A 57,671-nucleotide genomic window follows, 5' to 3' on the forward strand; every position below is an offset into this window, starting at 1 on the left:
ACCGCTCGGTCCCGGCGGCCAGCCCGGGCCTTGTATCGAACTCGCATGCATGGAGGACCAGTTGACCGCGATCGTTCCGACTGTGCTGCTCGCGCCGCCGCCGTCAGTGGAGCACCGGGACTACCAGCACCACTGGTCCCACAGCCGGCGGGCGTTGCCGGTCAGCGCGACGGTGCCGGACTTACGGGTCGTCATCTTCCGCATGTCTGTCTCCTTCGGTGTGGGGGTACGGTCGGCCGGGGCTGCGGCGACCACCGCCATGGTGATGATAATTCGTGTGAACTGTCAAGGAATTGGGGACTCCGCTAACGGCGGGGAGGGTCGCTTTCCGGCCGCCGGTAAGCGATTCCGCCACCGCCACCCGCCGCCACCGCCCGCGGCCGGCGGTCCGACCCGCTACAACGAGCGCAGCACGGCGAGCAGCCGGTCGATCTCGGCGGGGGAGTTGTAGGCGTGCAGGCTGACCCGGACCGAGGATTCGCTCTCCCCCGCGCGGCCCTGGCAGTGGCCGTCCGCGCGGACCATCAGGCCGTGGCTGGCGAGGACGAAGCCCAGGTCGTTGGAGGGGATCGCCCGGTGCCGGAAGGTGACGATGCCCTCGCGCCGTTGGACGGTGGAGTCGGCGGCCAGGCTCTGCTGGCAGCCGAGGATCCGGTAGGCCGCGCAGCCGCGCAGCCCGTCGGTGAGGCGCCCGGCCAGGGCGGTGGTCCAGCGCCGGATGCGGTCCGTCCCGGCGGCGTCGAGCCAGTCCAGGGCGGCCTCCAGGCTGGCGATGCCGCAGGTGTTCGGGGTGCCGCTCCAACCGCCGGGGCGGAAGGCGGCGCCCCGGGTGTTGCGGGCCCAGACGGCGCCGGTGCCGGGCAGGGCCATGGCCTTGTGGCCGGAGAAGACCACGAAGTCGACGTCGAGGCCGCCGACGTCCACCGGCAGGTGGCCGACGCTCTGGGCGGCGTCCAGGCAGATCGGGACGTCCGGGCCGACGGCGGCCCGGATCCGGTGGACGTTCATGTCCCCGCCGTACACGTGGTGGACGTGGGTGGCGGCGACGAACGCCGTGCGCCCGGTGACGAGCGCGGGCAGGGCCCGGTGGTCGTAGTCGTGCGAGGCCGGGTCGTAGGGGAGTTCGCGGACCCGGATCCGCACGCCCTGCCCGGCCAGCTGCTGCTGCGCCTCCAGCCAGGGCAGGAGGTTCGCCTGGTGGTCGGCGAACGGCACGATGATCTCGTCGCCGTCCCGCAGGTGTCCGGGCAGCCAGTCCCGGGCGATGGTGCGCAGGCCCTCGGTGGTGCCGCTGGTGAAGTGGACGCCGGAGGGCCGCCCGGGCGCCGGGTCGCCCAGGAACGCGGCGACCCGGGTGCGGGTGCGTTCGACCAGCGCGGTGGTGGCGTTGGCCCAGGTGTAGGTGCCGCGGCCGGCGTTGGCGTTGGCGGTGGTCAGGTAGTGCTGGACGGTGTCCAGGACGGCGCGCGGCTTCTGCGCGGTGGCCGCGCTGTCCAGGTAGGCCTGGTCCGGGCCGTCCGTGAGGATCGGGAAGTGGGAGCGCAACTCCCGGTGCCAGTCGTCGAGTTCCTCGAAGGTTTCCACGGCCGCCCCCGCTCAGTCCCGGACCAGCGGCGCGCCCGCGTCGCGCCAGCCGATGATGCCGCCCGCCAGGCTGCGGACGTCCTGGTGGCCCATCCGGGTGAGCAGGGCCGCGTAGCGGACCGACTTCTCGCCGATCGGGCAGGCCAGCAGGACGGGCTGCCGGCGGCCGAACGGCAGGCCGCCGTGCAGGAGTTCGTCGAACAGCTCGTCCACGATGTTGATCGAGCCCTCGATGTGCAGCGCCGCGTAGGCGAACGGGCCGCGCAGGTCGACCACCAGCGGGTGGTCCTCGGCGATCCACTTGCGGGCGGCGTCCACGTCGACGACCCGGGCGGCCTCGAGTTCGGCCGGGGTCAGGCTGGCCACCGAGTGGGGGCGCGGGGGCTGGTTGAACAGCTCGGGCCGTCGGTCGCGGAGGTAGCCGAGGTAGCTCTCGACCCGGTCGCAGACGATGAAGACGGCGGTCCGGCGCTCCCCGGAACCCGTCGGCCCGGCGTCCGTCGACCCGGAACCCGCCGGCCCGTCGCCCGTCGCCTCGGCCTCCAGGGCGCGCAGGTGGCGCAGCGCGCCGTAGTAGGCGCCGCCGCCGGTGGGCCCGGCCAGCACGCCGCAGCGGCGGACCAGGGTGAGCATGCCGTCGATGGCCTGGTCGGCGGTGACGGAGGCGATGCCGTCGTAGGTGCCGGGGTCGAAGAGCCCGACCTCGTGCACCTCGTCGATGGTGCGGATGCCCGGGATGAAGTCGGACTTGTGGGCGACCAGCCCGAGCACCTGGACGGCCGGGTTGTGGGCGCGCAGCACGGCGGCCACGCCGGTGGACGAACCGGCGGTGCCCACGCAGGCGATGAAGTGGTCCGGGGCACGGCCGTCGAGGTCGCGGACGATCTCCGGCCCGGTGCCGGTGAGGTGCGCCTCCACGTTCAGCGGGTTGTAGTACTGGTCGGTGTGGAGATAGCCGGATTCGGCCTCGGAGAGCATCCGGTGGATCCGGGTGAGCGGGTCGTCGGTGTCGGTCGGGTCGAGGCACTCGGCGCGGCCGGGGAGCTCCTCGATCTCGGCGCCGAGCAGCAGCAGGAGGTCCTTGACCTCGGGGACCTTCATCCGGTTGGTGACGCTCCGGAACGGCAGTCCGTGCATGCCCGCGATCAGGGCGAGCGCCTTGGCGGTGTTGCCGCTGGACAGTTCCACGAGGGTGTCGCCCCGCCGCACGGCCTCCGGGAGCGCCGCACGGGTCATGTTCCAGGCGGCGCGGTCCTTGACCGAGCCGAAGGGGTTGAGCAGTTCCAGCTTGGCGTACAGGTCGATGGTGCGCAGACCGGTCACCGCCGGGTCGATCCGCAGCAGCGGGGTCCCGCCGATGGCGTCGGTGATGCTGTCGTACCTCATCCGCGGCTCTCCCCCTGGTGCGTCGCGGCCCCGGCGGTCTCCAGGGGCCAGTACTGCTCGTCCAGGCGCCAGTGCCAGGCGCCGTCCTGCCGGTACGCGGCGACCTTGCGCGCGACGGGCTGCTGGAGCGCCCCGCCGGCGTTGAAGTCCATCAGGTAGCCCGCCGTGTTGGCGAAGGCGAGCAGGTCGCCGGGGGCGGGCAGGCGGGGCAGGAAGACCAGCCGGCGGGTGATCAGGTCGGCCTCCAGGCAGAGGTTGCCGAGCAGGTGGACGCCGACCGGCCCGGTGTCGGCCGCCGGGGCGCCGGGGCGGGGCACCAGCACCGGGTCCATCAGCACCCCGTGGTCCTCCAGGGCGGCGTCCCGGGCGTTCATCTCCAGCCGGACCAGCCAGGTGTCGTCCGGGGTGCGCCGGACCTCCAGGACGCGGCCGAGGGTGGCCCCGCACTGGTCGACCAGGGCCCGGCCGGGTTCGACGGCGAGGTCGTAGAGGTTCTCCAGCAGCAGGGTGGCGAGCGGCCGTCCGAGGGTGGGCGCGGGCCCGGAGAGCAGCTCGTCCAGGTACGCCTCGGCGGCGACCCGGCGGTGGGCCGGGTAGAGGCCGAGCGTGCCGCGCAGGGTGCCGGACTCGTTGCGCAGTCCGTAGCCGTGGTCCTGCCAGGTGAGGGAGGGGCGGCGGCCCAGGACGGCGTCGGTGAGCTCGCTGGTGTACCGCTCCCACTGGTCCGCGTGGGCGAGGTAGTCGACCCCGAAGCCGCCGCCGATGTCGATGGTGCGCGGGCGCAGGCCCCGCCGGTGGCAGTCGTCCATCACCCGCAGGCAGGTGTCCAGGGCGACGGCCTTCTCGGCGATCCCGGTGGTGTCCAGGTGGTAGGCGACGCCGGTGGTGTCGACGGCGTCCCGGTGGCGCTCCAACGCGTCCAGCAGGGCGTCGAGTTCGCCGACCGGGGTGCCGAACCGGCTCGGCCGGGTGAGCACGGTGGCGCCGGGCGCGCGGAAGGCGGACAGCCGCGGCATGACGGGCACGCGGGGGAGGGCGTGCTTGCGCACCAGATCGGCCAGGTCGTCGAGTTCGGCCCGGGAGTCCAGGTGGACGGTGGCGCCGGTGCGGGCGGCCAGCCAGAGGAACTCGCGGTTCTTGGGGCCGGTGGCGATGATCCGGTCGGGCGTGCAGCCGGCCCCGAGGGCGTGCTGGAGTTCGCCGAGCGAGGCGACGTCGAGGCCGGCGTCCAGCCCGGTGTCGGCGGCGGCGAGGCGGCGGACCAGCGCGCTGGAGCGGTTCGCCTTGTGGGCGAAGTAGATCCGCCCGGCGAGGTGGTGCTTGCGGAAGACGGCCCGGAAGCGGGCCAGGTTGTCGGCGAGCTGTTCGGGCAGCAGCAGGTTCAGCGGTGACCCGAGCGCGTCGACCAGGGTGTGCAGGAAGTCGGGTGTCTCCAGGAGGGATCGGAGCCGGGGTTCCAGCCGTGGTTCCAGATAGAGCGGTGAGGGCCGCATCGGCGATCTGCTTCCCGTCGGAGGTCGGCATGTGGCCGGGCGGCGCGCCGATCTCACGTCGGTGGGCGTCGCCGACCGAGGGAAACGGTAACTGTTTTCACATTGAATCAACAGGATTTTCTGTCACACCATCGCAAAGACTGTGCCAATCCGAAAGGAACCAATCCATTTGTGACACAAGCGAGTTGACGCCTCGTCGGAGACGCGGTCAGCGCAGCGCCACCAGCACGGAACTGGCGCCGTACTGCCACACCGATCCGGCCTGCCGGAAGCCCGCCATCCGCAGCAGGTCGGCGTGCTGGGCGGCGGACAGCCCGTTGTCGCCGCCCTCGCTCGGCGGCAGCTGCCGCTCCCGGGCCGCCAGCAGTTCGGCGAACTCGGGGATCCGCCCGGCCGCCGCCCACCACTGCGACCAGTCCTCCTCCTCGCCGACGCCCCGGCGCTGGGAGCGGCGCCGGCCGATGGCGAGGGCGAGTTCGGCGAGGGTCGGCTCCTCGGGCACCAGGTGGTCGCCGTTGACCAGCACGGCCCCGGGGCTCAGCGCGCCCGCGAGGTCGCGGTAGATCCGCAGCAGCGCCTCCGGCGGCGGGTAGTGCAGGGCGGTGGAGGAGAGCACGGCGTCCAGCGGGCGGTCGAGCCCGAGGTCCTGGATCCAGCCCGGGCGGCCGATCAGCGTCTCCACCCAGCGGGTGACCCGGGGGTGTCCGGCCCGGCCGAGGGCGAGCAGCAGCGGGTCGATGTCGACAGCGATGACCTCGGCGTGCGGCAGGCGGTCGGCGACCCGGGCGGAGAGCGAACCGGGGCCGCAGCCGAGGTCCGCGATCAGCGGGCGGTCGCGGTGGCCGACCACCTGCTCCACCACGTCGACGATCACGGTGAACCGTTCCTCGCGCTCGACCGCGTAGCGCTCCTGCTGGCGTTCCCAGCGCTCCACCCAGGCCCCGGCCAGGGTCGCGTCCACCGGCATTCCGACTCCCGCTGTGTCCGTGCGCATGCGCAGTCCCCGTTCGATTGCCAATGTCTGTCATGTCCATATGAATTGGCAACGAACCGGCGCGATCCACTGCCCGCGCCGTAATGATATCCGTTTTCATCTATCGGGGTGGAACGCAGACGACCGGGGCGGGGCGACGTGCGCCCCGCCCCGGTCGGTCGGGCGGTGTTCCGGTCTTCCGGTGGTCGGTGGCGGCCGGCTACCGGCCGGCGGACTGCTCGGAGACCGCCCGGACCGCCGCGCCCGCCCAGGCGCGGTTGCCGAGCAGGGTCTTGACGTCCGAGGCGAGCCCGTTGTCGGGGTTCACCCGGAAGCCCAGCTCGTACAGGGTGTTCTTGTCCCAGTTGGTGGTGAGCAGCCGGATCGGCACGTCGCCGGGGTGGGCCTCCAGGGCGAGCTTGAGCTCGGCGACCAGCTGGGGGGTGATCCGGTGCACCGGGACGGTGATCTGGACCGGCGGCTTGGTGCCGAGCTCGGCGGAGGAGACGTCCAGGGTGGTGATCTCCTGGCCGAAGATGCTCAGCGAGCCGTCGCGCTCGTTGAGCCGGCCGCGGACCGAGATCACGTTGTCCTCGATCATCTGGTCGGCCATCAGGTTGTAGGTGGCCGGGAAGAACAGCACCTCGACCGAACCGTCCCGGTCGGACAGGGTGATGATCGCCCAGGCGTTGCCCGCCTTGTTGATCCGCCGGTCCACGCCGGTGATCAGGCCGGAGAGCCGGACCTCGCCCTCGGAGCGGCCGGAGCCGAGGAGTTCGGCGATCGAGGTGTCGCGGTTCTGGGAGAGGATGTGCTCGGCGCCGTCCAGCGGGTGGCTGGAGACGTACAGGCCGAGCATCTCGCGTTCCAGGGCGAGGAGTTGGCGCCGGGGCCACTCGTTCTCGGTGAGCTGGAAGTCCAGCCCGATGGTCGGCGAGCCGTCGCCGTCGTCGAGCGCGCCGAACAGGTCGTCCTGGCCGATGGCCTGCTGCTTCTTGACCCCGGTGACGGCGTCGATGGCGCTCTCGTGGACGCTGCTGAGTGACAGCCGGGTGTGGCCGAGCGAGTCGAAGGCGCCCGCCTTGACCAGCGAGTCGACGGTGCGCTTGTTGCAGACCACCAGCTCGACCTTGTCCAGGAAGTCGGCGAAGGAGGTGTACTTGCCGTTCTCCTTGCGGGTGGCGACCAGCGACTCGATCACCGGGACGCCGACGTTGCGCACCGCCTTGAGGCCGAAGCGGACGTCGCTGCCGACGGCGGTGAAGTCGACCACCGACTCGTTGACGTCGGGGGAGAGGATCTTGATGCCCATCTGCCGGCACTCGGCCAGGTAGACCGCCATCTTGTCCTTGTCGTCGGCGACGGAGGTGAGCAGCGCCGCCATGTACTCGGCCGGGTAGTTGGCCTTCAGGTAGGCGGTCTGGTACGAGACCAGGCCGTACGCGGCGGAGTGCGACTTGTTGAAGGCGTAGCCGGCGAACGGGACCAGCACGTCCCAGACCGCCTGGATCGCCTCGTCGGAGTAGCCGCGCTCCTTGCAGCCCGCGTGGAAGGGCACGAACTCCTTCTCCAGCACCTCCTTCTTCTTCTTGCCCATCGCGCGGCGGAGCAGGTCTGCCTGTCCGAGCGAGTAGCCGGCCAGCACCTGGGCGGCTCGCTGGACCTGCTCCTGGTAGACGATCAGGCCGTAGGTGGGGCCGAGAACGTCCTTGAGCGGCTCCTCCAGCTCGGGGTGGATCGGGACGATCTCCTGCTGGGCGTTCTTGCGCAGGGCGTAGTTGGTGTGCGAGTTCATGCCCATCGGACCGGGCCGGTACAGCGCGGACACGGCGGAGATGTCGGCGAACTCGGTGGGCTTCATCAGCTTGAGCAGGGCGCGCATGGGGCCGCCGTCGAGCTGGAACACGCCCAGGGTGTCGCCGCGGGCGAGCAGCTGGTACGTGGTGGGGTCGTCGATCGGGATCTTCTCGATGTCGACGTCGATGCCCCGGTTGGCCTTCACGATCTTGATGCAGTGGTCGATGATGCCCAGGTTCCGCAGACCCAGGAAGTCCATCTTGATCAGGCCCATGGCTTCGCACGACGGGTAGTCGAAGCCGGTGATGATCACGCCGTCCTTGTCCCGCATGTGCAGCGGGATGAGGTCGAGCAGCGGGGTGGAGGAGAGGATCACCGCGGCCGCGTGCACGCCGGTGCCGCGGATCAGGCCCTCGATGCCCCGCCCGGTGTCGATGATCTTCTTGACGTCCGGCTCGTTCTGGTAGAGCGAGCGGATCTCGGTGCCCTCGTTGTACCGGGAGTGCTTCTCGTCGAACAGGTCGGCCAGCGGCACGCCCTTGCCCATGACGTCCGGCGGCATCGCCTTGGTGATCCGGTCGCCCATCGAGAACGGGTAGCCGAGGATGCGGTTGGCGTCCTTCACGGCCGCCTTGGCCTTGATGGTGCCGAAGGTGTTCACCTGGGCCGTGTACGCGGCGCCGTACTTCTCGGTGACGTAGCGGACCATCTGGTCGCGCTGGCGGTCGTCGAAGTCGATGTCGACGTCCGGGGGGTTGATGCGCTCGGGGTTGAGGAAGCGCTCGAACAGCAGGTCGTGCTCCAGCGGGTCCAGCTGGGTGATCCCGGTGAGGTAGGCGACCATCGAGCCCGCCGCCGAACCACGGCCCGGGCCGACCGGGATGCCGTTGTCCCGGCCGTACTGGCAGATGTCGGCGACCACGAGGAAGTAGGCGTCGAACCCCATCGGGGTGATCACGCCCATCTCCAGCTCGATCCGGTCGAGCACCTCCTGGCTCGGGGCGTCGCCGTAGCGGTGCTTCAGCCCGATCTCGATCTTCTTGCGGAGGAAGGAGGCCTGGGTCTCGCCCTCGGGCACGTCGAACTGGGGCATCCGGTCGACGTAGGTGAAGACCTCCTCGTACGACTCGACCCGCTCGGCGATCGCCAGGGTGTTGTCGCAGGCCTCCGGGAGCTCGCGGAAGAGCTCGCGCATCTCCTCGGCGGTCTTCACGTAGTAGCCGGTGCCCTGGAACTTGAACCGGTTCGGGTCGTCCTTGTTCTTGCCCACGCCGACGCAGAGCAGGCTGTCGTGGGCGTCCGCCTGGTCGGCGGTCACGTAGTGCGAGTCGTTGGTCGCCAGCAGCGGGATGTTGAGGTCCTTGGCCAGGCGCAGCAGGTCCTCGCGGACGTCCTTCTCGATGGAGAGGCCGTGGTCCATCAGCTCCAGGAAGTAGTTCTCCTTGCCGAAGATGTCCTGGTAGGCGCCGGCCGCCTTGAGCGCCTCGTCGTACTGGCCCAGCCGCAGCCGGGTCTGCACCTCGCCGGACGGGCAGCCGGTGGTGGCGATGATGCCGCCGGCGTTCGCGGCGATCAGCTCGCGGTCCATCCGGGGCTTCATGTAGTAGCCCTCCATCGACGCGAGCGAGGAGAGCTTGAAGAGGTTGCGCAGGCCGGTGGCGTTCTGCGCCCACATCGTCATGTGGGTGTAGCGGCCGCCACCGGAGACGTCCTTGCCGCCCTCGCCGTCGGCGCCGGTCGGGCGCTGGCCGCCGGGCGACCAGAACACCTGCTTCTTCAGGAAGCGCGAGGCGGGGGCGACGTACGCCTCGATGCCGATGATCGGCTTCACCCCGGTCTTCGCGGCCGCGTGGAAGAACTCGTACGCGCCGAACATGTTGCCGTGGTCGCTCATCGCGATGGCGGGCATGCCCTGTCTCTCCGCCTCGGCGAACAGCTTGCCGTTCTTCGCCGCCCCGTCGAGCATCGAGTACTCGGTGTGGACGTGCAGGTGCGCAAAGCTGTCGGACACGGCGCTGTGCTCCTCGGTGGACCTCGGTAGGGGAGCGGTCCAGGCTAGCGGGTCGACCCGGGCGACGCGCCGGGCGGGGTGCCCGCCGGGGAGACCTTGACGTGTTCCTTCCGTCTCCTGAGGGGACTCGTGCTACGGCTCCGGGGCGCCGGCCCCGGAGCCGTAGCACGAGTCGTCCCGGGAGACGGGTCAGGACACCGGGCCGGGGTCGGTGATGCTCTCGGCGCCGGTCTCCAGGTGGCCGGCCAGGCGGCGCAGGAAGCCGTCGGAGGTGTCGGCGGTGACGGTCAGGTCGTACCAGCCGCTCGTCGTCGCGAAGGTCGCGCGCACCGGGGCGGCGGCGGTGGTCCCGGCCGGGACGGTGTACGTCCAGGGGCCGCCGGTGCCGTAGGTGGTGTCGGTGACGGTCACGGTGGCCGCGGTGCCGCCGGTGTTGGTGAACGCCAGGGTGAGCGCGGCGTTGCGGGTGTCGTAGCCGGAGACCACCTCGACCAGGGCCGCGCCGCTCCCGCACGCGGTGGCGCGGTTGCCGGCGAAGCGGCGGTGGAAGCCGTTGGGACCGTAGAGCGACAGGTCGTAGGCGCCGGTCGGGGTGCCGGCCACCCAGTAGTCGGAGACGGTGGCGCCCGCGCCGACGGTGTACAGCCAGGGCCCGTCGGTCCGGTAGGCGTTCGGGTAGACGTAGTAGCTGACGCCCGCCGTCCCGGTGTTGGTCATGTCGATCCAGAACTGCCCGCCGGCGCAGTCGGTGCGGCCGTGGGCGTCGGGCTGCCAGGGCAGGGCGCGGGCCGGGCGGGTGCCGGCCTCCTGGGCGGGCATCGACTGGACGGCCGGGACGCGCGGTGCGGGGAGGGAGCCGCACTGGTCGTTCGCGCCGGAGACGTAGCCGCTGGTGTCCGGGAGCGCGGGCCAGCCGGTGTCCCGGCCGGAGAAGCCGAAGGCGGAGGTGAGGTCGCCGCTCACGGTGCGGCGCCAGGCGCTGATGTTGGGCTCCTTGACGCCGAACCGCTGCTCCAGGAAGCGGATCACCGACGTGTGGTCGAACACCTGGGAGTTGACGTAGCCGCCGCGGGTCCAGGGCGAGACCACGATGAGCGGCACCCGCGGGCCCAGGCCGATCGCCTTGCCGCCGGAGATCTCCCCGGCGGTGGACACCGAGCTCTTGCCCTGGGTCGAGGTGGCCGGCGGGACCGGCGGCGGCACGTGGTCGAAGAAGCCGCCGTTCTCGTCGTAGTTGAGCAGGAAGGCGGTCTGCGACCAGACCGACCGGTTGGCCGCCAGCACCGAGAGCAGCCGGGCGGTGAGGTCCTCGCCGTAGGCGGGCCGGTAGTTGGCGTGCTCGGAGAGCGAGGCGGGGGCGACGATCCAGGAGACCTGCGGCAGGGTGCCCGCCTCGACGTCCTTCCGGAAGGCGGCGACCAGGTCGGGGACGGTGGCCATGCCCTTGTCGTGCAGCGCCGAACCCGGCTTGGCCTTCTTGAAGTTGGTGAACCAGGCGAGCGCGTTGTCGTCGAAGTTGTCGCTCTGCTGGTAGACCTTCCAGCTGATCCCGGCGGCCTCCAGCCGCTCCGCGTAGGTGGTCCAGCCGAAGCCGGCCGCGGGCTCGGTGTTGTCGAGGACGGCGGACTTCCCCACCGAGAGGCCGTTGGAGCCGGTGAACAGGTGCAGCCGGTTGGGGTTGGTCTGGGTCAGGGTGGAGCAGAAGTAGTGGTCGCAGATGGTGAAGGCGTCCGCGAGCGCGTAGTAGAAGGGCAGGTCGTCGCGGGCGAAGTAGCCCATGCCGAGGCCGGGGGTGCGGGCGGTGTTCCAGGCGTCGTACTTGCCGCCGTGCCAGATCGCGGTGTCGACGGGGTAGCTCATCGCCGGGGCGTCGGCGCAGGTGGCGCTGGTGGTGCCGGTGTCCATCCGGAACGGCAGGATGTAGCCGTCCGCGTTCGAGTACGGCTGGTGGAAGGCGTCCTCGCCGTTGGGCAGGGTGATCGCGTTCCGGTCGCCGAAGCCCCGGACGCCGTTCATCGTGCCGTAGTAGTGGTCGAAGGCGCGGTTCTCCTGCATGAAGATCACGACGTGCTGGACGTCGTTGATGGTGCCGCTCGCGGCGGGGGCGGCGATCGCCTGCTGGAGGGCTTCGGGGAGGGCGGAGAGGGCGGTCGACGCTCCGGCGGCGGCCGCGGCGAATCCCATGAACGTTCGGCGGGAGACGGGGGTCACGAGGGGCTCCTCTTGTCTGGACAAGTGCTTCCCGACTTGGCTGGACAAGTCTGGGGAGCGCGAGCCACCCGGAGCCACTCCCGCGCAGTGAACGGCTCCGGTCCGGGCGGTGGCGCGGACATGGCCGCCCGGAGGGGTGGCCGGAGGGCGGCCCGGGGCGCGGAAACGCCGACGCCATCGCCGTGGGGGCGGCGATGGCGTCGGCGGGCCCCCGCGGCCGGGGAAGGGCCGCGGGAGGGCGGGTCAGGCGGTCTGCCGGGCCTCCGGGAGGCCGGGGATCTCGGTGACGCCGGACAGCACGTGGGTCTGCGGGTGCCCGTCGAAGTCGGCCCGGCCGAGCTCGCCGGTCAGCACCCCGACCACCACGCCGGCTCCGGCGTTGCGGCCGGCCAGCACGTCGACCACGGTGTCGCCGGCGGTCAGCACCCGGCGGGTGTCGATCACGCCGGTCTTCTCCATCGCCCGGTGGATCATGTACGGGGCCGGGCGGCCGCGCGGCACCTCGTCCGAGGTGACCACCGCGTCCAGGTTGCCGCCCTCGCCGGTGGACCAGCCGAGCGACTCCAGCAGCGGGTACGCGACGTCGTCGCTGAACCCGGTGGTGAGCGCCACCTTGATGCCGCGCCGGCGCAGCTCGGCCAGCGCCTCCTCGACGCCGGTGATGGCCTGCGGGGGCGTGGCGAGGTAGGCCTCGCGGAGGAACGCGGCGAAGGCCGCGTAGCTCTCCTCGACCAGCTCCGGGGTCGGGGTGCCGCCCCCGATCCGGACCAGCGCGGCGATGGCCTCGCGCTTGTCGGTGCCCATCCAGGTCTGCAGGTCGGCCTCGGCGACGGTCACCCCGTTCCGCTCGACGGCGGTGCGCAGCGCACGGTAGACGGCGCCGGACTCGTTGATGGTGGTCCCGGCCATGTCCAGGACGGCGAGCTCGATCACGGTGGTCAGTCCTCTTCGGTGCGGTAGCGGCCGATCACGGTACGGCCTTCGACGGTGTTCTCGATGGTGAAGGTGGCCATGGCCGGCAGGTAGCGGTCGTCGGCGTCCTCCAGCGGCACGCCCTGGCGGGACGTGGTGAGCCGGCGCACCCGCAGCAGCGGGTCCCCGGCGGCGACCCGGAGCAGTTCGGCGTCCCGCGGCCCGGCGGCGACGGCGTCGATGGTGTGCCGGGCGTGGTGGAGGTCGACCTCGCGGCGCAGCAGCTCCTGGTAGACCGAGCCGCTGTCCGGGTCGAAGTCGAACAGGATCCGGCCGACCTCGTGGACGAAGGTGGAGCGCTCCAGCATGGCCGGGACGCCGTCCAGCAGCCGCAGCCGGACGAGCTCGACCACCGGTTCGCCCTCGGCCAGGCCGAGCCGGACGGCCGTCTCCGCGGACGCCCGTCGCCGGGCCACCTCGACGGTGCTCTGCCCGGGCTCCCGGCCGATGGTGCGGGCCCACTGGGTGAAGGACAGGAACGTGCCGAAGGGCTGGGAGGGCGTGGTGCGGCGGGCGACGGGCGGCTTCCCGCGGCCGCCGACCAGGCTGCCCGCGCTGCGCAGCATGGCCAGGGCCTGGCGGACCGGCCCGCGGGAGGTGCCGAACTCGGCGCAGAGCTGCGACTCGCTGGGCACCGGCTTGCCCTCGGGCCACTCGCCGGACTCGATGCGGCGCAGGAACTCGGCGCCGAGCCGTTGGTGGAGAGGGAGGTCCTCACTTGTCTTCACAAGTTGACTATGACATCCCGGGGCGGAACTTCTCAAGGCTGCACGACCTGCGGTTTCACTTGTTCATCTGTTCGTCCCCGAAGGTCGTCGCGAGGATGAACAGCCGGTAACTTGTACATACATCTCTTGACTTCGGAGCCGGAAAGCCCCTTAGCTGGCCCCATGAGCAGCAGCACCGCATCCGCAAACACCCCCGCCGCGTCCTCCGTCCGGAGCGACGTGGTGATCGTCGGCGCCGGCATCGTCGGCCTGGCGCACGCCTTCGAGGCCCTCGGCCACGGGTTGTCCGTCACCGTCGTCGAGCGCGACCGGGAGCCGGTCGGCGCCTCGATCCGCAACTTCGGCCACTGCTGCATCACCGCCCAGGACGGCGACCTGCTCGCCCTCGCCCGGCGGTCCCGGGCCGGCTGGCTGCGCGCCGCCGGGGCGGCCGGCTTCTGGGCCGAGCAGGCCGGCGCCCTGGTGGTGGCCCGGTCCGCGACCGAGGCGGCCGTGCTCGAGGAGCTGAGCGCCGAACGCGGCGCCGACGCCGTGCAGTTGCGCACCGCCGCGCAGACGGCCGAGGCGCTCGGCCGCCCCGCCGGCCGGGCCGACGACCTGGTGGGCGGCGCGCTGCTGCCCGCCGACCTGCGGGTCAACCCGCGCGAGGCCGCGCCCGCCCTGGCCCGCTGGGTCGCCGAGCAGCCGCAGGGCCGGGTCCTGTGGGGCACCGCCGTCACCGGCGTCGAGTCCGGCACCGTGCACACCACCCGCGGCCCGGTCCACGGGGACCGGATCCTGGTCTGCGTCGGCCACGACGTGGACTACCTGTTCCCGGACATCGCCGAGGACCACGGCATCGAGCGTTGCCGGCTGAGCATGGCGCGGGTCCAGGCCCCGGCCGGCTTCCGCACCGACGCGGCGGTGCTGACCGCCACGTCGATGCTCCGCTACGACGCCTTCACCGCCCAGCCGTCGGCCGCCGCGCTGCGCACCGAGGTGCTCGGCCACAGCGCGGACCTGCTGGGGATCGGCGCCAACGTGATGTTCACCCGGCTGCCGGACGGCACCGTCCTGGTCGGCGACTCGCACCACTACGACGCCACCACCCCGCCGTTCGTCGACGAGCGCACCTGGGAACTGCTCATCGACGCCGTCGCCGGCGTGCTGGGCGTGCCGGCCCTGAAGGTGCTGGAGCGCTGGCAGGGCGTCTACGCCAGCAGCCCGCGCGGCCCGCTGCTGGTCCGGGACCTGGCCCCGGGCGTGCGGGCGGTCTCGGTCACCTCGGGGGTCGGGATGACCCTCTCCTTCGGCCTCGCGGCCGCCACCTTCGACGGGACCCTGGCCGCCACCGCCTGAGCCCACTTGTCAGGACCGGTCGAGACGCCTCCGACCGGGGATGACGGCAGGAACCGGCCGGACCTTCGGAGGTCCGGCCGGTCGCTTGTCCGGACAAGTGCCCGGAACGGGGCTCAGAACGCCGAGTGGGCGAACCAGTGGGCGAGCAGCTCCTGGTCCCCGGCGAGCTCGACGCCGGCCGCCGTGCGGTCGAGGCGTCCGTACAGGAGCAGCAGCAGCTCGGCGGCGCCGGCCCGGACGGTGGCGTCGGCGGCCGCGTCGCCGGTGTCGAGGCCGAAGCCGTCGGGGCGCAGCCGGACCAGCCAGTCGCCCTCGCCGTCGGTGCGGGCGAAGCGGACGGTCCGGTCCTCGGCGCGCAGCTCGGCCGTCCCGGGGGCGAAGGGGGCGGCGAACGGCAGGTTGGTCAGGAACTCGTCCACGCCGTCGGCGGCGAGCTCCGGGTCGATCTCCGGGGTCAGGCCGAGCGCCCGCTCGGCGTCGACGCGGTGGACGAGGGTCTCGAACAGCATCCGGCGGATCCAGAACCGGACGTGCTGGTCGGCGCCCCAGGCCCACATCGGCGCGTCGAGGTCCCCCTCGGCGAAGGCGGCGGCGGCCTGCTCGGCGGCCTCGGCCAGCCAGTCCGGGAGCTGCTCGGGCCGCTCGGGCAGCCGGAGGTCCACGTCCCGGCCGAGCGGGCGCTCCTGGATCCGCTGCCGGATCAGGACGGTGAACCAGCGCTGCACGCTGCCGGCGTGCCGGACGAGGTCGGCCAGCGTCCAGTCCGGGCAGTCGGGCACCGGGAGGGCGGGGTCGGCGTCCCGTACGGCGGCGACGAAGCGGGCGGTCTCGGCGGCGACGGCGGCGCCGTGGTCCTGCGGGGTCATCAGGGTGTTCTCCAGTGCTCCGGGTGGCGCGGCGCCCGGGACGGGCCCGCAGCCGATGGCTTGCGCGCTCAACGTTTCATCAGCTGAAGCAATCGTGACGACGCTAGGCCTGAAAGGTTGAGCTTGTCAAGTAACTCTCCGGGTGCGTACCGCCCCCGAGCGGCGCTCGTTGACCAACGCGTCGAACGGTCCCGAGAGAGAGCGTGCCTCCCCGTGCCCCAGCCCTTCGCCCTCCCCGCCTTCTACCTGCCGTACCCCGCCCGCCTCAATCCCCACCTGGAGCAGGCCCGCGAGCACTCCCGCCGCTGGGCCCGCGGGATGGGCATGCTGGAGGGCTCGGGCATCTGGGAGCAGCAGGACCTCGACGCCCACGACTACCCCCTGCTGTGCGCCTACACCCACCCGGACTGCGACGCCTCCGAGCTCTCCCTGGTCACCGACTGGCACGTCTGGGTGTTCTTCTTCGACGACCACTTCCTGGAGACCTTCAAGCGCACCCGGGACCGGGCCGGTGCCCAGGCCCACCTCGACCGGCTGCCCGCCTTCATGCCGCTCAACCTCCCGTTCCCGATGCCCGAGCCGCGGAACCCGGTGGAGGCGGGCCTCGCCGACCTCTGGCTGCGCACCGTCCCCGGCTCCTCCCGCGACTGGCGGGAGCGCTTCGCACTGAGCACCGCGCACCTGCTCGACGAGTCGATCTGGGAGCTCGCCAACATCGGCCTCGGCCGGATCCCCAACCCGGTCGAGTACCTGGAGATGCGCCGCAAGGTGGGCGGCGCGCCCTGGTCGGCCGGGCTGGTGGAGCACGCGGCGGGGGCGGAGGTCCCGGCCGCGGTCGCGCACTCCCGGCCGCTGCGGGTGCTCCGGGACACCTTCTCGGACGCGGTGCACCTGCGCAACGACCTGTTCTCCTACCAGCGCGAGATCGAGGAGGAGGGCGAACTCAGCAACGGCGTCCTGGTGCTGGAGACCTTCCTGGAGCTCCCCACCCAGCAGGCGGCGGACCGGGTCAACGACCTGGTGACCTCCCGGATGCAGCAGTTCGAGGACACCGCGCTCACCGAACTGGGGCCGCTGTTCGCCGACCACGGCCTCGACGCCGGGGAGGCCGCCCGGGTGCTGGCGTACGTCAAGGGGTTGCAGGACTGGCAGGCGGGCGGCCACGAGTGGCACCTGCGGTCCAGCCGCTACATGAACGGAGGGGGCGTCAACGGCCCGATCCCCGGCGGCAGTTCGGGGCTCCCGCTCGGCACCCTCGGCACCTCGGCGCTGGACGTCGGGCGGCTCGCCGCGGCGACCGGCGCACAGCGGGTGGGGAACTTCACGTTCGTCCCGCACCACCGGACCGGGCCCTCCCTGGTGCCCGAACTGCGGCTCCCGGCCGCGCCGCGGCTCAACCCGCACGTGGGTGCGGCACGGCGGAACGCGGTGGACTGGGCCCGCCGGAACGGGATGTTCGACCCGGACCCGCTGCTCCGGGGCCGCCCGCTGTGGACCGCCGACCTGCTCGACGACTTCGACTTCGCCGGGTTCACGGCGTACACCCTCCCGGACGCCTCCGCCGGACGGCTCGACCTGGTCACCACCTTCGTCACCTGGGGCAGCTACGGCGACGACCACTTCTCCGCCGTCCACGGGCGCGATCCGGTCGGCGCCAAGGCGGCCGCCGCCCGGCTGCTCGCCCTCACCGCGCCGGACCGGGCCGAGCCGGTGGTGCCCGCGAACGCGTTGGAGCGCGGGCTGGCCGACCTCTGGGCGCGGGCCGCCGAGAAGCTGTCCCCGGAGGGCAGGGACACCGTCCGGACCCTGCTCGCCGACCTGCTGGACGGCTGGCTCACGGAGATCGCCAACCGCGCCCACCACCGCATCCCCGACCCCGTGGACTACCTCGAGACCCGCCGTTCGACCATCGGCAGCGGCTTCTTCCTCGGCCTCCCCGGCCTGCTCGGCCCCGCACTCCCGGCCGGGGTCGGGGGCAGCGGCACGATGCGCGCCCTGGAGGCCGCGACGGCCGACCACGTCGGGCTGGTCAACGACCTGTTCTCGTACCAGCGGGAGGTCGAGTTCGAGGGCGACTTCCACAACGCGGCCCTCGTCGTGCGGCACTTCCTCGACTGCGGGTACCCGGAGGCGGCCCGGATCGTCGGGGACCTCGCCGCCGCCCGGCTCGACCAGTTCGAGCACCTGGCGGCCCGGGAACTCCCGGTGCTGTGCGACGGCCTCCGGCTCGCCCCGGAGGCCCGCCGGGCGGTCGACGACCGTGTCCGCTACCTGCGGACCGTGATGACCGCGAACCTGCACTGGCACGGCGTCACCCGCCGCTACCGGGAGGCCGACCTGCGCCGCCACCACGGCCGCGGCCTCCCGGGCCCGACCGGCCCGGGCACCTCGGCCCTGCGGCTCCCGCTGCCCACGGCCTAGCCGGGCGGCGCGGGCCGGACGGCCAGGCCGGGCCGGCGGCGGTGGACGGTCAGGTAGACCAGGCCGTCCCCGCCCGCGGCCAGGGCCCGGCGGGCGCCGTGCGGCAGCCAGGCGGTGCAGCCGGCGGAGAGCTCCTGCCGGCCGCCGTCGGTGTCCAGCCGTCCGCTGCCGCCGAGCACCTGCAGCAGCACGTCGAGGTCCGGCTCCACGTGCGCGGGCACCTCGGCGCCGGCCGGCAGCCGGACGACGTTGGCGTCGAGCTGGCGCCCCTCCTCCTGGAGCCGCCACAGCGCCCCGCCCCGGTCGTCGGGGGTCTGCCGGAGCAGGTCGTCCAGGCGGCTGAGCACACCTGGTGCGGGGTCGGGCGTCAACGGGGCCTCCTGGGGGCGGGCGGGACCGGCCCGTGGATCCTACGGCCGGGGCGGGCCCTGGCCGGCGTCGAGCAGCCGGGCGAGCGCGGCGTCGACGTTCAGGTGGTCGGACTCCGACCCGGAGGGCACCAGCGCGAAGGAGTCCGACAGGAAGGCGGTGACCAGCTCCTCCGGGGCGCTGACCACCGCCCGGCCGACCGGCCCCCGCAGGGTGATCAGCACCTCGCCGGCCGACCCCGGCCGGACCTGCACGTCGCCGTCGCCGACCGGGCCGAGCCTCCCCTCGTTCAGCAGTTCGCGGCTGAAGTACCAGCACACCCGGGCGCCGTCGCCGGTGCACCGGCAGGGAGTGAGGGGGAAGGCCAGGCAGGCGGCGTACGGGAGGCTCGCGTCGAAGCGCAGCTGCGCCTCGACCGGGACGTCGGGCTCCGCGCTGTCGGGGAAGGTCACGGGCACCGGGCGGACGGTGGACAACTGCATCGATTCGGCCTCCTGCGCTCACGACGAGCCGGACCGGGGCGGTCCGGCCTGCCCGGGGGCGCCTACCCGGTGCGCCGAGGGGCAGCAGGCGGGGGAGGAATCTCCACCATTCCCACGCATCCCCCGTCCACACGGCACACCATCGTCAACTCCGCATCGGCGCCTTCACTCGCCGGGAGGAAACGGCGGGCGGTCCGGGGCCCCCGGCCCGCTCCGGCGCGGCGCTCCGCGGAGCGGCCCGCCGCCCGAGTGAACGGGCGGCGCGGCGGGCCGGACGGGCCGGGGGCCGGGCGGGCCGGAGGCGATGATCGCCGGAATCCCGGAGGCCCTCACCGTCGGAGGCGGACATGCGGATCCTGCTCCTCGCCAGCGCGTTCAACAGCCTCAGCCAGCGCCTGTACGCCGAACTGCGCGACCGGCGCCATCGAGTGGACGTCCAACTAGCCGATGATGGCGAGGAGTTGACGGAAGTGGTGGCCCGGCTGCGGCCGGACCTGCTGCTCGCGCCGATGCTGCGCACCGCGATCCCGGAGGAGGTCTGGTCGCGGCTCACCTGTCTCGTCGTCCACCCCGGCCCGCCCGGCGACCGCGGCCCCTCCTCCCTGGACCGGGCGATCCAGGAGGGCCGCACCGACTGGGGCGTCACCGTGCTCCAGGCCGAGCGCGAGATGGACGCCGGACCGGTCTGGGCCTGGGCGCCCTGCCGACTGCCCGAACGCGGCAAGAGCGACGTCTACCGCAACGAGGTCTCCGACGCGGCGGTGACCGCCGTCCTGCTCGCCGTCGAGCGGGTCGCCTCCGGCAGCCACGCCCCGCAGCCCCAGCACGGCCCCGGCTGGCGGGGCACCGTCCGCACCCGGCCCGCGCTGCGCCAGCCGGAGCGCCGGATCGACTGGGCCGCCGACCCCACCGCGACGGTGCTGCGCCGGCTGCGCGCCGCGGACTCCCGGCCCGGGGTGCTGGACGAGCTCGGCGGCGCGGAGTGGTACCTGCACGGCGGCCACCGCGAGCGGCTGCTGCGCGGCCGCCCGGGCGAGCTGCTCGCCACCCGGGCCGGCGCCGTCTGCCGGGCCACCGCGGACGGGGCGGTGTGGATCCCCGAACTGCGCCGCCGCCGGACCCCGGGCGGGCCCGCGACCGTCAAGCTCCCGGCCGTGACGGCACTCGGCGCCCTGCTGCCGGCCGTCCCGGAGCGGCCGGCGCCGCTGATGCCGGAGCCGGGCGAGCACCCCGGCTGGTCGGACCTGCGCTACCGCGAGGAGGGCCCGGTCGGCTTCCTGCACTTCTCCTTCCCGGGCGGCGCGATGTCCGCCGAGCACTGCCGCCGGCTGCTGGCGGCCTACCGCTTCGCGCTCGGCCGCCCGACCACGGTGCTGGTGCTGGGCGGCGGCCGGGACTTCTTCTCCAACGGCATCCACCTCAACGTCATCGAGGCCGCCGCGGACCCGGCCGCCGAGTCCTGGGCGAACATCACCGCGATGGACGACCTGGTCGCCGAGGTGCTCACCACCACCGACCGGCTGGTGGTCGCCGCCCTCGGCGGCAACGCCGCGGCCGGCGGGGTGATGCTGGCCCTGGCCGCGGACGAGGTGTGGTGCCGCCGCGGCGTCGTGCTCAACCCGCACTACCGGCTGATGGGGCTGTACGGCTCGGAGTACTGGACGTACACCCTCCCGCGCCGGGTGGGCGCGGCGGAGGCCGAGCGGCTGACCCACCAGGCCCTCCCGGTGTCGGCGGCCGCCGCCGAGCGGCTCGGCCTGGTCGACCGGGTGCTGGACGCGGTGCCGGAGGACTTCGGGGCGGGCGCGGCCCACCTGGCCGGGCTGCTCGCCGCCTCGCCCGGCACCCAGCACCGGATCGCGGCGAAGAAGGCGACGCGCGCCGCCGACGAGCGGACGAAGCCGCTCGACGCGTACCGGGAGGCCGAGCTCGCCGTGCTGCACCGGCAGTTCTTCACACCCGAATCGCCGTACCACGCGCTGCGGTCCGCGTTCGTGCGCAAGCACCCGGTGCCCGCCGGGCTCCGCCCGCAGCCGTGACCCGAACGGCCCGCCGGGCTTGCGCGCACCGGGCGGCGGCGCCGGGTGCGCGGACCGGCGGGCGGTCCGAACCGTTGCTATGACTGGGTCCGAGCCATTTCCTCCGGCTCCCATCCCCGAGGAGGCATCCTCATGGGTGCTGCAACAACCGACACCGACGTGGTGCACATCCTCTGGATCAACGCGGGCCTCAGCTGCGACGGCGACTCCGTCTCGCTGACCGCCGCGATGCAGCCCAGCATCGAGGAGATCGTCACCGGCGCGCTGCCCGGCCTGCCGAAGGTCGCCGTGCACTGGCCGCTGATCGACTTCGAGTGCGGCCCGGTCCAGGGTGCGGACAACTTCGTCGAGTGGTTCTTCAAGGCCGACCGCGGCGAGCTCGAACCGTTCGTGCTGGTCGTCGAGGGGTCGATCCCCAACGAGAAGATCAAGAAGGAGGGCTACTGGTGCGGCTTCGGCGACGACCCCGCCACCGGCCAGCCCATCACCACCAGTGAGTGGCTGGACCGGCTCGCCTCCAAGGCGACCGCCGTGGTCGCGATCGGCACCTGCGCCACGTACGGCGGCATCCACGCGATGGCCGGCAACCCGACCGGCGCGATGGGCGTGCCGGACTACCTCGGCTGGGACTGGAAGTCCAAGGCCGGGCTGCCGATCGTCTGCGTGCCGGGCTGCCCGATCCAGCCCGACAACTTCGCCGAGACCCTCACCTACCTGCTGTACCAGCTGGCCGGCTCCGCGCCGATGATCCCGCTGGACGACAAGCTGCGGCCCGCCTGGCTGTTCGGCGCCACCGTGCACGAGGGCTGCGACCGCGGCGGCTACTACGAACAGGGCCAGTTCGCCACCGAGTACGGCACCCCCGAGTGCCTGGTGCGGCTGGGCTGTTGGGGCCCGGTCGTCAAGTGCAACGTCACCAAGCGCGGCTGGATCAACGGCGTCGGCGGCTGCCCGAACGTGGGCGGCATCTGCATCGCCTGCACCATGCCGGGCTTCCCGGACAAGTTCATGCCCTTCATGAACCCGCCGCCCGGCTCGCGCGTCTCCACCGCCGCCAGCAGCGCGTACGGCTCGCTGATCCGCCGACTGCGCACGATCACCCAGCAGACCGTCGACAAGGAACCGAAGTGGCGCCGCACCGGCCGCCACCTGACCACGGGTTACCGCCCGCCCTGGTGACGGGCAGGGGGCCGCACACCACCCGGTGTGCGGCCCCCGTCGAACGCCGCCCGGCCGCCAGGCCGCCGGGACCCGCAGACCCCGTAGACAAGGAAACGCAGAGACGATGGCAACACCGACGACCAGGGCGGCCGGCGACGGCAGCGGCCTGACCGAGATGTCGTGGGACCCGATCACCCGGATCGTGGGCAGTCTGGGCATCCACACGAAGATCGACTTCAAGCAGAAGCGGGTCGCGGAGTGCTACAGCACCTCCTCGGTGTTCCGCGGCTACAGCGTCTTCATGCGGGGCAAGGACCCGCGCGACGCCCACTTCATCACCAGTCGGATCTGCGGGATCTGCGGCGACAACCACGCCACCTGCTCGGTCTACGCCCAGAACATGGCCTACGGGGTGAAGCCCCCGCACCTGGGCGAGTGGATCATCAACCTCGGCGAGGCCGCCGAGTACATGTTCGACCACAACATCTTCCAGGAGAACCTGGTCGGGGTCGACTACTGCGAGAAGATGGTCCGCGAGACCAACCCGGGCGTCCTCGAACTCGCCGAGCGCACCGAGGCCCCGCACGCCGGCGACCACGGGTACAAGACCATCGCCGACATCATGCGCTCGCTCAACCCGATCGAGGGCGAGTTCTACCGCGAGGCGCTCCAGGTCAGCCGGTACACCCGGGAGATGTTCTGCCTGATGGAGGGCCGCCACGTGCACCCCTCCACGCTCTACCCGGGCGGCGTCGGCACCGTCGCGACCGTGCAGTTGTTCACCGACTACCTGACCCGGCTGATGCGCTACGTGGAGTTCATGAAGAAGGTCGTGCCGCTGCACGACGACCTCTTCGACTTCTTCTACCAGGCGCTGCCCGGCTACGAGGAGGTCGGCCGCCGGCGCGTCCTGCTCGGCTGCTGGGGCAGCCTCAACGACCCGGACCACTGCGACTTCACCTACCGCAACATGACGGACTGGGGCCGGCGGATGTTCGTCACCCCCGGCGTCGTGGTGGACGGCAAGCTCGTCACCAACGACCTGACGCAGATCAACCTGGGCATCCGGATCCTGCTCGGCAGCTCCTACTACGAGGACTGGCAGGGCAAGGAGCAGTTCGTCACCCACGACCCGCTGGGCAACCCGGTCGACCCCCGGCACCCGTGGAACCAGCACACCATCCCCCAGCCGCAGAAGCGCAACTTCGACGACAAGTACAGCTGGGTGATGTCCCCGCGCTGGTTCGACGGCAAGGACCACCTCGCCCTGGACACCGGCGGCGGCCCGATCGCCCGGCTGTGGTCCACCGCGCTGTCCGGCCTGGTCGACATCGGCTACATCAAGGCCACCGGCCACAGCGTCCTGATCAACCTGCCCCGCTCGATGACCAAGCCCGAGGTCACCTTCGAGTGGAAGATCCCGCAGTGGAGCAACGCGATCGAGCGCAACCGCGCCCGCACCTACTTCCAGGCCTACGCGGCCGCCGCCGCCCTGCACTTCGCGGAGAAGGCGCTCGAGGAGGTCCGCGCCGGGCGCAGCCAGACCTGGGAGCGCTTCGAGGTGCCGGACGAGTCGATCGGCTGCGGCTTCACCGAGGCCGTGCGCGGCGTGCTCTCGCACCACATGGTGATCCGCGACGGCAAGATCGCCAACTACCACCCGTACCCGCCCACCCCGTGGAACGCCAGCGTGCGCGACAGCTACGGCACGCCCGGCCCGTACGAGGACGCGGTGCAGAACACGCCGATCTTCGAGGAGAACTCCCCGGAGAACTTCAAGGGCATCGACATCATGCGCGCCGTGCGCAGCTTCGACCCCTGTCTGCCCTGCGGCGTCCACATGTACGTCGGCAACGGCCGCACCCTCAAGACCATGCACGTGCCCACCGGCCTCAGCGGGTTGACCGCATGACGGCCGAACAGACCGGCCTGCGGATCCAGCAGGCCCTGGACGCGCTGGCCGGCAGCGGTGCCGAGCAGGCGGGCGAGCAACTCGTCCGCGACCTCATGGAGTTCTACGGCGAGGGCCTGGCCAGACTCGTCCCGGCGCTCCCCCCGCCCGCGCTGGAGGGGATGCTGGACGACCCGGCGGTGGCCGGTCTGCTGCTCCTGCACGACCTGCACCCCGAGCCCGTCGCCGCCCGGATCGACCGGGCGCTCGCCGCCCTGCCCGAGCGGATCGAGGTGCTCGGGTTCGAACCCGCGACCGGCACCCTGCGGGTGCGCCGCACGGCCACCGGCTGCGGCTGCGGGGAGGCGGAGGTGGAGGCCGCCCTCGCCTGCCACGCGCCCGAGGTGACCGCACTGGACCTGGAACGCGCCCCCCAACTGCTCCAGATCGGCACCCGCCCGCCGCAGCCCGCGGAGGCGCGGTGAACACCCGCAGGGTCTCCCGGGACGGCACCGCCCTGCTGCGCCGGCTGCGCGAGCCGGCCCCGCCGCGCCCCGAGCAGTGCGGCCTGTGCGGCCGGGACCTGCCGCCCGGCCACCGCCACCTGGTCGACGTCGAGGAACGCGCGCTGGCCTGCACCTGCACCGCCTGCGCGCTGCTGTTCCAGCAGCAGGGCGCGGCCGGCGGCCGCTACCGGACCGTCCCGGACCGCTACCTGGCCGATTCGGACGGCGCACCCGACGAGCGGGTCTGGTCGGTGCTGGGCGTCCCGGTCGGGACCGTCTTCCTGCTCCGCAACGCCGTGCTGGACCGGCTGCTCGCCTTCTACCCCGGGCCGGCCGGTGCCACCGAGAGCGAGGTGGACGAGGAGGCCTGGCAACGGGCCCTCGGCGGCAACCGGCTGGCCGCCGCCCTGGAACCGGACGTGGAGGCGCTGCTGCTGCGCCGCACCGAAGGACGGGTCGACTGCTTCCTGGTGCCGGTCGACGTCTGCTACGAACTGGTCGGCCGGCTCCGGCGGTGCTGGCACGGCTTCGACGGCGGAGCCGAGGCCCGCAGTGAACTCGACCTGTTCTTCGGGCGGTTGGCCGATCGGGCGGCCCCGCTGCCGACGGCGGTGACGGCGTGACGGCGCTCGGCTTCGCCTGCACCGGGGTGCGCTCCGACCCGTACGCGGCCGGGCCGACCCTGGTGTTCCGGCTGCGGATCACGGCGCCCGCCGACACCCGGGTGCACGCCCTCGCCCTGCAGTGCCAGCTGCGGATCGAACCCGCCCGCCGGCCGTACACCGACGCCGAGGGCGAGCGGCTGACGGACCTCTTCGGCGGTCGGGAGCGCTGGGCGACCACGCTCAACCCGATCCAGTTCGCCACCGTGCCGCTGCTGGTGCCCGGCTTCACCGGGGAGACCGAGGCCGACCTCGTCGTCCCGGGCAGCTACGACCTGGAGGTGGCCTGCGCCCGGTACTTCCGGGCACTGGACGACGGCGAGGTGCCCCTGCTGATGCTCTTCTCCGGCACCGCCTTCGCCGGCCCCGGCGGCTTCCAGGTCACCCCCGTGCCCTGGGACAAGGAGGCCCGGGTGCGGATGCCGGTGCGGGTCTGGCGGGAGGCCGTCGACCAGCACTTCCCCGGCTGCGGCTGGCTGCGGCTGCCCGAGCGCGTCCTGGACGACCTGCTCGCCTACCGCTCCCGGCGGGCCCTGCCCTCCTGGGAGGCGACGGTGCGCGCGCTGCTCGCGGGTGCCGAGCGCAGCGGGGTGGACGCATGAGCGGGCTCCCCGAGGGGATCGAGCGCGGCTTCGCGGCCGCCCGGCAGATCGCCGACGCGGTGCTGCTGGAGGGCTACGTGCTCTACCCGTACCGCGCCTCGGCCGCCAAGAACCGGCTGCGCTGGCAGTTCGGCGTGCTGGTGCCCCCCGAGTACACCCGGCAGGGCGGCGAGCACTCCCACCAGCGCACCGAATGCGTCCTGGAGGCGCGCGAGGACGACCGGCTGGCGGTCGAGCTGCGCTTCCTGCGGGTCCAGCGGCGCACCGTCGAACGGGCCGCCGCCAACGGGGAGTTCGAGTCGGTGGAACGGCTGGAGCTGGCCGACCGGGTGCTGGTCGACTGGGACGAGGGCGTCGAGGAAAGGGTCGAACTGCTGCTCCCGGTCGATGAGTTGACCGGCGACGGAGTGCAGCGGGGATTCCGGCTGCCGGGCGTCGGCAGCACCGAGCTGCTGCACGAGGACGGGACGGCGGTCGGCCGGCTGGTGCGACGGCGCGAACAGGTCGACGGGCTGCTGCGGTTGCGGATGGAGGAGCTGCCCGGCCCGTTCCGGGCCCAGCGGCTCACCGCCGAGGTGGAGAACGTCTCCGGCTGGACGCCGCACCGGCGGGCCGGCCGGGAGGAGGCCCTGCCGCGCTCGCTGGTCTCCGCCCACCTGCTGCTCGGCCTGGAGCACGGCCGCTTCCTCTCGGTCACCGACCCGCCCGAGTGGGCCCGCCCGGCCGTCCGGCGTTGTCGCAACCGGCACACCTGGCCGGTACTGGCCGGCCCGGAGGGCGACCGCCGGGTGATGCTGTCCTCGCCGATCATCCTGGAGGACCACCCGCGGATCGCCCCGGAGAGCCTCGGCACCCTGTACGACGCCACCGAGATCGACGAGATCCTGGCGCTGCGCACGGCCGCCCTGACCGAGGACGAGAAGCGCGAGGCCCGCGGCACCGACGACCGGGCCGGCGCGGTCATCGACCTCGCCGAGTCGATGCCGCCCGAGGTGCTGGAACGCCTGCACGGCGCCGTCCGCGGGCTGCGCGAGATCACCGGCGACCGCGCGGCCGAGCAGCCGTGGTGGGACCCGGGCAACGACCAGGAGGTGGACCCCGAACGGGACCGGGTGCTGGTCGACGGCCGGTCGGTCGGCGCGGGCAGCCGGGTGGTGCTGCGGCCCGGACGGCGGCGCACCGACGCCCAGGACCTCTTCCTGGCCGGGCGGACCGGCGTCGTCGAGGCGGTGCTGCACGACGTCGACGGCTCGGTGCACCTGGCCGTCACGGTGGAGGACGACCCGGGCGCGGACCTCTGGCGGGCCCAGGGGCGCTTCCGCTACTTCCAGCCCGACGAGGTCACCCCGCTGGAGGAGTCGTGACCGGCGGGGCGGTGCTGGTCGCCGGGGTCGGCAACGTCTTCCTCGGTGACGACGGCTTCGGGGTGGAGACCGTCCGACGGCTGGCCGCCCACCCGCTGCCGGCGGGCGTCGAGCTGGTGGACGTGGGGGTGCGCGGCGTCGACCTCGCCTACCGGCTGCTCGACGGCTACCGCACCGCCGTCCTGGTGGACGCCACCTGCCGGGGTGGCCCGCCCGGCACCGTCTACCTGATCGAGGCGGCCGCCGACCCGGTGGAGGTGCCCGTCCTGGACGGCCACCGGATGGGCCCGGACGCCGTGCTCGGGCTGCTCGCCACGCTGGCCGTCGGTACCGGGGGCACGGTGCCGGGGCGGGTGCTGGTGGTCGGGTGCGAGCCGGCCTCGCTGGAGGAGGGCATCGGGCTGAGCGAGCCCGTCGCCGCCGCCGTCGAGGAGGCCGTCCGGGCGGTCCTGCGGGTCGTCGAGGAGGAGAGCGCGCAGCAGGAGAGGAGGACAACACCATGCTGAGGAAACTGTTCTGCGCCGCCCTGCTGGCCGGGATCGGCGCCGTGGTCTGGCAGAGCCTGCCGGACCTCCGGCGGTACCTGAGGATCTCCCGGATGTAGGCGCGGATTGCTGCGAACGGTGCAGCGCCGGGCGCGGTGGCGGCGCGGCTTCGGTCCGTCGCCGCCACCGCCCCCTGTAATGGGGCGCGTTGCCGCCCGCCGTGGGAAGGGACCCATGCACGAGATGTCGATCGCCGCCGCCGTCGTCGAGCAGGTGGACGAGGCCGCCCGGCGGCACGGGGCCCCCGGGGTGGCCCGAGTGCGGCTGCAGGTCGGCGAGTTGGCCGGGGTGGTCGCCGAGGCCCTGGACTTCTGCTTCGAACTGGCCTGCGCCGGAACCCTGGTGGAGGGTGCGGCGCTGGACACCGAGCCGGTCGCGGCGAGGGCCCGGTGTGCGCCCTGCGCGGTCGAGTGGGCCGTCGGCATGCCGCCGGACCTCGGCTGCCCGAACTGCCGCACGGGCGGCGGCGTCCACCTGCTCGCCGGGCGCGAGCTCCAGATCCTCGACGTCGAGTGGGCCGGGCGCCCGCCGGCCGGACAGAAAGGCTGATCCCGATGTGCGAGACGGGCCACACGCTCGACCTCCGGCGGGCGGTCCTCGCCCGCAACGACGACAGCGCCCGCGAACTGCGGGCCGGGCTCACCGCCCGCGGCACCGCCGCGGTCAATCTGCTCTCCAGCCCGGGCAGCGGCAAAACCGCCCTGCTGGAGGCCGAGTTGGGGCTCGCCCGACAGCGCGGGATCGCGGTCGCCGCGCTCACCGCCGACCTCGCCACCGAGAACGACGCGCTGCGGCTGGCCCGTTCGGGCGCGCCGGTGAAGCAGGTGCTCACCGACGGGCTCTGCCACCTGGAGGCGCGGATGCTCGCCGGGCACCTGGACGGCTGGCTGCCCCGGGACTGCCGGCTGCTGTTCGTGGAGAACGTCGGCAACCTGGTCTGCCCGGCCTCCTACGACCTCGGCGAGACGCTGCGGGTGGTGCTGGCCTCGGTCACCGAGGGCGAGGACAAACCGCTCAAGTACCCGACCGCGTTCGGGTTGGCCAACCTCGTGCTGGTGACCAAGACGGACCTCGCCGCGGCGGCCGAGTTCGACGAGGCGGCGTTCCTGGCGAACGTCCAGCGGGTCAACCCGGGGGTGGAGGTGGTGCGTACCTCGGCCCGCAGTGGGGAGGGGGCCGGGGCGCTGCTGGATCGGGCGCTGGGCGTGCTGGCCGGCGCGGTGCCGCACCGGCCGGTGATGGCGGCCGGGCACGCGCACGACGGGCACCACCATGACGGGCACCACCATGACGGGCACGCGCACGACGGCCACCACCACGACGGGCACCACCATGAGGGGCACGGGCCCGGGACGCACCCCGGCCACCGGCACCACCCGGTGGCGGAGACGCCGTGACGGCGCTCGACCGCGAGCGGCGGCGGGTCGCCGTCCGCGGCCTGGTGCAGGGCGTCGGCTTCCGGCCGTTCGTCTTCGCGCTGGCCCGGGAGCTCGGCCTCGACGGCACCGTCACCAACACCGGCGAGGGCGTGCTCGCCGAGGTCGAGGGCGACCGGGCGGCCCTGGAGGCCTTCTGCCACCGGGTGGCCGCCGACGCGCCGCCGCTGGCCCGGGTCGCCTCGGTCGAGCACGCGCCGCTCGCCGTCACCGGTGCCACCGGCTTCGCCATCACCGCCTCCCGCACCGACGGGCCGCGCGCCACTCTGATCCCGCCCGACGTGGCGACCTGCGCCGACTGCCTGGCCGAACTCACCGACCCGGCCGACCGGCGCCACCGGCACCCCTTCATCAGCTGCACCAACTGCGGCCCCCGGCACACCATCGTGACCGGCCTGCCGTACGACCGCGCCAACACCACCATGGCCGGCTTCCCGATGTGCCCCGACTGCGCCCGGGAGTACACCGACCCCGCCGACCGCCGCTTCCACGCCCAGCCCGTCGCCTGCCACGCCTGCGGACCGCGGCTCGGTCTGACCGTGCCCGGGCGGGCCGACCTCGGCGGCGAGGAGGCCCTCGGCGAGGCCCGGCGGCTGCTGGCCGACGGGGCGATCCTCGCGGTCAAGGGCATCGGCGGCCACCACCTCGCCTGCGACGCACGCGACGCCGCGGCCGTCGCCCTGCTGCGCCGCCGCAAGCGGCGCGGCGACAAGCCCTTCGCGGTGATGGCCCGCGACCTCGCCACCGTCGAGCGCCTGCTGGAACTCGGGCCGGTGGAACGGGAACTGCTCACCGGTCCGGTCCGGCCGATCGTCCTGCTGCGCCGCCCCGGCGGCTTCGCGGCGGAACTCCCGGGGGTCGCCCCGGGCAGCCCCGACCTCGGGGTGCTGCTCCCGTACACCCCGCTGCACCACCTGCTGCTCGCCGCGCCCGGGCCGGACCTGCTGGTGATGACCAGCGCCAACCTCTCCGGCGAGCCGATCGTCACCGACGACCGGGAGGCGCTCACCGCACTCGCCCCGCTGGTCGACGCCTGGCTCGGCCACGACCGGCCGATCAACGTCCCCTGCGAGGACTCGGTGGTGCGGGTGGTGGACGGCGAGCAGCTGCCGCTGCGCCGCTCGCGCGGGTACGCGCCGCTGCCGCTCCCGCTGCCGCTGCCCGTACGGCCGGTGCTCGCGGTGGGCGGTGACCTCAAGAACGCCTGCGCGCTGGGCCGGGACGGCTACGCCTGGCTGTCCGGGCACATCGGCGACATGGACGACCTGGCCACGCTGCGGGCCTTCGACCGCGCGGTCGAGCAGCTCGGCACCGTCAGCGGGGTGCGGCCCGAACTGCTGGTCGCCGACCGGCACCCCGGCTACCGCTCGGTCCGGCACGCCGAGCACACCGCCGCCGGTCGTCCGGTGCGCCGGGTGCAGCACCACCACGCCCACATCGCCGCGGTGCTCGCCGAGCACGGGCTGGACGGTGGCCGCCCGGTGCTCGGGGTGGCCTTCGACGGCACCGGCTACGGCGAGGACGGCGCGATCTGGGGCGGCGAACTGCTGCTGGCCGACTACGACGGGTTCCGCCGGCTGGCGCACCTCGGCTATGTGTCGCTGCCGGGCGGGGACGCCGCCGTGCGCCGCCCGTACCGGACGGCGCTCGCCCATCTGCACGCGGCCGGCCTGCCCTGGGCCGCCGGACTGCCGCCGGTCCGGGTCTGCCCGGTCGAGGAACTGCGCCTGTTGGAGAGGCAGTTGGCGCGCGGGCTGAACTGCGTGCCGACCTCCAGCATGGGGCGGCTGTTCGACGCGGTGTCCTCGCTCGCCGGGATCTGCCACCGGGCCGGGTACGAGGCCCAGGCGGCGATCGAACTGGAGGCGGCCGCCGTGGAGTTCGGCCCGGCCGAGGGCTACGCCTTCGGGCTGCTCGCCGACGGGGGCGGCTGGAGCGTCGACCCGGGGCCGGTGCTGGCCGGGGTGGTCGCGGACGTGGCCGGGGGCGCGCCCGGCGGGCTGGTCGCGGCGCGCTTCCACGCGGCGGTGGCCGCGCTGGTCCGCCGGGTCTGCGCCGCCGCCCGGGACCGGCACGGCACCACCACGGTGGCCCTGAGCGGCGGCGTCTTCGCCAACGCACTGCTCTCCTCGGCCTGCGCGCGCGGCCTGGGGGAGGACGGCTTCACCGTGCTGCGGCACCGCAGGGTGCCGCCCAACGACGGAGGGCTGGCACTCGGCCAGCTGATGGTGGCCGGCCGGTCGTCGGCCGCCCGGGAGGAGTGACAGCGGATGTGCCTGGCGGTGCCCGGCAGGGTGACGGAGATCGGGGAGCGGGACGGGGCCCGGATGGCGGTGATGGACTTCGGCGGGGTGGTCAAGGACGTGTGCCTGGAGTACCTGCCCGACCTGGAGGTGGGGGACTACGCGATCGTGCACGTGGGCTTCGCGTTGCAGCGTCTGGACGAGGAGTCGGCCCGGCGGACCCTGCAGCTGTTCGAGGAACTCGGGCTGCTGCAGGAGGAGTTCGGCGACCCCTGGGAGGCGGCGGGCGGCCCGGGCGGCAGCTCGGGGGAGTGGGTCGGCACGCCGGGCTCCGAGGAGGCGGGTCGGTGAGGTACCTGGAGGAGTTCCGCAACCCCGAGCTGGCGGAGGGCCTGCTCGCCGACATCCGGGCGACGGTCACCCGGCCCTGGGCGCTGATGGAGGTGTGCGGCGGCCAGACGCACAGCATCATCCGGCACGCCATCGACCAACTCCTGCCGGAAGAGGTCGAGTTGATCCACGGCCCGGGCTGCCCGGTGTGCGTCACCCCGCTGGAGGTGATCGACCGGGCGCTCGCGATCGCGGCCCGGCCCGAGGTGATCTTCTGCTCCTTCGGGGACATGCTGCGGGTGCCCGGCACCGATCGGGACCTGTTCCGGGTCCGCGGCGAGGGCGGTGACGTCCGGGTGGTGTACTCGCCGCTGGACGCGCTGCGGATCGCCCGGGAGAACCCGGACCGGGAGGTGGTCTTCTTCGGCATCGGCTTCGAGACCACCGCCCCGCCCAACGCGATGGCCGTCCACCTGGCCCGGAAGCAGCGGCTGGGCAACTTCAGCATGCTGGTCTCGCACGTCCGGGTGCCCCCGGCGATCGAGGCGATCATGGCCTCGCCGGACTGCCGGGTGCAGGCCTTCCTGGCCGCCGGGCACGTGTGCAGCGTGATGGGCACCGCCGAGTACCCGGCGCTCGCGGAGCGCCACCGCGTCCCGATCGTGGTCACCGGTTTCGAGCCGCTGGACATCCTGGAGGGCATCCGGCGCACCGTGCGGCAACTGGAACGCGGCGAGCACACCGTCGACAACGCCTACCCGCGGGCCGTGCGGGCCGAGGGCAACCCGGCCGCCCGGGCGATGCTGGAGGACGTCTTCGAGGTGACCGACCGCCCGTGGCGGGGCATCGGGGTGATCCCGCGCAGCGGCTGGCGGCTCGCCCCGGGCTACCGCAACCACGACGCCGAGCACCGCTTCGACGTCGCGGGCATCCGGACCAGCGAACCCGCCCAGTGCCGGGCCGGCGAGGTGCTCCAGGGCCTGCTGAAGCCCCACCAGTGCGAGGCCTTCGGCACCGTCTGCACCCCGCGCACCCCGCTCGGCGCCACCATGGTCTCCAGCGAGGGCGCCTGCGCCGCGTACTACCTCTACCGGCGGCTGAGCACGCCGAACCCCGCCCAGGAGGCGAGCCCCGTTGGCTGACACCGACCTGCTCACCGGTACCGCCGCACCGGACTTCTCGGGCTGGAGCTGCCCGCTGCCGCTGCGCGACCACCCCCGGGTGGTGATGGGGCACGGGGGCGGCGGGGCGATGTCCGCCGAGCTGGTGGAGAACCTCTTCGCGCCCGCCTTCGGCGGGCCGGTGCTGGCCGGCCTCGGCGACTCCGCCGTCCTGGAGCTGGGCGGCGCCCGGCTGGCCTTCTCCACCGACTCCTACGTGGTGCGGCCGCTGTTCTTCCCCGGCGGCTGCATCGGCGACCTCGCCGTCAACGGCACGGTCAACGACCTGGCCATGAGCGGGGCCCGGGCGGCCTACCTGTCCTGCGGCTTCATCCTGGAGGAGGGGGTGGAGCTGGCGGTGGTGGACCGGGTCGCCCGGGCGCTGGGCGCCGCCGCCCGCACCGCCGGGGTGGAGGTGGCCACCGGGGACACCAAGGTGGTCGAGGCCGGGCACGGGGACGGCGTCTACCTGAACACCGCCGGCATCGGGCTCGTCCCGGCCGGGGTCGACATCCGGCCGCAGCGGGCCCGCCCGGGCGACGTGGTGATCGTCAGCGGGCCGATCGGGCTGCACGGGGTGGCGATCATGAGCGTCCGGGAGGGGCTGGAGTTCGGGGTCGAGGTGCGCAGCGACTGCGCGGCGCTCGGCGGGCTGGTCGGGGCGATGCTCGCGGTGACCCGTGACCTGCACGTCCTGCGCGACCCCACCCGGGGCGGGCTGGCGGCGGCGCTCAACGAGATCGCGGCGGCCGCCGGAGTGGGCGTGGTGGTGACCGAACGGGCCGTCCCCGTTCCGGACCCGGTGGCCAACGCCTGTGCCGTCCTGGGCCTGGACCCGATGTACATCGCCAACGAGGGCAAGCTGGTCGCCTTCGTCCCGCGCGGCGAGGCGGAGGCCGTGCTGGCCGCGATGCGGGCCCACCCGCTGGGGGCGGAGGCGGTGGTGATCGGCGAGTGCGTCGAGGAGCACCCCGGGATGGTGGTCGCGCGCACCGGCTTCGGCGGCACGCGCGTGGTCGACCTGCCGATGGGGGAGCAGCTGCCGCGGATCTGCTGAGCGGGGGGCCGGCGGTCCGTCGGCGGTCCGTCGGCCCCGTCGCGGGGATATCGATTTCTGTTCGGGCCGGGTTGTCGCGTACAGTGGTCTCACCGACGCGGGGTGGAGCAGCTCGGTAGCTCGCTGGGCTCATAACCCAGAGGTCGCAGGTTCAAATCCTGTCCCCGCTACCAAGGGAAGCCGGGGTCGACGCACTTGTTGCGTCGGCCCCGGCTTCTTCGGTTTCCGCCGGTGCGACGTCCGCCGGCGAGCCGGATGCCCGTGCGGCCCTTCCGCTCCGCCACCCTTCCGCTCCGCCACTCCTCCGCCTTTCGCCCCTCTGCGGGCTTCCGGGTGTCGTGTCCGAGTTTGAGTGAACATCAGATCGAATGCCTTGATGGGACCATGACGTGACATCAGGTTACTTTGAGGTAATTTAAGGGTGTCGTCCGGGTGAACGTCCCCGGCCTCCTCTGAAGGACTCGTACGTGCTCTCTCACCGCTTCCGCCGTTCCGGCCGCCGTCTGGCCGGTTCCGCCCTGGCGCTCGCCGCCGCCGCCGTCGCCCTGCCCGTCGCTCCCGCGTCCGCCGATCCGGCCCCGGCCGCCCCGGCCGACGCCACCCCGTACCTGGACGCGGTGGAGGCGGCGCTGCGGCAGGTGTCGCCCGGCCTGGAGGGGACGGTCTGGCAGCGGACAGCGGGCAACCGGCTGGACGCACCGGCCGGGGACCCGGGCGGCTGGCTGCTGCAGACGCCCGGATGCTGGGGCGACGCCTCGTGCACCGAACGGGCCGGTACGAAGCGGCTGTTGGACCGGATGCGGGAGAACATCGGCAAGGCCACCCGGACCGTCGACATATCAACTCTCGCGCCGTTCCCGGACGGTGCGTTCCAGGACGCCATCGCCGACGGCCTCCGGGCGTCGGTCGCGGCGGGTCACGCACCGCACGTCCGGGTGCTGGCCGGGGCCGCGCCGCTGTACAACATCACCGCGCTGCCGTCGAAGTACCGGGACGACCTGGTGGCCCGGCTGGGCGACGCCGCAGGCAGCGTGACCGTCGAGGTGGCCTCGATGACGACGGCCAGGACGGCGTTCTCCTGGAACCACTCCAAGCTGCTGGTGGTGGACGGGCAGAGCGTCATCACCGGCGGGATCAACAACTGGAAGAACGACTACCTGGACACCGCCCACCCGGTGACCGACGTCGACCTCGCGCTGAACGGCCCGGCCGCCGCCTCCGCCGGCGCCTACCTGGACACCCTGTGGGACTGGACCTGCCGCAACAGCGGCCTCCTGTCGGCCGCCTGGTTCGCCTCCACGAACGGCGCCGGGTGCACCCCGGATCTGGAGCAGCGGCTCAACCCGGCGGCCGCGCAGGTGCCCGCGACCGGCGGCGTGCCGGTGATCGCCGTCGGCGGCCTGGGCGTCGGGATCCGGGACACCGACCCCGCCTCCGGCTACCGCCCGGGCCCGGCGCCCGCCGTGGACGACGTCAAGTGCGGCCCGATCGGCCTGCGCGACCGCACCAACGACGACCGCGACTACGCCGCGGTCAACCCGGAGGAGGGCGCGCTGCGCGCGCTGATCGCGAGCGCCGGCAGCCGGATCGACATCTCCCAGCAGGACATGACCGGCACCTGCCCGCCGATGCCCCGCTACGACGTGCGGCTCTTCGACCAGCTCGCGGGCAAGCTCGCCGACGGCGTGAAGGTCCGCATCGTGGTCAGCGACCCCGGCAACCGGGGCACGGTGGGCAGCGGCGGCTACTCGCAGATCCGCTCGCTGAACGAGATCAGCGACACCCTCACCGCCCGGCTCACCGCCCGCCTCGGCGACCCGGGCCGGGCCCGCACGGCGATGTGCCGGAACCTCCAACTCGCCCCGTTCCGGGCCGCGTCCGCCCCGACCTGGGCCGACGGGCACCCGTACGCCCTGCACCACAAGCTGGTCTCGGTCGACGGCTCCGCGTTCTTCGTCGGCTCCAAGAACCTGTACCCGGCCTGGCTGCAGGACTTCGGCTACGTGGTCGAGGACCGCGCCGCCGCAGGGCAGTTGGACGCGCAGCTGCTGGCCCCGCAGTGGCAGTACTCGCAGGCCGCGGCGACCTTCGACTACAGCCGCGGGCTCTGCCAGGGCTGAGGCCGGGCACCGACCGGCCGACCGGGGTGTCCGGTCTCCGGCACCCTGGACGGCCGGTCGACCGCTGAGCGAGCATGGGGAGCATGCCCGAGACGCCGAAGTCCGCCCGCACGATCGCCGATGAGCACGTCGCCCGGGTCGCCGCACTCGACCCGGTGACCTCGACCAGACTGGGCCTGCACCCCGGGGACGACCGGCAGCCGGACCTGTCACCGGAGGGCTTCGAGGCGCGGGCCGAACTGGCCCGCCGGACGCTCGCCGTGCTCGACGCGGCCGCCGGTCCCGGGGACCGTCCCGGTGACGACCCCGCGGAGCGGGACTGTGCCGGGCTGCTGCGGGAACGGCTCACCGCCGAACTCGCGGTGCACGAGGCGGGGGACCACTTCCGGGCGCTGCGCAACGTCAACTCGCCGCTGCACCAGGTGCGGGGCGTGTTCACCATGATGGCCACCGACACCGAGGAGCAGTGGGCCGCCGTGGCCGGCCGGCTGCGCGAGGTGCCCGGCGCGCTGGACGGCTACCGGGCGACCCTCACCGAGGGCATCGGCCGCGGGCTGCTGAGCGCGCCCCGCCAGGCCCGCGCGGTGATCGCCCAACTGGACGCCTGGAGCGGGCGGGACAACGGCGGCGCGAGCTGGTTCGCCGGGTTCGCGGCGACCGGCCCCGCCGCGCTGCGCACCGAACTGGACGCCGCCGCCGAGCGGGCGGCCGCCGCCACCGCGGCCTTCCGCGACTGGCTGCACGACACCTACCTGCCCGCCGCCGACGGCACCCCGGACGCCGTCGGCCGCGAGCGCTACCTGCGCTCCGCCCGCTGGTCCAACGGCGCCGACCTCGACCCGGGGGAGGCGTACGCCTGGGCCTGGGAGGAGTTCCACCGCACGGTCGCCGAGATGCGGACCGAGGCGGAGCGGATCCTCCCCGGCGCGGGCGTCCGGGCCACCATGGACCACCTCAACCGGCACGGCCACGCGGTCGAGGGGGAGGAGAACGTCCGGGCGTGGCTCCAGCAGGTCATGGACGAGGCGATCGACGCCCTCGACGGCACCCACGTCGACCTCAGCCCGGCGATGCGCCGGGTGGAGACCAGGATCGCGCCGCCGGGCAGCTCGGGCGCGCCCTACTACACCGGCCCCAGCCTGGACTTCAGCCGCCCCGGGCGCACCTACCTGCCCACCCTCGGCCGGCGGTCCTTCCCGACCTGGCAACTGGTCAGCACCTGGTACCACGAGGGCGTGCCCGGACACCACCTGCAGACCGCCCGCTGGACGGCCTGCGCCGACCGGCTCAGCAGCTACCAGATCACCCTCGGCGCGGTCAGTGCCGACAAGGAGGGCTGGGCGCTGTACGCCGAGCGGCTGATGGACGAACTGGGCTTCCTCACCGACCCCGCCCGGCGCCTGGGCTACCTGGACAAGCAGATGCTGCGGATCATCCGGGTCATCGTCGACCTCGGCATGCACCTGGAACTGGCCGTTCCGGCCGGCACGGCGACCGAGGAGTGGAGCGGCCGCGGCGGCGAGCGCTGGAACGCGGCCCTCGCCGACGAGTTCATGGCCGCCCACCACGGCAGCGAGTTCCCGCGGCGCTCCTCCGAGATCGACCGCTACCTCGGCTGGCCCGGCCAGGCCATCGGCTACAAGCTCGGCGAGCGGGTCTGGCTGGAGGGCCGGGAGGCCGCCCGCCGTCGGCAGGGCGCGGACTTCGACCTGCGGGCCTGGCACTCCCGGGTGCTCGCCCACGGCTCGCTCGGCCTGGACGCCCTGGCGGACCGCCTCGCGGCAGGCTGAGCGGGGGCGCCGACGGGCGCCGGACGGCCGCGTGCCGCCGTGGGGTGGCGCTCACGGGCGGGCGTTCGTGATGGCGGGCTGGGTCTTCTGGTTGTAGATCTCCTGGCCGGCCGCGTTGAAGGCGTGGACGTAGGGGTCCGGGCCGAAGTCCTTCGTGTCGGGGCTCGTGGTGACGGCCGCCGCGTAGACGAACGCGCCGTCGGCCATGACGGCCGGGTACTGGGTCGGGTCGTCGCCGTAGCTGATGGTGACCTTGGCGACGTCGGAGGTGTAGTGCCCGGCGCCCAACGCGAGGGACCTGCCGCCACCGAGCGGCGTGCCGGAGCTGTCGAAGAACTCGATCAGGTGCCCGGCGCCCCACAGGCGGTCGTTGATGAACGTCGCGGGGACGGACGTGCTCCGGCCCTTGTCGCCCTTGGACTCGCACTGCACGTACTGGCCGCCGGAGTCGACGGCGACGACGACACCGTCGGTGGTCGCCGAGGCGACCGGGGCGCGGACCGCGATCACCGCGTGGTACTTCGACGCCCCGGACCCCAGGCAGGACGTCAGGATCTTGGCAGTGGTCCCGGCATCGATCGGCGACGTCTCCGTACTGACCAGGGCGGACGCGGCGGTGGCGCGGGGGGAGGCCGACTCGGAGGGGGCGTCCGCGGTGGCCGCGCCCTGTTGCGGTCCCGGCGGCTGCTGTGCCCCCGGCGAAAGCAGCGAGGGGAGGGCCAGGCACAGGGCCGCCGCGGTGCAGGCCGCGGTCGCGCCCAGGGCGTGCCGGCGGCGCCGGCGCCGGTCGGCGCGACGGCGGATCTCCGCGGCGGGCAGGGCCGGTGCGGACATCCGGGTGCCGAGCAGCCGCAGCCGGTCGGCGAGGGCGTCGGGGCGGGGGTCGTGGACGGGGTCAGACACAGAGGTTTCCTTCCTCGCTGGTCGGGGCCCGGTCGGCGAGGACGGCCGCGAGCGCGGTCCGGCCGCGGGCGAGGCGGCTCTTGACGGCGCTGACGCTGGCGCCGGTCTCCCTGGCGACCTGCTCGACCGAGAGGTCGCACATGTGGTGCAGGACCAGGGCGCCGCGCTGCGCCTCGGGCAGGTCGCGGAGCGCGGCGACCAGCACCAGGTGCTCCTCGGTGGGCGGTTCGACGGCGGGTGGTTCCTGGCGGTGGTGGCGTCCGGCCAGTTGGAGGCCCCGGGCGAGACGCCGCCAGCGGGAGTGGGCCAGCCGCCGGGCCGTGGTCCGGATCCATGCCTCCGGGGCGTTGTCCAGGTCGAAGGTGCGCCTGCGGTCCCAGGCACGGATGAAGGCCTCCTGGACCACGTCCTGTGCCTCGGACCAGTTGCCGGTCAGCGCGTAGAGCTGCCCGGTCAGGCGGGAGAAGGACGCGGCGTAGAACGCGTCGAACTCCTGTGGCGTCATCAAAAGCCTCTCCTCTGGGGCTGTCCGTCGGCTCGCGGCGCAGGCGATGGGCGCGGAGGCACTCCCGGACCGCGGTGGTGGAGTCGTGCCTCCTGCGCGGAGCCTCCCGGCCTGTACGCACGAGTACCTGCCCGGGGTTGCACCGACGCCTATGACCTGGATCACGCGGGTGGGGTGCGACCGGTCGGGCGTCGGCAGGCGTAGCCGAGGTGTCGGCCTCAACCGGACGCCGGCAGGAAAGGACAGGATCCATGCGCATCCGCCCGACCATGATCATCACTGCCACCGTCGCCGCCGCGGCCATCGCGACCGCGGGGGGAATGGCCGCCGCCGCCACCGGCGAGGCCGGCACGCCGACGGCCAAGCCCACGGCCCAGGCCGAGCCCGCCGCCGCCCCCTCGGCCGAGCCCACCGCCACCCCCTCGGCCAAGGCCGACGGCGCCGCCAAGGCCGACGCCCCGGCGGCCTCCGGCAGCGGCTCGGCCGTTGCCCGGGGGACTGCGGCCAAGGGTGCCTTCACCGTCGACGCCACGGCGACCTCGCCGATCGATGCCGGGACCACCGCCAAGATCCTGGCGTCCTGCCTGGGGTCCGAGGCGTCGAAGTACCACGCGGTGATCGCGGTCCGCACCCCGGTCGCCTCCCCGGACGAGGACGGCGTCGTCGTCGCCGTCAACTCCGGCGGCCAGTACGTGCAGTGCGAGTCGAAGGGCGACAAGGGCCGGAGCATGTCCGTCCCCGCGACGTTCATCAACGACCGTCTGTGGGGCGCCGGTCACCTGATCGAGTTCTTCGACAGCTTCAGCACGCCGCTCGGTGGCGGCAAGTCCCTCTCGCTGGGCGCCGGGCACTACACCTCCGACGTCGCCAAGGTCACCATCAGCTACGGCGACGACGCGAAGCAGTACCCGGCGGTCATGGCCGGCGGCGCGTTCGTCTACGCGGCGACCATCACCACGAGCGCCGGCGAGAACGGCCTCACCGGGGAGCCCTACGTCCACGCCTTCAACGCGGCCGGCCAGGAGATCTACAACCAGAAGACCCAGCCCAACGTCAAGAACACCCACCCGTAAGCACCACTCTCCCCGTGACCGTACGGGGTCGTCCGGCGGACGGGCACACGCGGTGTGGCCGTCCGCCGGACGGGGCGGCGGTGGACGGGCGGCGCCGGATCTCCGGGACGCGCCCGCTCAGTCGCCCGGCGCCTCCTCCGCCGTGGGCGCGCACCCGGAGGCGGCCATGACGCGCAGCAGCAGGCCGCGGAACTGCTCGCGCTCGGATTCGGTGAGCAGCGCCAGTGCCCGGGCGTCGACGGGCTCGGTCAACTGCTGCGCCCGGTCGAGCAGGTGCGCCCCCTCCTCGGTGATGTGGACCCGTTGGATGCGCCCCTGGGTGGGGTGCGGGCTGCGCCGCACCAGGCCGCGTCGCTCCAGGTCGGTGATCGCACCGGACATGGCCTGCGCGGTGACCCCGGCCCGCCGGCCCAGTTCGGCGCCCGAGAGCCAGCCGTCGTCGGCGAAGGTGAGCTGGGCCAGCGCCGCGAGCTGGGCCTGGGTCAGCGCCAGCGGTTTCAGGGCCCGTTCCACCTGCTGGCTGAGCGTGTTCGACAGCAGCCGGACCAGGAAGGCGGTCCGGGTGCGGGGGGCGACGGGGTGCGGTTCTCGGTGGGACACTGGGCCTCTCTGGGTCATCGGCGCGGCTCTTCGGTGACCCCCGGGAACTCGAGCACGATCTGGCCGCCGGCCCGTCCGGCCTCGATCCGGGTGTGGGCGTCGACGGCGCGGTCCCAGGGGGTGGGCTGGACGAAGTCCTCCGGCGGCCGGAACCCGGCGGACACCTCGCTCCAGAGGTTATCGCGGTGCGTCCGGTTGCCGGTGCGCACGCCGACGACCGAACGGCTGTGGAGGTACAGCTGCCGGAAGCGCAGCGGCACCGGATCATCGGTGAGCGCGCCGGAGACCACCACCACCGCGGCCCGGGCCAGCGCGGGCAGGTAGGCGTCCCACAGCGTCCCGTCCCCGAGGTTGTCCACGACGCAGTCGATTCCGTCGGGACCGGCGGCCGACCGGAGCCGCTCGGTCACGTCGTCCGTGCCGGAGTCGATCGCGGCGGCCAGCGGCAGCCCGGCCAGTCGGCCAGGGTCCCGCCCGAGCGCGATCACCCGGCTGCCGCGGAAGGCCGCCAGCGCGGCGACGGTCGAGCCGAGCGCACCGCCGGCCCCGAGCACCAGCACCGTCGTGTCCGGTCCGGCGCCGCCCACGGCCAGCTGCGCCGAGGCGACGCCGCCGTTGACGGCCAGTGAGGCGGCCTGGGGCAGGGTGATCCCGTCCGGGACCACCTGGACGTTGACCGCCGGGACGACGGTGAACTCGGCGTAGCTCCCGGGGCGGTGGACGCCGAGCAGGCGGAATGCGGGGCAGGCCTCCTCGCGGCCCTGCACGCAGTACCGGCACCGCCCGCAGGTGAGCGCCGAGGAGACCGCGACCCGGGCACCGAGCAGGGCGGTGTCCACCCCCTCGCCGACCGCGTCGACGAGGCCGGCGTGCTCGGTGCCGAGCACGTGCGGGAAGGTGCGGATCCGTTCCGCGAACGGTGGCCGGCCGGCCCGGGCGGCGACGTCCTTCGTACGGGAGACCGTCGCCGCGCCGACCCGCACCCGCACCTCGCCGGGGCCGGGCTCGGGGTCGGGCAGCTGCGCGGTGCGCAGCACCCCGGGCGGGCCGAACCGGTCCATCACGATCGCCTTCACCGCTGCGCGCCTGTCGGGGGGTTGGCCATCGCGCGGGCGACGGCGGGGGTGATGCCGCCGCCGGTGCCCCAGACGTCGGCGTTCTCCTGGGTGCGGGGCCAGGCACGGGCCTGCCAGTCGGGGCCGACCTCGATCAGGTCCGAGGTGTACTCGATGACGTTGCCGACCGGATCCTGGAAGTAGCAGAAGACGTTCCCGCCCGGTCCGTGACGGCCCGGACCCCAGAGGGCGTCGAATCCGGCCCGGCGCATCCGGCCCAGCGACCGCATCACCTCGTCGGTGTCGCGGACCTCGAAGGCGACGTGGTTCAGCGTGGTCCACTCGCCCGGCGCCAGCACCAGGCAGTGGTGCTGGGAGTTGCAGCGCAGGAAGACCATCTGGTCGTCCTCGTAGGTGTCGGAGACGGTGAAGCCCAGCACGTCGGTGTAGAAGGCCTTGGCGGCGCCCAGGTCCGGCGAGTTCAGCACGACGTGGCTGAGCCGGTCCGGGCCGAAGTCCCGGCGCGCGGGTTCACGGTGCTCCGGTAGGCCGGCGCCGACCTCGAGCACGCGGCCCTCCGGATCGGTGAACTCGACCGCGTAGCCGCCGTCGGCCCGCGGACCGGGCCCGGTGAGTACGGCCGCGCCGGCCGCGCGGACCCGCGCCGCGATCCGGTCGACGTCGGCGGGGGTCGCCGCGCCGAGCGCGATCCGCCCGAGTGCGCGCCCGGCGCCCGGCACCAGCCGCAGCACGTGGTGTTCGGTGCCGCGGGCCCGCAGGGCGATTCCCCCGGTGGGCGCGGTCGGGTCGGGGACCTGTTCGAGGCCCCAGGTCTGTTCGTAGAAGGGCAGCAGTGCGGCGGGGTCGGTGGCCGCGAGGTCGATGCTTCGCAGATGGGTGATGCCGGTCATGGCGGTCCTCCTCGTTGCGCTCTCCGTCGATGTAAAGTACTTTATAAACCACTTGAGATTCGCGCAAGGTTCGAGGAGGCCCCGATGTCCGATGCGGTCGAGATGACGATCGAGAAGGACGTGCCCGTCCCCACCCGGGACGGCACCGTGCTCCGCGCCGACGTGTTCCGCCCCGCGGCGCCGGGCCCGCACCCCGTCCTGATGGTGCACGGCCCGTACGGCAAGGACATCCACTTCGCCGACTTCAACGCGCACGCCTACGGGCTGATCGACGAGCGCGGCCCCCACATGACCTGGGAGACGCCCAACCCCGACTGGTGGGTGCCGCGCGGCTACGCCCTGGTCCGGGTCGACCAGCGCGGCACCGGGCACTCCGAGGGGAGGATGGCGCTGTTCTCGCCCACCGAGTGGGAGGACTACCACGACGCGATCGAGTGGGCCGGGGTGCAGGACTGGAGCACCGGGAAGGTCGGCCTGCTGGGCATCTCCTACTACGCCGTCGGACAGTGGCACGTCGCGGCGCAGCAGCCGCCGCACCTGGCCGCGATCGTGCCGTGGGAGGGCGCGATCGACGTCTACCGCGACTGGTCGCACCACGGCGGCATCCTGAGCAACCGGTTCACCGACGAGTGGTGGACCCGTCAGATCACCGGCAACCAGAGCGCACTGCCCGCCGGCGCGCCGAACCCGAACCGCGCCGTGGACGGCAACGCCGACCTGCCGGCCGAGTTCCGCGCGCACGCCCTGCTGCGCGACTACTACCGGGCCCGCGAGGCCGACCTCTCGAAGATCACCGTGCCGGTGCTGTCCTCGGGCAACTGGACCAGCTACCCGCTGCACCTGCGCGGCAACATCGAGGGCTACCTCGGCGCGGGCTCCACCCACAAGTGGCTGGAGATCCACGACGGCAACCACTTCACGCCCTTCTACACCGAGGAGGGCCGGCGCTACCAGAAGCGCTTCCTGGACCGCTTCGTCGCCGGCGACGAGACGGCCTGGCAGGACGAGCCCCCGGTGCGCCTGACCATCCGCGATCCGCGCGGCTGCTACGTGCGCACCGAGACCGAATGGCCGATCGCGCGCACCGAGTGGACCCGGCTGTACCTGGACGCCGAGCGCGGCAGCCTGGACGCCGAGGCTCCCGCCGCCGAGGCGCGGGTGGACTATCCGGCGCCCGGAGGGGCCGTCACGCTGCTCACCGCCCCGTTCACCGCGGACGTCGAACTCACCGGCCCGTCCGCGCTGCACGTGTGGGTGAGTGCGGACACCGAGGACATGGACCTGTTCGTGACGCTGATCGACATCGACCCCGAGGGCAAGGAGGTGACCTTCGAGGACGCGTCGGGCATCGGCAACCGCGGCCCGCTGGTGAAGGGCTGGCTCCGGGTCTCGCACCGCGAGCTGGACGAGGACCGGTCCGAGCCCTACCGCCCGGTGCACCGTCATGACACCCGCAGCCCGCTGGAGCCCGGGGTCCCGGTCGAGGCGGCGGTCGAGATCCTGCCCACCAGCCGGGTCTTCACGGCGGGCCACCGGCTGGGGCTGGTGATCCAGGCCGCCGACCGCACCGATCCCACCCGCTTCCGGCACGACGACCCCGCCGACCGGGCCCCCTTCACGGGCATCAACTCGCTGCACACCGGCGGGCGCCACCCCTCCTACCTGCTCGTGCCGGTCATTCCGCCGAAGGACCGCTGAGCCCACCGCTGAGCCCGCCGAGGCGCCGGCCGCGTGGCCGGGCGCGTTGCACAGAACCCCCTCCAGGCCGGTGCCGGCCGCTCCCCATCCCGGAAAGGCTCACTGATGACCACGCACAGTCAGATGCCCACCACCACGAAGGCGGTTCGGGTCTTCGAGCACGGCGGACCCGAGCAGTTGGTCCATGCCGACTATCCGCTCCCGCCCCTGGGCCCCCGCGACGTCATGGTCGCCGTCGACACCGCCTCGGTCTCGGGCTGGGACCTGAAGTACCGCTCGGGGCAACTGTCCGGGGAGCGGCTGCCCGGCCGGCGCGCGCTGCCGATGCCGCAGCAACTCGGCCGCGAGGCCGCGGGCACCGTCGTGGCGGTGGGGGACGAGGTGGCCGGGTTCCGGCCGGGGGACCCGGTCGTCGCTGTGGTGCACCCGGAGAATCCGTACGCGTCGGAGACCCACCGGGGCCTGGGCAACCTGTCGACCGGAGTCGACGTGCCCGGCCACGCAGGTCTGGGCTCGTACGCGCAGTACCTGGTGCGTGACCAGCGGCTCTGGCTGCCGCTGCCGGACCACGTCGACCTGGAGCAGGCGGCGGTGCTGCTCTGGCCCTATGCGACCTCGCACCGCCTCGTCCTGGACCGGTTGCGCGTGCGGCTCGGCGAAACCGTGTTGGTGTGCGGCGCCTCCGGAGGGATGGGGGAGGCCACCGTTCGCCTGGCCCGGATGGCCGGCGCCCGGGTCGTCGTGACGACCCGGCACGCCGACAAGGCCGCTCTCCTGAAGGAGACGGGCGCGGACCACGTGGTGATCACCGCCGATCGGGCCGCGGCCGCGGCCGAGCTACGGGAGTGGACCGCCGGAACCGGGTTCGACCACGCCGTCGACTTCACCGGTGACGCGGACCTCTTCCGACTGGCGGTCGACGCCCTGAGGTTGGGCGGCACGATCTGTCCGGCGGCGGGCAACCAGCGCACGGGCGGACACCTGCCGCTCACGATGAGCGATTTCACCCGCCTGGAGATGACCGTCGTCGGTGTGCGCGGTGCCCGCCATCGCGACGCCCTCGCGGTCCTGGACCTGCTGGCCCAGGGGCTGATCGGCATCCGGATCGCCGCACGGTTTCCGCTGTCCCAGGCGGACCGGGCGCACGCGCTCCTGGAGAACAGCACCGACCTCGTCGGCCGGGTCGTCCTCAAGCCGGCGTCCTGACGCTCTCCGCGAGGCGCCGGAGGCGGGGCCGCGTCGGCAGCCGGGGCGGCGGCACGCTGCCCCGGCCGGTCGGCTGGGCCGTCGGCGCGGTCGCCTCCGCCCCTGGCGTCCGTGCGCCGGGAACTCGTGTTCACCCCTGCTGCGGACGGGGGCTCAGGAGTCTGGCCGTGTAGGCCGCGAGTTGGGCCCGCAGGTGCTCCCGGGGCACCTGCTCGTGGCCGGCGAGGTGCTCGACGAGGTCGGCGCGGGTGGCGGCGAGCAGTGCGTGGGCGGTGAAGGCGTTGTCGGTGAGCCCGGGGATCTGCTCCAGCACGGCCTGCAGCGTTCGGTGCCAGCGCTCGTAGTGCGGTGCCCGGTAGGGGCTGTCGCCGCCGCCGGACGACTCCAGCGCCAGGGCGAGGTGGCGGTTGTCGAGCTTGAAGCAGAGGACGGCGTCGAGCAGGGCGGGGATCCGCTGCAGGGGAGGTGTGCCGGGGCCGAGCGGTGGCGGCCCCGTCTCGATCGCCGCCCTGACCGGCTCCAGTCGTGCCTCGTAGAGGGCGTGGATCAGGCCGGTGCGGTCGCCGAAGCCACGGAACAGGGTGGCCTTGCCGACGCCGGCCGCGGCGGCGATGTCGGCCATGGTGACGGCCTCGGGGCTCCCGCACCGGGCGAAGAGGTCGTCGGCGGCTGCCAGGACGGCCTCCCGGTTGCGGGCCGCGTCCTTGCGCGGTCGGCGCTCGGCGACGGGTTCCACGGATCCTCCGGTTGTAAAACGGACCGACGGTCCGTATTGTCGGGCCCATAAACGGACCCGCGGTCCGTATCGTACGGGACGGAGCCCCCATGACCACCGACACGTCGGCGGCGGACCACTTCCGCCACAGCCTGCGACTGCTGCTCGACGAGGACATCACCGGTTGGATCCCCCTCGCCGCGCTCCGGGACGCGTCCGCGGACCTCGTCCGGAGCGCCCGATGAGCACCGTGGAGGGCATGGACGGCATCAGCGGAACGGACCGAATGAACGGCATGGGCCATGAGGTCGGCACCACCCTGGTCATCGGCGCGACCGGTACCACCGGCAGCCGCGTCACGGCCCGACTCGCCGCCCGCGGGCACCGGGTCAAGGCCGCGAGCCGCCGGGCCGCTGCGCCGGACGGCGCCGAGGCGGTCCGCTTCGACTGGCACGACCCCGCGACCTTCGAGGCGGCACTGAGCGGCGTCGACCGGGTGTACCTCGTCCCGCCGGTCGGCGCGGTGGAACCGGCCGGCACCATGCTGCCCTTCCTCGAACGGGCCCGCGCCGCCGGGGTCCGCCGCGCGGTGCTGCTCAGCTCCTCCGCGATCCCCGCCGGCGGCCCGGCCACCGGACGCGTCCACCAGGCCCTGCCCGAGCTGTTCGAGGAGTGGGCGGTGCTGCGGCCCTCCTGGTTCATGCAGAACTTCACCGGTGACCACGCGCACGCCCAGAGCGTGCGGGCCGACGGCCTCCTGCTGACGGCTACCGGCGAGGGCCGGGTCGCCTTCGTCGACGCCGACGACATCGCCGCCGTCGCCGTGCACGCCCTGACCGACCTCCGGGCGCCCGACACCGATCTCGTCATCACCGGTCCGGAGGCCCTGAGTTACACCGACGTCGCCGCGATCCTCGGCGACGTCACCGGTCGGGCCGTCGTCCATCGGCAGCTGACCTCGGAGCAGTTGGTCGAGCGCCTGACCGCCGTGGCCGTCCCCGCCGAGTTCGCGGCCCTGCTCGCCGCCATGGACCGCGCCATCGCCGAGGGCGCCGAGGATCGCACCACCGACACCGTCCGGCGCCTGACCGGCCGCCCGCCCCGCAGCCTCCGCGCGCTCGTCGAACGGGAACTGGGCTGACGCAACCGGGCCGGTGGGGGCGAGGGGGAGGCGGGCCCGGGTGTTCCGGTGGACGTCAGTCGAGGAGGCCGAGGCGCGGGCCGCCCCGCCCGTGGAGGCGGCGGAGGAAGCCGAGCACGCCGGCGGAGCCGCCGGCCCAGGTGGCGCTCGCCCGGGTGAGGCCGGGGTCCGGGAACACCGGGCGGGCGGGGGTGCCGCCGCTGCGGCTGAGGATGACGGCGGCGACGGTCCGGGCCGCGTCCCAGAACTCCTCGGCGGGGTCGCCGGAGGCGACGGCGACGTCCACCAGCAGGTCGCCGACCCCGGCGAGGCCGCAGCACTGGGTGACCAGCGGCATCCGCGGCGCGAGCGCGGCGCAGCCGCGGGCGCACTGCCGGGCCAGCTCCAGGTACCGGGGCTCGCCCAGCCGGTCGGCGGCCCGGACCAGCACCGCCCCGACCCCGGCCAGGCCGCGGCACCAGGAGCCGTAGCGGCGGGTCGCCCCCGGTGCGGCAGCCCGGGCGAGCAGGCCCGGGGTGACGGCGGCCAGCCGCGCGCAGGCCTGTTCGGCCCGCCGCCGGGCCGTCGGGTCGCCGCTCGAACTCCCGTACTCCAGCAGGAAGTACGCGACACCCGCGGTGCCGTGCGCCAGCCCCTCGCGCAGTGCGGCGCTGCCGTGGGTGTCGGCGCCCGCGTCCGACAGCCGGGCCCGGCCGGAGGCGAGCAGCCGGGCGCAGTCGGCGGCCACGGCGAGGTGGCGGTCGCGGTCGGCTCCGGGGAGCCGGGCGAGCAGCAGGCGGCCGATGCCGATGCCGGCGACGCCCTCGATGAGGTCCGCCTCCGGCGGGCCGCCGTCCGGGCCCCGGGCGGGCGGCCCGCCGGGGTCGGTGGCGGGGATCCCGGCCCCGGCGAGGAACAGTTCGACGCCGGTGCGGCCGGAGTAGAAGCCCGGCGGCAGGCTGTGGGACCGGCCCGCCGTCCACCGGGCCAGCGCGTCGACGGCCTCGGGCACGCCGGGCCGGTGGAGGTGGTGGAGCAGTTCCAGGCCGAGGCCCGCGCTGCCGCCGTAGACGTCGATCGGGGTCGGGACGGCGGAACGGGCGGCGAGTGCGGGGTCGGCGATCCGGTGGGCCTCGGCGACGCAGTAGGCGCTGGTGTGCGCGAGGATCTCGGCCAGCAGGTCGGCGTCGACGCGCGGTGGTGCGGGGTGGTGGGGGCGGGCCACAGCGGTCGGACCGGCGCTCGGGCCGGTGCTGGGACCGGCGCTCGGGCCGGCGCGCAGCCGGTCGGCGCCGGCCGTCCGGACCGCCGGGTCGGGGCTGGTCAACTCGGTGATCAGGGCGCGGAACCGGTGGTGCTCGGGGCCGGGCAGGGCCCAGCCGAGGCCGGCCAGGGTGCGGTCCCGGTTAACGGCCGGGTCCGGGTCGACGACCACCGGGTCCAGGCCGGTGGCGGCGAAGGCGAGGGTCGCGCCCAGGGCGTGGTGGTCGTCGGCGGGCTCGGCGGGCACTCCGGCCGGGCGCCGGACCGGGGCGCTGTAGCCGGGCGTCGCGCCGTCCGGGTCGGTGCCGTTCAGTGCGCTGATCCCGAAGTCGACCAGGTGGCACCGGCCTTCAACGTCCAGCGCGACGTTGTCGGGCTTCAGGTCGCGGACCACCACGCCCCGCCGGTGGATGCCGTCCAGGAGGCCGAGCAGCCGTTCGGCCAGTGCGGCGAGCCGCTCGGGCCCGTACGGGCCGTGCTGCTGGACCTCCCGGCGCAGGTCCCGGTCGCCGCAACTGGTCATCACCAGGTACTCGTCCTCGCGGTGCCGGAAGCAGTCGAGCGCCCGGGGCACACCGGGGAGGCCGTCGAGGGCGGCGAGGACGGCCCGTTCGTGGTGCAGCCGGGTGCGGGCGTCCGCACCGGACCCGTCCTCGGCGACGAAGGCGCGTGCCTGTTTGACGACCACCGGCCGTCCGTCGGTCAGGTCGACCGCCCGGTAGACGTTCCCCTGGGGCTTGCGGGCGATGCCGGCGGTGACCCGGTAGCGGCCGCCGCCGAGGCCGGGGGAGGTCGGGGCCCCGGCGGCGCGCCGGGGGAAGGGGTCCTCGGCCCAGGGCGGGCAGCGGTAGGAGCCGGTCGCCAGGCCGTCGAAGAGCCGGCCGTCCGGGCCGGTCATCACCGACTCCAGCCGTCCGCCGCGCCCGGTCCGGTAGTCGCCGGTGAACGGCCCGTACCGGTAGTAGACGGGGGCCTCGGGATCGACCCGACGGTCGCTGACGACCTGGGGGCCTTCCCGGCCGCGCAGCACCGCGACGAGCTCCTCGGCGAGCGCGGCCACGGTGCCCGGCGCGGGGTAGACGGTGGCCGCCTTGCCGACCGAACCGGCGCCGCGCACACCGGAGTTGAGCTCCCGCAGGACCTCCGGGCCGGCGGCCCACTTGGCGTGGCAGACGTACCGCGCCAGCACCGGCAGCAGCAGCGCGGTCAGCTCGGCCAGTCCGCCGGGGCGCGCCGAGAGGTGCAGCTTCCAACCGTGTTCCACCGCCGGCATCCGCGGGTCCGTCAGGTACGACCAGGTGTCGTCGGACCAGCTGCGGCGGCCGGCGGTGGAACCGGTCACCGTCAGGAGTTGAAGTCGCAGGCGAACCGGGTGGTGGCGGTCACCCACGGGTCGGCGAGACAGGCCGTGGCCTCCCGGTCGCCGTGGTCGTCGTCCTCGAACCGGACGGTCTCGTCGTCGATGAGCAGCGGACCCGCGTCGCGGATCTCCTCGGTCATGGTTGCGGGCATGTGACGCCTCCAGATCTCTTGTCGTGCCTCCGATGACATGAGCGCGGGTCGCAGCCGCCCCGGGCGCTCGGCGTGCGAGCGGCCCGGGATCCCGAACCACGAAGGTAGGGAGGAACGTTGGGCCTGGCAAGGGGTCGGGACGGATCTGCTCCACTTTTCCGGCCCGGCCGTCGAGGGGTCCCGGAGGGCTCCGACGGCGGTCCTCGGCGGCCGGGGCGAGGTATCCGACGGCCCTCAGCGGCCGGGGGCGAGGTACCGGCGGCCCGGTATCTGTTCGAAGATCAGGTTGGTGCGGGTCTGGGCGACCGCCGGGTGGGTGGTGAGGTGGTCGACGACGAAGTCGCGCAGGGCCTCGGGGCCGGCCACGCCGACGTGCAGGAGGTAGTCGTCGGAGCCGGCCATGTGGAAGACGGCGAGGACGCCGGGCAGGTCGGGGGCGGTGCCGCGGAAGCTCTCGTTCTGTTCGCGGGTGTGGGCGCGCAGGCGGACCGAGATCATCGCCTGGAGCGGCAGGCCGATCGCGGCCGGGTCCAGTTCGGCGCGGAAGCCGCGGATGGTGCCGCGTTCCTGGAGGGCGCGGACCCGGGCCAGGCAGGTGGAGGGGGCGATGCCGACGGCGGCCGCGAGGGCGTTGTTAGGGAGGCGGGCGTTGTCGGCCAGGGCACGGATGATCGCCCGGTCGACGTCGTCGACCGGCGCCCGGCGGGCCTGCGGATTGTTCGGCACGCCCGCCAGGATCCCAGCCCGTTCCGCAGAATCGCAAACCCGATCGAGCCGGGGCCGAATGTTCTTCGGCGGGGCTTCCCCCGGGCGTCCGAAAGTTCCATCCTTACCGACGGTCCTTACCGACGATCCCGATCGACGGTGGGGACCGTCCCCTGCCGTGACCGAGCACCCCCGGAGCGCACCGCCCATGAGCCCGACCGCCTTCCCCTTCGCCGAGACCGCCGTCGACCCCGGTCCGGAACTGGACGGCGGTGCCTTCACCCTCCCCGAGGGCGGCCTGGACGAGGACCGGCGGCTGCGCGCGCTGGACGCCGTGGACGAGTACCTGACCCGCAAGCGCGACCACCTGGTCGGCTACCAGGCCACCCAGGACATGCAGGGCACCGCGCTGGACCTCGCCCGGTTCCTGCCGAACAACATCAACAACCTCGGCGACCCGTTCCAGAGCGGCGGCTACAAGCCCAACACCAAGGTCGTCGAGCGCGCCGTGCTCGACTACTACGCGCGGCTCTGGCACGCCGAGCGGCCGCACGACCCGGCCGACCCGGAGTCGTACTGGGGCTACATGCTGTCCATGGGCTCGACCGAGGGCAACATGTACGCCCTCTGGAACGCCCGGGACTACCTGAGCGGCAAGGCGCTGATCCAGCCGCCGACCGCGCCGCTGGACACCCTGCGCTACGTCAAGGCCGACCCGGACCGGCGGAACCCGAACGCCCACCACCCGGTGGCGTTCTACTCCGAGGACACCCACTACTCCTTCGCCAAGGCCGTCGCCGTCCTGGGCGTGGAGACCTTCCACGCCGTCGGGCTGGAGCGGTACCCCGACGAGTGCCCGCTGGTCGACCCGGTGACCGGGCGGCGCAGCTGGCCGACCGAGGTGCCGTCCCGCCCGGGCCCGTCCGGCCTGTCCTGGGACGGCCCCGGGGAGATCGACGTCGACGCCCTGGCCGTGCTGGTCGAGTTCTTCGCGGCCAAGGGCCACCCGGTCTTCGTCAACCTCAACCTCGGCAGCACCTTCAAGGGCGCCCACGACGACGTCCGGGCGGTCTGCGAGCGGCTGCTGCCGATCTTCGAGCGGTACGGGCTGGTGCGGCGCGAGGTGGTCTACGGCCGCTGCCCGCGGACCGGCCGGCCGCTGGTGGACGTGCGCCGCGGCTTCTGGATCCACGTCGACGGGGCGCTCGGCGCCGGCTACGCGCCCTTCCTGCGGCTGGCCGCGGCGGACCCGGAGGGCTACGGCTGGACGCCGGAGGCGGAGCTGCCCGAGTTCGACTTCGGCCTGCGGCTGCCCACCGCCGGGCACGGCGAGGTCGACATGGTCTCCTCGATCGCGATGAGCGGCCACAAGTGGGCGGGGGCGCCCTGGCCGTGCGGCATCTACATGACCAAGGTGAAGTACCAGATCTCCCCGCCGTCCCAGCCGGACTACATCGGCGCGCCGGACACCACCTTCGCCGGCTCCCGCAACGGCTTCTCCCCGCTGGTCCTCTGGGACCACCTGTCCCGGTACTCCTACCGCGACCAGGTGGAGCGGATCCGCGGGGCCCAGGAGCTGGCGGCGTACCTGGAGCGGCGGCTGGTCGCGATGGAGCGGGAGCTCGGCGTCGAGCTCTGGCCGGCCCGCACCCCGGGCGCCGTCACGGTGCGGTTCCGCGAGCCGAGCCCGGAGCTGGTCGCCAAGTGGTCGCTGTCCTCCCAGGACGTGGTGATGGTGCCGGGCGACGAGGCCACCCGGCGCAGCTACGTGCACGTGTTCGTGATGCCCTCGGTGGACCGGGCCAAGCTGGACGCGCTGCTCGCCGAACTGGCGGAGGACCCGGTGGTGTTGGGGTCCTCGCGGGTGTGACGGCCGGCGGCCCGGCCGTCAGAGGTTGGTCACCTGGTCGCCCTTGGCGTCCTCGATCACGTGGTCGACGCAGACCGCGAGGACGACCAGGACCAGGGCGTCCTGCTCGCTGAGCACGTCGACCGCGTAGGCGTCGCGGACGGTGAACCAGCGGCGGGATATGTGCGCCAGGGTGGTGCCCTCGTGGCGGATGTCGAACTCGCGGTCCCACAGGTTCCCGTTGACCTTCAGCCGGCGGCCGTCGCCGAGGCGGACCTTGAAGCGGTCACCGAACAGCGCGAACAGCTTCTTGCTGATCGTGGCGGTGGGTCGGCCCTCCTGCTTGATCAGCAGGGTGTGGTGGACGGTGAGGGCCTTGCGGACGATGGTCGCGACGTGCTCGCCGCGGGTGTCGACCAGGACGAAGGTGCGGCGCAGCCGGAAGAACTTCCGGTTGACCCGGTAGAGCTTCTCCCGGTGCTCGGTCTCGATCCAGGCCTCCTCGTGGAAGGCGAACATGCGGTCGCGGACCAGGTAACGCACAGTGGTTCCCCCCGTGGCGGGTTTCGCCGGCCCCTTGGCGCGGCGCGGGCCAGAGCGTAGCGGCTGGTCAGCGCGGGCGTGGGGCGGGGGGTGGTGCTTTTACCGGTCCGCGACGTTCCGCCGACAGGGCGGTGACAACGGTGGGACGGCGGTGACGATCGGCGGGTGCGGAGGCCGGGCCGGCGCCGGGTGGGGGCGCCGGCCGGCGGTGCGACGGTGACGGAGGGTGGCGGGGCGGCGCGGTGACGCGCGGGCGAGGAGGGGGCGGCTCGGGGCGGTGGCTCGGGGTGGTGGCCAGGGGTGGCGGCCCGGGGTCAGGCGATGCCCTGGCCGTCGATGTCCGCGCCCCACTGGTCCTCGCCGACGGCGCCCACGCAGTAGCCGCCCCCCTGGACGGTGCCGCCGCCCTCCTCGCACTGCTCGCGGGTCACGTCGGCGGGCAGGGCCAGGGCGGGGGCGGCGCCGGCGAGGAGGAGGACGGCGGTGGTGGCGAGCGGGGCGGCCAGGCGGGCCAGCGATGAGGTGATCATGTGCCTCACAAGAGCACGCGCCGGGGGTGACGGCGAGTCAGACGCGTCCGTTCGCAGGCCCCGGGCGGGACTCCGGGGGAGTCGCCGGGCGCTCGACGGAGCGTGCGCCGGGGGGCGTCACTGGGGGAGGGCCGGCTCCGGGGGCCAGGTGCCGGGGGCGAGGACGCCGAGGGCGTAGGCGTGGGCGACCAGGGCGGTGCGGTTGGGCAGGCGCCAGCGGCGGGAGAGCCGGGTGAGGTGGTAGCTCACCCCGTCGGGGGTGAGGCCGATCTCCTTGGCGATCCGGGCGGTGGTGGCGCCCCGGGCGGCCGCGGCCAGGATCCGGGCCTCGATCGGGCTGGCCGAGGGGCGGGCGGCGGCCGGGGGCGCGGCGCGGGCGGCGGGTTCGTCCCGGGTGCGCAGCGAGAGCAGCAGGTTGGGGGTCTGCTCCGGGGTGTCGCTGACCAGGTCGACGGTCATCTCGCCCCGGCGCTCGCCGCCGCCGGCGGGCGTCCAGGAGACCCGGGCCGAGTACTGCGAGCGGCGGTGCAGCCGCACGGCCTCGCCGAGGGCCTGGAGGGTGGCGTCGTCCCGCAGGGTGAAGTAGTCCAGGATCCGGCGGTTGTGCAACTGCCCGGGCAGGCCGCCGAACTCGGCGGCCATCGCGCGGTTGACGATCATGATCCGGCCGCCCCACTCGCAGACCGCGATGGGCAGCGGCACGTGGTCCAGCAGGCGCAGCGCCCGGTTGCGCCAGATCACCCCGGCGTCCGGGCGGGTGCCCGCTGCCGTACCGCAGCTGTCGGTCGGTCGCATGCCTCGTTCTCCTCCCGCGGCGACCGCCCGGGTCAGAACTGACGGGTCGTGGGCAAGTCCATGGATGCCGCTGGGACTACACAATCATGTAGTGACGGCGGCGCGGACCGTTCGGCGGGGGCAGAGAGTGGAGATACCGAGAACTTTCCTGCCGTGGGAGGGACCCACCGATGACCGACACCACGACCGAGGCCAGGCCCGTCGCCGAGTCCACGTCCGAGTCCGAGTCCGGGTACGCGACCGGTGCCGGGACCCGGACCGGGACCCGTACCGAGGCCCGGAGCGGTGCCCCGACCGGGGCCGGGGGCGACGTCCGCAGGTGGCCCGTGCCCGAGGCCGAGCCCTGGGCGCCGGGGGTCCCGCTGGTGGACATCTCCGGTCTGCCGCCGGTCAACGTGCCCATCCTGCGCACCATGGACCTGGTCAGAGAGCACGGCGCGGCCTTCCTCCAGCGCATGCACGGCCGCGAGGTCCTGATGGTCAGCAGCCTGGAGCTGGTGGAGGAGCTGGCCGACGAGGAGCGCTTCACCAAGGCGGTCGGCCCGGCGCTGGAGAACGTCCGGGAGTTCACCGGGGACGGCCTCTTCACCGCCTACAACGAGGAGCCGAACTGGGCCAGGGCGCACGACATCCTGATGCCCGCCTTCGCGCTCGGCTCGATGCGGACCTACCACCCGGTGATGCTCAGGGTGGCCCGCCGGGTGGTCGAGTCCTGGGACCGCCGCTCGGCCGCCGGGCTGACGGTCGACGTGCCCGGGGACATGACCCGGATGACCCTGGACACCATCGGGCTGGCCGGCTTCGGCTTCGACTTCGGCTCCTTCGAACGGGACGAGCCGCACCCGTTCGTCGAGGCGATGGTGCGCTGCCTGGAGTGGGCGATGACCAAGCTCTCCCGCGATCCCGAACTCGACCACAGCGAGCGGGACGCGGCCTTCCGGCAGGACGCCGACTACCTGGCCGGCGTGGTGGACGAGGTGATCGCCGCCCGGGTGGAGAGCGGCACGCAGACCGGCCCGGCCGAGGACCTGCTCGGCCTGATGCTCGGCGCGGTGCACCCCGTCGACGGCACCCGGCTGGACATCGAGAACATCCGCAACCAGGTGATCACCTTCCTGATCGCCGGCCACGAGACCACCTCGGGCGCGCTCTCCTTCGCCCTGCACTACCTGGCCCAGCATCCCTCCGAACTCCGCCTCGTCCAGCAGGAGGTGGACGCGCTCTGGGGCGACCAGGTGGACCCGGAGCCCTCCTACGAGGACGTCGGCCGACTGCGCCACACCCGGCAGGTACTCAACGAGGCGCTGCGGCTGTGGCCGACGGCCCCCCAGTTCAGCCGGGAGGCGCGCGCGGAGACCCTGCTCGGCGGCCGGATCCCGGTCCGCCCCGGGCTGCCGATCTTCGTGGTGACCCCGATGCTGCACCGCGACCCGGCCTGGGGCGACAACCCGGAGCTGTTCGACCCCTCCCGGTTCGACCCGGAGCGCGAGGCGGCCCGCTCGCCGCACGCCTTCAAGCCCTTCGGCACCGGCGAACGCGCCTGCATCGGGCGGCAGTTCGCGCTGCACGAGGCCACCATGCTGCTGGGCATGCTGGTCCACCGCTACCGGCTGATCGACCACGCCGGCTACCGGCTGAACCTCAAGCAGACCCTCACCATCAAGCCCGACGGGTTCACCCTCGCCCTCGCCCCGCGCACCCCCGCGGCGGTCCGACCGGCCGGACCGGTCCACTCCGCCCGGCCGGGCGCGATGGACGCCGCCGACCGCGCCGAGCGCCCCGGCCGGGTCCGCCAGGGCACCGGCCTGCTGCTCCTGCACGGCTCCAACTACGGCGCCTGCCGCGAGTTCAGCCGCCAACTCGCGGACGCCGCGGCCGAGCTGGGCTGCGACACCGCGATCGCCCCGCTGGACGCGTACGCCGACGGCCTGCCCACGGACCGACCGGTGGTGATCACGGCCGCCTCCTACAACGGCCAACCCACCGACGACGCGGCCGAGTTCGTCCGCCGGCTCGGCGAGGCCCCGGACGGGGCCGCCGCGGGCGTCGAGTACGCCGTGCTCGGCATCGGCGACCGCACCTACGCCGCCACCTACCAGCGCGTCCCGGCCCTGATCGACGAGCGGCTCGCCGCCCTCGGCGGCACCCGGCTGCTGGACCGCGCCGGGGCCGACGCCTCCGGCGACCTCGCCGGTACCGTCCGGGAGTTCACCGGTGCGCTGACCGACCTGCTGCTGGCCCGGTACGGCGACGCCGAGGCGGTGGCCGCGCCGCGCGAGGACGCGGGGTACACCGTGACCGAACTGGTCGGCGGCCCGCTGCACGCGCTGGCCGCCCGGCACGGCATGGCCGAGCTGACCGTCACCGCCGTCGACAGCCTGACCGACCCCGGCTACCACCGGGTCAAGCGGCTCGTCCGGCTGGCCCTGCCGGCCGGCACCGACTACCGCACCGCCGACCACCTCACCGTGCTCCCGGCCAACGACCCGGACCTGGTCGAGCGCGCCGCCGCGCTGTTCGGCGCCGACCCCGGGACGCTGCTCGGCATCGTCGGCCACCGCCGCACCGGCCTGGCCGTCGACCGCCCGCTGACGGTGCGGGAACTGCTCACCCACCACGTCGAGTTGCAGGACCGCCCGACCGCCGAGCAGCGCGCCGCCCTGGCCGCGCTCAACCCCTGCCCGCCCGAGCGGGCCGCGCTGCTGGCGCTGCCCGCGGACGACCCGCGCACCCTGCTCGACCTGGTCGAGGACCACCCGGCGCTGCGCGAGGTGCTGACCTGGCCGGTGCTGCTGGACCTGCTGCCGCCGATCCGGCCCCGGCACTACTCGATCTCCTCCTCGCCCGCCGCCGGGGACACCGGCGAGGTGGACCTGATGGTGTCCGTGCTCAGCGCCCCGGCCCGGTCCGGTCGGGGGGCCTTCCGCGGCACCGGCTCCGGCTACCTGGACCGGGTGGCCGTCGGCGACACCGTGCTGGCCAGGGTCCAGCCGTGCCGGGAGGCGTTCCGGATCGGGCACCGCACCCCGGTGGTGATGATCGCGGCCGGCACCGGCCTGGCCCCCTTCCGCGGCGCCGTCGCCGACCGGCGGGCGCGGCTCGCCGGGGGAGCCGAACTCGCCCCGGCGCTGCTCTACTTCGGCTGCGACGC

Annotated in this window: 49 protein-coding genes and 1 tRNA gene (1 of these 50 running past the window's edge); 26 read left to right on the forward strand and 24 right to left on the reverse strand. The window is 73.8% G+C overall.

Annotated features, from left to right (window positions below; genetic code table 11):
• Positions 1-120 precede the first annotated feature (120 nt).
• From AB0O91_RS32555 to AB0O91_RS32595, 9 genes are all read right to left on the reverse strand, one after another.
• The gene (locus AB0O91_RS32555) at positions 121-255 is read right to left on the reverse strand and encodes a hypothetical protein (RefSeq protein ID WP_363440942.1); all 135 of its coding nucleotides are present in this window, start codon (positions 253-255) and stop codon (positions 121-123) included.
• A 141-nt stretch (positions 256-396) separates the two neighbouring features.
• Positions 397-1,584, reverse strand: coding sequence for an aminotransferase class V-fold PLP-dependent enzyme (locus AB0O91_RS32560; protein WP_363440945.1), 1,188 nt, complete (start codon positions 1,582-1,584; stop codon positions 397-399).
• Between the two features lie 12 nt (positions 1,585-1,596).
• The gene (locus tag AB0O91_RS32565; RefSeq protein ID WP_363440947.1) at positions 1,597-2,970 is read right to left on the reverse strand and encodes a pyridoxal-phosphate dependent enzyme; all 1,374 of its coding nucleotides are present in this window, start codon (positions 2,968-2,970) and stop codon (positions 1,597-1,599) included.
• On the reverse strand, positions 2,967-4,463 hold the full coding sequence (locus AB0O91_RS32570) for a Y4yA family PLP-dependent enzyme (protein WP_363440950.1): 1,497 nt from the start codon (positions 4,461-4,463) through the stop codon (positions 2,967-2,969). The genes AB0O91_RS32565 and AB0O91_RS32570 overlap by 4 nt, the downstream gene beginning before the upstream one ends.
• A gap of 208 nt (positions 4,464-4,671) precedes the next feature.
• Positions 4,672-5,457 carry a class I SAM-dependent methyltransferase gene (locus AB0O91_RS32575; protein ID WP_363440952.1) on the reverse strand — a complete coding sequence of 262 codons (786 nt, stop codon included), beginning with the start codon at positions 5,455-5,457 and terminating at the stop codon, positions 4,672-4,674.
• A gap of 199 nt (positions 5,458-5,656) precedes the next feature.
• Positions 5,657-9,244, reverse strand: a complete 3,588-nt coding sequence (gene dnaE / locus AB0O91_RS32580) for a DNA polymerase III subunit alpha (protein WP_363440955.1) — start codon at positions 9,242-9,244, stop codon at positions 5,657-5,659.
• Positions 9,245-9,433: 189 nt separating this feature from the next.
• Entirely contained in the window at positions 9,434-11,455 is a 2,022-nt protein-coding gene (locus AB0O91_RS32585) for a phosphocholine-specific phospholipase C (RefSeq protein ID WP_363440957.1), read from the reverse strand.
• Positions 11,456-11,698: 243 nt separating this feature from the next.
• Entirely contained in the window at positions 11,699-12,388 is a 690-nt protein-coding gene (locus tag AB0O91_RS32590; RefSeq protein ID WP_363440960.1) for a phosphonatase-like hydrolase, read from the reverse strand.
• A gap of 5 nt (positions 12,389-12,393) precedes the next feature.
• Complete coding sequence (locus tag AB0O91_RS32595; RefSeq protein ID WP_363440962.1) at positions 12,394-13,155, reverse strand: GntR family transcriptional regulator; 762 nt, start codon at positions 13,153-13,155, stop codon at positions 12,394-12,396.
• 162 nt (positions 13,156-13,317) lie between these two features.
• Here AB0O91_RS32595 and AB0O91_RS32600 point away from each other — a divergent pair, with 162 nt between their 5' ends.
• A complete protein-coding gene (locus AB0O91_RS32600) occupies positions 13,318-14,493 on the forward strand; it encodes a TIGR03364 family FAD-dependent oxidoreductase (protein WP_363440965.1) in 1,176 nt (391 codons plus the stop codon).
• Positions 14,494-14,606: 113 nt separating this feature from the next.
• On the opposite strand, the gene AB0O91_RS32605 is transcribed toward AB0O91_RS32600, so the two are convergent.
• Positions 14,607-15,431 (reverse strand): maleylpyruvate isomerase family mycothiol-dependent enzyme, encoded by an 825-nt coding sequence (locus AB0O91_RS32605; protein WP_363440968.1) that lies wholly within the window; start codon positions 15,429-15,431, stop codon positions 14,607-14,609.
• 141 nt (positions 15,432-15,572) lie between these two features.
• Between AB0O91_RS32605 and AB0O91_RS32610 the strand changes: the two genes are divergently transcribed.
• Positions 15,573-17,780 (forward strand): germacradienol/geosmin synthase, encoded by a 2,208-nt coding sequence (locus AB0O91_RS32610; protein ID WP_363440971.1) that lies wholly within the window; start codon positions 15,573-15,575, stop codon positions 17,778-17,780.
• On the opposite strand, the gene AB0O91_RS32615 is transcribed toward AB0O91_RS32610, so the two are convergent.
• Positions 17,777-18,151: a hypothetical protein gene (locus tag AB0O91_RS32615; protein WP_363440974.1), complete on the reverse strand. Its 375-nt coding sequence runs from the start codon at positions 18,149-18,151 to the stop codon at positions 17,777-17,779. The genes AB0O91_RS32610 and AB0O91_RS32615 overlap by 4 nt on opposite strands.
• Before the next feature lie 39 nt (positions 18,152-18,190).
• Entirely contained in the window at positions 18,191-18,631 is a 441-nt protein-coding gene (locus tag AB0O91_RS32620) for an SsgA family sporulation/cell division regulator (protein WP_363440977.1), read from the reverse strand.
• A 347-nt stretch (positions 18,632-18,978) separates the two neighbouring features.
• On the opposite strand from AB0O91_RS32620, the gene AB0O91_RS32625 reads away from it, so the two are divergent.
• The 17 genes from AB0O91_RS32625 to AB0O91_RS32705 all read left to right on the forward strand — a co-directional run bounded on the left by AB0O91_RS32625 (position 18,979) and on the right by AB0O91_RS32705 (position 37,537).
• Entirely contained in the window at positions 18,979-20,670 is a 1,692-nt protein-coding gene (locus AB0O91_RS32625) for a hydrogenase maturation protein (RefSeq protein ID WP_363440980.1), read from the forward strand.
• Positions 20,671-20,802: 132 nt separating this feature from the next.
• Positions 20,803-21,849 carry a hydrogenase expression protein HypE gene (locus AB0O91_RS32630; RefSeq protein WP_363440982.1) on the forward strand — a complete coding sequence of 349 codons (1,047 nt, stop codon included), beginning with the start codon at positions 20,803-20,805 and terminating at the stop codon, positions 21,847-21,849.
• A gap of 106 nt (positions 21,850-21,955) precedes the next feature.
• Positions 21,956-23,743, forward strand: a complete 1,788-nt coding sequence (locus AB0O91_RS32635) for a nickel-dependent hydrogenase large subunit (RefSeq protein ID WP_363440985.1) — start codon at positions 21,956-21,958, stop codon at positions 23,741-23,743.
• A complete protein-coding gene (locus tag AB0O91_RS32640; protein WP_363440987.1) occupies positions 23,740-24,207 on the forward strand; it encodes a thioredoxin in 468 nt (155 codons plus the stop codon). Before AB0O91_RS32635 ends, AB0O91_RS32640 begins: the two co-directional genes overlap by 4 nt.
• A gap of 32 nt (positions 24,208-24,239) precedes the next feature.
• A complete protein-coding gene (locus AB0O91_RS32645; RefSeq protein WP_363441082.1) occupies positions 24,240-24,851 on the forward strand; it encodes a DUF5947 family protein in 612 nt (203 codons plus the stop codon).
• Positions 24,848-25,492, forward strand: a complete 645-nt coding sequence (locus AB0O91_RS32650; protein ID WP_363440989.1) for a DUF6084 family protein — start codon at positions 24,848-24,850, stop codon at positions 25,490-25,492. The genes AB0O91_RS32645 and AB0O91_RS32650 overlap by 4 nt, the downstream gene beginning before the upstream one ends.
• Positions 25,489-26,856 (forward strand): hypothetical protein, encoded by a 1,368-nt coding sequence (locus AB0O91_RS32655; protein ID WP_363440992.1) that lies wholly within the window; start codon positions 25,489-25,491, stop codon positions 26,854-26,856. The genes AB0O91_RS32650 and AB0O91_RS32655 overlap by 4 nt, the downstream gene beginning before the upstream one ends.
• A complete protein-coding gene (locus tag AB0O91_RS32660; RefSeq protein WP_363440995.1) occupies positions 26,853-27,362 on the forward strand; it encodes a hydrogenase maturation protease in 510 nt (169 codons plus the stop codon). Before AB0O91_RS32655 ends, AB0O91_RS32660 begins: the two co-directional genes overlap by 4 nt.
• Positions 27,363-27,575: 213 nt before the next feature.
• Entirely contained in the window at positions 27,576-27,950 is a 375-nt protein-coding gene (locus tag AB0O91_RS32665) for a hydrogenase maturation nickel metallochaperone HypA (protein WP_363440998.1), read from the forward strand.
• A gap of 5 nt (positions 27,951-27,955) precedes the next feature.
• On the forward strand, positions 27,956-28,798 hold the full coding sequence (hypB, locus tag AB0O91_RS32670; RefSeq protein ID WP_363441000.1) for a hydrogenase nickel incorporation protein HypB: 843 nt from the start codon (positions 27,956-27,958) through the stop codon (positions 28,796-28,798).
• Entirely contained in the window at positions 28,795-31,101 is a 2,307-nt protein-coding gene (gene hypF, locus AB0O91_RS32675; protein ID WP_363441003.1) for a carbamoyltransferase HypF, read from the forward strand. Before hypB ends, hypF begins: the two co-directional genes overlap by 4 nt.
• Before the next feature lie 6 nt (positions 31,102-31,107).
• Positions 31,108-31,431 (forward strand): HypC/HybG/HupF family hydrogenase formation chaperone, encoded by a 324-nt coding sequence (locus AB0O91_RS32680; protein WP_363441006.1) that lies wholly within the window; start codon positions 31,108-31,110, stop codon positions 31,429-31,431.
• Positions 31,428-32,552, forward strand: a complete 1,125-nt coding sequence (gene hypD, locus AB0O91_RS32685; protein ID WP_363441009.1) for a hydrogenase formation protein HypD — start codon at positions 31,428-31,430, stop codon at positions 32,550-32,552. The genes AB0O91_RS32680 and hypD overlap by 4 nt, the downstream gene beginning before the upstream one ends.
• Positions 32,545-33,627: a hydrogenase expression/formation protein HypE gene (gene hypE / locus AB0O91_RS32690; protein WP_363441012.1), complete on the forward strand. Its 1,083-nt coding sequence runs from the start codon at positions 32,545-32,547 to the stop codon at positions 33,625-33,627. Before hypD ends, hypE begins: the two co-directional genes overlap by 8 nt.
• A 96-nt stretch (positions 33,628-33,723) precedes the next feature.
• Positions 33,724-33,800 (forward strand) — tRNA-Met (locus AB0O91_RS32695).
• A gap of 294 nt (positions 33,801-34,094) precedes the next feature.
• Positions 34,095-35,747: a phospholipase D-like domain-containing protein gene (locus AB0O91_RS32700; RefSeq protein WP_363441015.1), complete on the forward strand. Its 1,653-nt coding sequence runs from the start codon at positions 34,095-34,097 to the stop codon at positions 35,745-35,747.
• An 83-nt stretch (positions 35,748-35,830) separates the two neighbouring features.
• Positions 35,831-37,537, forward strand: coding sequence for a DUF885 domain-containing protein (locus tag AB0O91_RS32705; protein WP_363441018.1), 1,707 nt, complete (start codon positions 35,831-35,833; stop codon positions 37,535-37,537).
• Between the two features lie 51 nt (positions 37,538-37,588).
• On the opposite strand, the gene AB0O91_RS32710 is transcribed toward AB0O91_RS32705, so the two are convergent.
• Both AB0O91_RS32710 and AB0O91_RS32715 read right to left on the reverse strand, forming a co-directional pair.
• On the reverse strand, positions 37,589-38,440 hold the full coding sequence (locus AB0O91_RS32710) for a hypothetical protein (protein ID WP_363441021.1): 852 nt from the start codon (positions 38,438-38,440) through the stop codon (positions 37,589-37,591).
• On the reverse strand, positions 38,433-38,945 hold the full coding sequence (locus AB0O91_RS32715) for a SigE family RNA polymerase sigma factor (RefSeq protein ID WP_363441023.1): 513 nt from the start codon (positions 38,943-38,945) through the stop codon (positions 38,433-38,435). The genes AB0O91_RS32710 and AB0O91_RS32715 overlap by 8 nt, the downstream gene beginning before the upstream one ends.
• Positions 38,946-39,196: 251 nt before the next feature.
• On the opposite strand from AB0O91_RS32715, the gene AB0O91_RS32720 reads away from it, so the two are divergent.
• Positions 39,197-40,018: a hypothetical protein gene (locus tag AB0O91_RS32720; RefSeq protein ID WP_363441026.1), complete on the forward strand. Its 822-nt coding sequence runs from the start codon at positions 39,197-39,199 to the stop codon at positions 40,016-40,018.
• A gap of 117 nt (positions 40,019-40,135) precedes the next feature.
• On the opposite strand, the gene AB0O91_RS32725 is transcribed toward AB0O91_RS32720, so the two are convergent.
• The 3 genes from AB0O91_RS32725 to AB0O91_RS32735 are packed head-to-tail and all read right to left on the reverse strand — an operon-like array spanning position 40,136 to position 42,584.
• Entirely contained in the window at positions 40,136-40,618 is a 483-nt protein-coding gene (locus AB0O91_RS32725; protein ID WP_363441028.1) for a MarR family transcriptional regulator, read from the reverse strand.
• Between the two features lie 14 nt (positions 40,619-40,632).
• The gene (locus tag AB0O91_RS32730; RefSeq protein ID WP_363441031.1) at positions 40,633-41,694 is read right to left on the reverse strand and encodes an alcohol dehydrogenase catalytic domain-containing protein; all 1,062 of its coding nucleotides are present in this window, start codon (positions 41,692-41,694) and stop codon (positions 40,633-40,635) included.
• Positions 41,691-42,584 (reverse strand): VOC family protein, encoded by an 894-nt coding sequence (locus AB0O91_RS32735; RefSeq protein WP_363441034.1) that lies wholly within the window; start codon positions 42,582-42,584, stop codon positions 41,691-41,693. Before AB0O91_RS32735 ends, AB0O91_RS32730 begins: the two co-directional genes overlap by 4 nt.
• An 84-nt stretch (positions 42,585-42,668) precedes the next feature.
• On the opposite strand from AB0O91_RS32735, the gene AB0O91_RS32740 reads away from it, so the two are divergent.
• Positions 42,669-44,282, forward strand: a complete 1,614-nt coding sequence (locus tag AB0O91_RS32740) for a CocE/NonD family hydrolase (RefSeq protein ID WP_363441036.1) — start codon at positions 42,669-42,671, stop codon at positions 44,280-44,282.
• Positions 44,283-44,387: 105 nt separating this feature from the next.
• Positions 44,388-45,488, forward strand: a complete 1,101-nt coding sequence (locus AB0O91_RS32745; protein ID WP_363441038.1) for a zinc-binding alcohol dehydrogenase family protein — start codon at positions 44,388-44,390, stop codon at positions 45,486-45,488.
• A 130-nt stretch (positions 45,489-45,618) separates the two neighbouring features.
• Here AB0O91_RS32745 and AB0O91_RS32750 read toward each other — a convergent pair whose 3' ends face one another.
• Positions 45,619-46,224, reverse strand: coding sequence for a helix-turn-helix domain-containing protein (locus AB0O91_RS32750; RefSeq protein ID WP_363441040.1), 606 nt, complete (start codon positions 46,222-46,224; stop codon positions 45,619-45,621).
• Between the two features lie 89 nt (positions 46,225-46,313).
• Between AB0O91_RS32750 and AB0O91_RS32755 the strand changes: the two genes are divergently transcribed.
• Both AB0O91_RS32755 and AB0O91_RS32760 read left to right on the forward strand, forming a co-directional pair.
• Positions 46,314-46,448, forward strand: coding sequence for a hypothetical protein (locus tag AB0O91_RS32755; RefSeq protein ID WP_363441042.1), 135 nt, complete (start codon positions 46,314-46,316; stop codon positions 46,446-46,448).
• Between the two features lie 50 nt (positions 46,449-46,498).
• Positions 46,499-47,344, forward strand: coding sequence for an NAD(P)H-binding protein (locus AB0O91_RS32760; RefSeq protein WP_363441084.1), 846 nt, complete (start codon positions 46,499-46,501; stop codon positions 47,342-47,344).
• A gap of 55 nt (positions 47,345-47,399) precedes the next feature.
• Here the strand turns inward: AB0O91_RS32760 and lanL are convergent, their stop codons facing one another.
• From lanL to AB0O91_RS32775, 3 genes are all read right to left on the reverse strand, one after another.
• The gene (lanL, locus tag AB0O91_RS32765; RefSeq protein ID WP_363441044.1) at positions 47,400-49,928 is read right to left on the reverse strand and encodes a class IV lanthionine synthetase LanL; all 2,529 of its coding nucleotides are present in this window, start codon (positions 49,926-49,928) and stop codon (positions 47,400-47,402) included.
• A gap of 2 nt (positions 49,929-49,930) precedes the next feature.
• Positions 49,931-50,098, reverse strand: a complete 168-nt coding sequence (locus tag AB0O91_RS32770) for an SflA family class IV lanthipeptide (protein WP_363441046.1) — start codon at positions 50,096-50,098, stop codon at positions 49,931-49,933.
• Positions 50,099-50,332: 234 nt separating this feature from the next.
• On the reverse strand, positions 50,333-50,824 hold the full coding sequence (locus AB0O91_RS32775) for an Lrp/AsnC family transcriptional regulator (protein ID WP_363441048.1): 492 nt from the start codon (positions 50,822-50,824) through the stop codon (positions 50,333-50,335).
• Positions 50,825-51,011: 187 nt separating this feature from the next.
• Here AB0O91_RS32775 and AB0O91_RS32780 point away from each other — a divergent pair, with 187 nt between their 5' ends.
• A complete protein-coding gene (locus AB0O91_RS32780) occupies positions 51,012-52,673 on the forward strand; it encodes a histidine decarboxylase (RefSeq protein WP_363441050.1) in 1,662 nt (553 codons plus the stop codon).
• An 18-nt stretch (positions 52,674-52,691) separates the two neighbouring features.
• On the opposite strand, the gene AB0O91_RS32785 is transcribed toward AB0O91_RS32780, so the two are convergent.
• The 3 genes from AB0O91_RS32785 to AB0O91_RS32795 all read right to left on the reverse strand — a co-directional run bounded on the left by AB0O91_RS32785 (position 52,692) and on the right by AB0O91_RS32795 (position 54,520).
• Complete coding sequence (locus AB0O91_RS32785) at positions 52,692-53,195, reverse strand: LURP-one-related family protein (RefSeq protein WP_363441052.1); 504 nt, start codon at positions 53,193-53,195, stop codon at positions 52,692-52,694.
• A 314-nt stretch (positions 53,196-53,509) separates the two neighbouring features.
• Positions 53,510-53,725 carry a hypothetical protein gene (locus AB0O91_RS32790; protein ID WP_363441054.1) on the reverse strand — a complete coding sequence of 72 codons (216 nt, stop codon included), beginning with the start codon at positions 53,723-53,725 and terminating at the stop codon, positions 53,510-53,512.
• 117 nt (positions 53,726-53,842) lie between these two features.
• Positions 53,843-54,520 carry a PAS domain-containing protein gene (locus tag AB0O91_RS32795; RefSeq protein WP_363441056.1) on the reverse strand — a complete coding sequence of 226 codons (678 nt, stop codon included), beginning with the start codon at positions 54,518-54,520 and terminating at the stop codon, positions 53,843-53,845.
• 170 nt (positions 54,521-54,690) lie between these two features.
• Here AB0O91_RS32795 and AB0O91_RS32800 point away from each other — a divergent pair, with 170 nt between their 5' ends.
• Positions 54,691-57,671, forward strand: partial view of a cytochrome P450 gene (locus tag AB0O91_RS32800; protein ID WP_363441058.1) — the 5' portion only. Its footprint extends 337 nt past the window's final position; only the first 2,981 of its 3,318 coding nucleotides appear in the window; it begins with the start codon at positions 54,691-54,693; the stop codon falls past the right edge of the window.

Source organism: Kitasatospora sp. NPDC089797, assembly GCF_040684795.1.
Classification (GTDB): domain Bacteria; phylum Actinomycetota; class Actinomycetes; order Streptomycetales; family Streptomycetaceae; genus Kitasatospora.

Coding starts and splice junctions, on each gene's coding strand:
- AB0O91_RS32565 (WP_363440947.1), bottom strand. CDS start 2,970: ATGAGGTACGACAGCATCACCGACGCCATCGGCGGGACCCCGCTGCTG.
- AB0O91_RS32570 (WP_363440950.1), bottom strand. CDS start 4,463: ATGCGGCCCTCACCGCTCTATCTGGAACCACGGCTGGAACCCCGGCTC.
- AB0O91_RS32575 (WP_363440952.1), bottom strand. CDS start 5,457: ATGCGCACGGACACAGCGGGAGTCGGAATGCCGGTGGACGCGACCCTG.
- AB0O91_RS32600 (WP_363440965.1), top strand. CDS start 13,318: ATGAGCAGCAGCACCGCATCCGCAAACACCCCCGCCGCGTCCTCCGTC.
- AB0O91_RS32620 (WP_363440977.1), bottom strand. CDS start 18,631: ATGCAGTTGTCCACCGTCCGCCCGGTGCCCGTGACCTTCCCCGACAGC.
- AB0O91_RS32625 (WP_363440980.1), top strand. CDS start 18,979: ATGCGGATCCTGCTCCTCGCCAGCGCGTTCAACAGCCTCAGCCAGCGC.
- AB0O91_RS32630 (WP_363440982.1), top strand. CDS start 20,803: ATGGGTGCTGCAACAACCGACACCGACGTGGTGCACATCCTCTGGATC.
- AB0O91_RS32635 (WP_363440985.1), top strand. CDS start 21,956: ATGGCAACACCGACGACCAGGGCGGCCGGCGACGGCAGCGGCCTGACC.
- AB0O91_RS32640 (WP_363440987.1), top strand. CDS start 23,740: ATGACGGCCGAACAGACCGGCCTGCGGATCCAGCAGGCCCTGGACGCG.
- AB0O91_RS32655 (WP_363440992.1), top strand. CDS start 25,489: ATGAGCGGGCTCCCCGAGGGGATCGAGCGCGGCTTCGCGGCCGCCCGG.
- AB0O91_RS32665 (WP_363440998.1), top strand. CDS start 27,576: ATGCACGAGATGTCGATCGCCGCCGCCGTCGTCGAGCAGGTGGACGAG.
- hypB (WP_363441000.1), top strand. CDS start 27,956: ATGTGCGAGACGGGCCACACGCTCGACCTCCGGCGGGCGGTCCTCGCC.
- AB0O91_RS32680 (WP_363441006.1), top strand. CDS start 31,108: ATGTGCCTGGCGGTGCCCGGCAGGGTGACGGAGATCGGGGAGCGGGAC.
- AB0O91_RS32705 (WP_363441018.1), top strand. CDS start 35,831: ATGCCCGAGACGCCGAAGTCCGCCCGCACGATCGCCGATGAGCACGTC.
- AB0O91_RS32715 (WP_363441023.1), bottom strand. CDS start 38,945: ATGACGCCACAGGAGTTCGACGCGTTCTACGCCGCGTCCTTCTCCCGC.
- AB0O91_RS32720 (WP_363441026.1), top strand. CDS start 39,197: ATGCGCATCCGCCCGACCATGATCATCACTGCCACCGTCGCCGCCGCG.
- AB0O91_RS32735 (WP_363441034.1), bottom strand. CDS start 42,584: ATGACCGGCATCACCCATCTGCGAAGCATCGACCTCGCGGCCACCGAC.
- AB0O91_RS32740 (WP_363441036.1), top strand. CDS start 42,669: ATGTCCGATGCGGTCGAGATGACGATCGAGAAGGACGTGCCCGTCCCC.
- AB0O91_RS32745 (WP_363441038.1), top strand. CDS start 44,388: ATGACCACGCACAGTCAGATGCCCACCACCACGAAGGCGGTTCGGGTC.
- AB0O91_RS32755 (WP_363441042.1), top strand. CDS start 46,314: ATGACCACCGACACGTCGGCGGCGGACCACTTCCGCCACAGCCTGCGA.
- AB0O91_RS32760 (WP_363441084.1), top strand. CDS start 46,499: ATGGGCCATGAGGTCGGCACCACCCTGGTCATCGGCGCGACCGGTACC.
- AB0O91_RS32770 (WP_363441046.1), bottom strand. CDS start 50,098: ATGCCCGCAACCATGACCGAGGAGATCCGCGACGCGGGTCCGCTGCTC.
- AB0O91_RS32780 (WP_363441050.1), top strand. CDS start 51,012: ATGAGCCCGACCGCCTTCCCCTTCGCCGAGACCGCCGTCGACCCCGGT.
- AB0O91_RS32790 (WP_363441054.1), bottom strand. CDS start 53,725: ATGATCACCTCATCGCTGGCCCGCCTGGCCGCCCCGCTCGCCACCACC.
- AB0O91_RS32795 (WP_363441056.1), bottom strand. CDS start 54,520: ATGCGACCGACCGACAGCTGCGGTACGGCAGCGGGCACCCGCCCGGAC.